This is a genomic window from Henriciella sp. (assembly GCF_029936995.1).
In the GTDB taxonomy this organism is placed as follows: domain Bacteria; phylum Pseudomonadota; class Alphaproteobacteria; order Caulobacterales; family Hyphomonadaceae; genus Henriciella.
Window position 1 is genome coordinate 498,296 of record NZ_JAPYRE010000002.1, and the last position, 54,152, is coordinate 552,447.

At 60.6% G+C, this 54,152-nt stretch carries 56 protein-coding genes, 1 tRNA gene, 1 other RNA gene and 1 riboswitch (2 of these 59 running past the window's edge); of the genes, 33 read left to right on the forward strand and 25 right to left on the reverse strand.

Features of this window, described 5'->3' with window-relative positions:
- Together Q1K31_RS06760 and Q1K31_RS06765 are read right to left on the reverse strand one after the other, a co-directional pair.
- Positions 1–1,141: the 5' portion of an acyl-CoA dehydrogenase C-terminal domain-containing protein gene (locus Q1K31_RS06760; RefSeq protein WP_300378096.1), read on the reverse strand. It extends 641 nt beyond the left edge of the window; only the first 1,141 of its 1,782 coding nucleotides appear in the window; its start codon is at positions 1,139–1,141; its stop codon lies off the left edge, out of view.
- 91 nt (positions 1,142–1,232) lie between these two features.
- Positions 1,233–1,709, reverse strand: coding sequence for a MerR family DNA-binding transcriptional regulator (locus Q1K31_RS06765; protein ID WP_300378098.1), 477 nt, complete (start codon positions 1,707–1,709; stop codon positions 1,233–1,235).
- Between the two features lie 224 nt (positions 1,710–1,933).
- Between Q1K31_RS06765 and Q1K31_RS06770 the strand changes: the two genes are divergently transcribed.
- Positions 1,934–5,494: a peptidoglycan-binding protein gene (locus Q1K31_RS06770; RefSeq protein WP_300378100.1), complete on the forward strand. Its 3,561-nt coding sequence runs from the start codon at positions 1,934–1,936 to the stop codon at positions 5,492–5,494.
- Between the two features lie 18 nt (positions 5,495–5,512).
- Here the strand turns inward: Q1K31_RS06770 and Q1K31_RS06775 are convergent, their stop codons facing one another.
- From Q1K31_RS06775 to Q1K31_RS06785, 3 genes are read right to left on the reverse strand one after another with little or no spacing between them, the layout of a single operon-like run.
- Positions 5,513–6,271, reverse strand: coding sequence for a hypothetical protein (locus Q1K31_RS06775; RefSeq protein ID WP_300378102.1), 759 nt, complete (start codon positions 6,269–6,271; stop codon positions 5,513–5,515).
- Positions 6,272–6,314: 43 nt separating this feature from the next.
- Positions 6,315–7,955, reverse strand: coding sequence for a cisplatin damage response ATP-dependent DNA ligase (locus Q1K31_RS06780; protein ID WP_300378104.1), 1,641 nt, complete (start codon positions 7,953–7,955; stop codon positions 6,315–6,317).
- A complete protein-coding gene (locus Q1K31_RS06785) occupies positions 7,955–8,983 on the reverse strand; it encodes a ligase-associated DNA damage response exonuclease (RefSeq protein WP_300378105.1) in 1,029 nt (342 codons plus the stop codon). The genes Q1K31_RS06780 and Q1K31_RS06785 overlap by 1 nt, the downstream gene beginning before the upstream one ends.
- Positions 8,984–9,102: 119 nt before the next feature.
- Here Q1K31_RS06785 and Q1K31_RS06790 point away from each other — a divergent pair, with 119 nt between their 5' ends.
- Positions 9,103–10,578 carry a serine hydrolase gene (locus Q1K31_RS06790; protein ID WP_300378107.1) on the forward strand — a complete coding sequence of 492 codons (1,476 nt, stop codon included), beginning with the start codon at positions 9,103–9,105 and terminating at the stop codon, positions 10,576–10,578.
- Between the two features lie 42 nt (positions 10,579–10,620).
- Positions 10,621–13,254: a ligase-associated DNA damage response DEXH box helicase gene (locus tag Q1K31_RS06795; protein WP_300378109.1), complete on the forward strand. Its 2,634-nt coding sequence runs from the start codon at positions 10,621–10,623 to the stop codon at positions 13,252–13,254.
- Here the strand turns inward: Q1K31_RS06795 and Q1K31_RS06800 are convergent.
- On the reverse strand, positions 13,251–15,047 hold the full coding sequence (locus Q1K31_RS06800) for a long-chain-acyl-CoA synthetase (protein ID WP_300378111.1): 1,797 nt from the start codon (positions 15,045–15,047) through the stop codon (positions 13,251–13,253). The two genes, Q1K31_RS06795 and Q1K31_RS06800, sit on opposite strands and share 4 nt — an antisense overlap.
- A 125-nt stretch (positions 15,048–15,172) precedes the next feature.
- Here Q1K31_RS06800 and Q1K31_RS06805 point away from each other — a divergent pair, with 125 nt between their 5' ends.
- The 6 genes from Q1K31_RS06805 to Q1K31_RS06830 all read left to right on the forward strand — a co-directional run bounded on the left by Q1K31_RS06805 (position 15,173) and on the right by Q1K31_RS06830 (position 19,838).
- Positions 15,173–16,048, forward strand: a complete 876-nt coding sequence (locus Q1K31_RS06805) for an acyl-CoA thioesterase II (RefSeq protein ID WP_300378113.1) — start codon at positions 15,173–15,175, stop codon at positions 16,046–16,048.
- Between the two features lie 44 nt (positions 16,049–16,092).
- Complete coding sequence (locus Q1K31_RS06810; protein WP_300378115.1) at positions 16,093–17,976, forward strand: ABC-F family ATP-binding cassette domain-containing protein; 1,884 nt, start codon at positions 16,093–16,095, stop codon at positions 17,974–17,976.
- A 120-nt stretch (positions 17,977–18,096) separates the two neighbouring features.
- On the forward strand, positions 18,097–18,867 hold the full coding sequence (locus Q1K31_RS06815) for a phosphodiester glycosidase family protein (protein WP_300378117.1): 771 nt from the start codon (positions 18,097–18,099) through the stop codon (positions 18,865–18,867).
- Entirely contained in the window at positions 18,864–19,100 is a 237-nt protein-coding gene (locus tag Q1K31_RS06820; protein ID WP_300378119.1) for a DUF2164 domain-containing protein, read from the forward strand. Before Q1K31_RS06815 ends, Q1K31_RS06820 begins: the two co-directional genes overlap by 4 nt.
- 92 nt (positions 19,101–19,192) lie before the next feature.
- Positions 19,193–19,627: a hypothetical protein gene (locus Q1K31_RS06825; RefSeq protein ID WP_300378121.1), complete on the forward strand. Its 435-nt coding sequence runs from the start codon at positions 19,193–19,195 to the stop codon at positions 19,625–19,627.
- Positions 19,620–19,838, forward strand: coding sequence for a helix-turn-helix transcriptional regulator (locus Q1K31_RS06830; RefSeq protein ID WP_300378123.1), 219 nt, complete (start codon positions 19,620–19,622; stop codon positions 19,836–19,838). The genes Q1K31_RS06825 and Q1K31_RS06830 overlap by 8 nt, the downstream gene beginning before the upstream one ends.
- Before the next feature lie 3 nt (positions 19,839–19,841).
- Here the strand turns inward: Q1K31_RS06830 and Q1K31_RS06835 are convergent, their stop codons facing one another.
- Positions 19,842–20,054 carry a hypothetical protein gene (locus tag Q1K31_RS06835; RefSeq protein ID WP_300378124.1) on the reverse strand — a complete coding sequence of 71 codons (213 nt, stop codon included), beginning with the start codon at positions 20,052–20,054 and terminating at the stop codon, positions 19,842–19,844.
- 158 nt (positions 20,055–20,212) lie between these two features.
- On the opposite strand from Q1K31_RS06835, the gene Q1K31_RS06840 reads away from it, so the two are divergent.
- Positions 20,213–20,557, forward strand: coding sequence for an ArsC/Spx/MgsR family protein (locus Q1K31_RS06840; protein ID WP_300378126.1), 345 nt, complete (start codon positions 20,213–20,215; stop codon positions 20,555–20,557).
- Positions 20,558–20,574: 17 nt separating this feature from the next.
- Here the strand turns inward: Q1K31_RS06840 and Q1K31_RS06845 are convergent, their stop codons facing one another.
- Positions 20,575–20,967 carry an MAPEG family protein gene (locus Q1K31_RS06845; protein ID WP_300378128.1) on the reverse strand — a complete coding sequence of 131 codons (393 nt, stop codon included), beginning with the start codon at positions 20,965–20,967 and terminating at the stop codon, positions 20,575–20,577.
- A 170-nt stretch (positions 20,968–21,137) separates the two neighbouring features.
- On the opposite strand from Q1K31_RS06845, the gene Q1K31_RS06850 reads away from it, so the two are divergent.
- The 3 genes from Q1K31_RS06850 (at position 21,138) to Q1K31_RS06860 (ending at position 23,525) form a co-directional block, all read left to right on the forward strand.
- Positions 21,138–22,043 (forward strand): hypothetical protein, encoded by a 906-nt coding sequence (locus Q1K31_RS06850; protein WP_300378131.1) that lies wholly within the window; start codon positions 21,138–21,140, stop codon positions 22,041–22,043.
- 115 nt (positions 22,044–22,158) lie between these two features.
- Positions 22,159–22,701: a pseudouridine synthase gene (locus tag Q1K31_RS06855; protein WP_300378133.1), complete on the forward strand. Its 543-nt coding sequence runs from the start codon at positions 22,159–22,161 to the stop codon at positions 22,699–22,701.
- A 65-nt stretch (positions 22,702–22,766) separates the two neighbouring features.
- Positions 22,767–23,525, forward strand: a complete 759-nt coding sequence (locus Q1K31_RS06860; RefSeq protein WP_300378135.1) for a dienelactone hydrolase family protein — start codon at positions 22,767–22,769, stop codon at positions 23,523–23,525.
- Positions 23,526–23,589: 64 nt separating this feature from the next.
- On the opposite strand, the gene Q1K31_RS06865 is transcribed toward Q1K31_RS06860, so the two are convergent.
- The gene (locus tag Q1K31_RS06865; RefSeq protein WP_300378137.1) at positions 23,590–24,351 is read right to left on the reverse strand and encodes an SDR family NAD(P)-dependent oxidoreductase; all 762 of its coding nucleotides are present in this window, start codon (positions 24,349–24,351) and stop codon (positions 23,590–23,592) included.
- 65 nt (positions 24,352–24,416) lie between these two features.
- Between Q1K31_RS06865 and Q1K31_RS06870 the strand changes: the two genes are divergently transcribed.
- Positions 24,417–24,851 (forward strand): DUF1801 domain-containing protein, encoded by a 435-nt coding sequence (locus tag Q1K31_RS06870; RefSeq protein ID WP_300378139.1) that lies wholly within the window; start codon positions 24,417–24,419, stop codon positions 24,849–24,851.
- 1 nt (position 24,852) lies between these two features.
- Here Q1K31_RS06870 and Q1K31_RS06875 read toward each other — a convergent pair whose 3' ends face one another.
- Entirely contained in the window at positions 24,853–25,428 is a 576-nt protein-coding gene (locus tag Q1K31_RS06875; RefSeq protein WP_300378140.1) for a YdeI family protein, read from the reverse strand.
- 21 nt (positions 25,429–25,449) lie between these two features.
- Complete coding sequence (locus tag Q1K31_RS06880) at positions 25,450–26,427, reverse strand: acyl-CoA thioester hydrolase/BAAT C-terminal domain-containing protein (protein ID WP_300378142.1); 978 nt, start codon at positions 26,425–26,427, stop codon at positions 25,450–25,452.
- A 101-nt stretch (positions 26,428–26,528) separates the two neighbouring features.
- Between Q1K31_RS06880 and Q1K31_RS06885 the strand changes: the two genes are divergently transcribed.
- The 7 genes from Q1K31_RS06885 to Q1K31_RS06915 all read left to right on the forward strand — a co-directional run bounded on the left by Q1K31_RS06885 (position 26,529) and on the right by Q1K31_RS06915 (position 33,112).
- Entirely contained in the window at positions 26,529–27,272 is a 744-nt protein-coding gene (locus Q1K31_RS06885) for a hotdog fold domain-containing protein (protein WP_300378144.1), read from the forward strand.
- Between the two features lie 43 nt (positions 27,273–27,315).
- A riboswitch (TPP riboswitch) is annotated at positions 27,316–27,427 on the forward strand.
- A gap of 39 nt (positions 27,428–27,466) precedes the next feature.
- Entirely contained in the window at positions 27,467–29,404 is a 1,938-nt protein-coding gene (gene thiC / locus Q1K31_RS06890; protein ID WP_300378146.1) for a phosphomethylpyrimidine synthase ThiC, read from the forward strand.
- A 114-nt stretch (positions 29,405–29,518) separates the two neighbouring features.
- On the forward strand, positions 29,519–30,625 hold the full coding sequence (locus Q1K31_RS06895) for an SEC-C metal-binding domain-containing protein (protein ID WP_300378148.1): 1,107 nt from the start codon (positions 29,519–29,521) through the stop codon (positions 30,623–30,625).
- An 11-nt stretch (positions 30,626–30,636) separates the two neighbouring features.
- Positions 30,637–30,858 carry a SlyX family protein gene (locus Q1K31_RS06900; RefSeq protein ID WP_300378150.1) on the forward strand — a complete coding sequence of 74 codons (222 nt, stop codon included), beginning with the start codon at positions 30,637–30,639 and terminating at the stop codon, positions 30,856–30,858.
- 92 nt (positions 30,859–30,950) lie between these two features.
- Positions 30,951–31,316 carry a phage tail protein gene (locus Q1K31_RS06905; protein WP_300378152.1) on the forward strand — a complete coding sequence of 122 codons (366 nt, stop codon included), beginning with the start codon at positions 30,951–30,953 and terminating at the stop codon, positions 31,314–31,316.
- A gap of 837 nt (positions 31,317–32,153) precedes the next feature.
- A complete protein-coding gene (locus tag Q1K31_RS06910; protein WP_300378154.1) occupies positions 32,154–32,600 on the forward strand; it encodes a VOC family protein in 447 nt (148 codons plus the stop codon).
- Positions 32,601–32,701: 101 nt separating this feature from the next.
- Complete coding sequence (locus Q1K31_RS06915) at positions 32,702–33,112, forward strand: RcnB family protein (protein WP_300378156.1); 411 nt, start codon at positions 32,702–32,704, stop codon at positions 33,110–33,112.
- Between the two features lie 74 nt (positions 33,113–33,186).
- On the opposite strand, the gene Q1K31_RS06920 is transcribed toward Q1K31_RS06915, so the two are convergent.
- Together Q1K31_RS06920 and Q1K31_RS06925 are read right to left on the reverse strand one after the other, a co-directional pair.
- The gene (locus tag Q1K31_RS06920) at positions 33,187–33,645 is read right to left on the reverse strand and encodes a hypothetical protein (protein WP_300378158.1); all 459 of its coding nucleotides are present in this window, start codon (positions 33,643–33,645) and stop codon (positions 33,187–33,189) included.
- Between the two features lie 181 nt (positions 33,646–33,826).
- Positions 33,827–34,231 (reverse strand): DUF4168 domain-containing protein, encoded by a 405-nt coding sequence (locus Q1K31_RS06925; RefSeq protein WP_300378159.1) that lies wholly within the window; start codon positions 34,229–34,231, stop codon positions 33,827–33,829.
- A gap of 181 nt (positions 34,232–34,412) precedes the next feature.
- Between Q1K31_RS06925 and ssrS the strand changes: the two genes are divergently transcribed.
- The 4 genes from ssrS to Q1K31_RS06945 all read left to right on the forward strand — a co-directional run bounded on the left by ssrS (position 34,413) and on the right by Q1K31_RS06945 (position 37,698).
- Positions 34,413–34,569, forward strand: a non-coding RNA gene (gene ssrS, locus Q1K31_RS06930) — 6S RNA.
- 45 nt (positions 34,570–34,614) lie between these two features.
- Positions 34,615–35,475 (forward strand): DMT family transporter, encoded by an 861-nt coding sequence (locus Q1K31_RS06935; RefSeq protein WP_300378161.1) that lies wholly within the window; start codon positions 34,615–34,617, stop codon positions 35,473–35,475.
- A gap of 37 nt (positions 35,476–35,512) precedes the next feature.
- Entirely contained in the window at positions 35,513–36,967 is a 1,455-nt protein-coding gene (locus tag Q1K31_RS06940; RefSeq protein WP_300378163.1) for a lipopolysaccharide biosynthesis protein, read from the forward strand.
- Between the two features lie 8 nt (positions 36,968–36,975).
- Positions 36,976–37,698, forward strand: a complete 723-nt coding sequence (locus Q1K31_RS06945) for a septation protein IspZ (RefSeq protein ID WP_300378165.1) — start codon at positions 36,976–36,978, stop codon at positions 37,696–37,698.
- Here Q1K31_RS06945 and Q1K31_RS06950 read toward each other — a convergent pair.
- Entirely contained in the window at positions 37,661–38,224 is a 564-nt protein-coding gene (locus Q1K31_RS06950) for an NUDIX hydrolase (protein ID WP_300378167.1), read from the reverse strand. The genes Q1K31_RS06945 and Q1K31_RS06950 overlap by 38 nt on opposite strands.
- A 113-nt stretch (positions 38,225–38,337) precedes the next feature.
- Between Q1K31_RS06950 and Q1K31_RS06955 the strand changes: the two genes are divergently transcribed.
- A complete protein-coding gene (locus Q1K31_RS06955) occupies positions 38,338–38,895 on the forward strand; it encodes a MarR family transcriptional regulator (RefSeq protein WP_300378168.1) in 558 nt (185 codons plus the stop codon).
- Between the two features lie 2 nt (positions 38,896–38,897).
- On the opposite strand, the gene Q1K31_RS06960 is transcribed toward Q1K31_RS06955, so the two are convergent.
- From Q1K31_RS06960 to ccmA, 5 genes are read right to left on the reverse strand one after another with little or no spacing between them, the layout of a single operon-like run.
- Positions 38,898–39,419, reverse strand: coding sequence for a redoxin family protein (locus Q1K31_RS06960; RefSeq protein WP_300378170.1), 522 nt, complete (start codon positions 39,417–39,419; stop codon positions 38,898–38,900).
- On the reverse strand, positions 39,416–39,568 hold the full coding sequence (locus tag Q1K31_RS06965) for a hypothetical protein (RefSeq protein ID WP_300378172.1): 153 nt from the start codon (positions 39,566–39,568) through the stop codon (positions 39,416–39,418). The genes Q1K31_RS06960 and Q1K31_RS06965 overlap by 4 nt, the downstream gene beginning before the upstream one ends.
- A gap of 6 nt (positions 39,569–39,574) precedes the next feature.
- Positions 39,575–40,306 (reverse strand): heme ABC transporter permease CcmC, encoded by a 732-nt coding sequence (gene ccmC, locus Q1K31_RS06970; protein ID WP_300378174.1) that lies wholly within the window; start codon positions 40,304–40,306, stop codon positions 39,575–39,577.
- A gap of 22 nt (positions 40,307–40,328) precedes the next feature.
- Positions 40,329–40,991 carry a heme exporter protein CcmB gene (gene ccmB, locus Q1K31_RS06975; RefSeq protein ID WP_300378176.1) on the reverse strand — a complete coding sequence of 221 codons (663 nt, stop codon included), beginning with the start codon at positions 40,989–40,991 and terminating at the stop codon, positions 40,329–40,331.
- A complete protein-coding gene (gene ccmA, locus Q1K31_RS06980; protein WP_300378178.1) occupies positions 40,988–41,563 on the reverse strand; it encodes a heme ABC exporter ATP-binding protein CcmA in 576 nt (191 codons plus the stop codon). The genes ccmB and ccmA overlap by 4 nt, the downstream gene beginning before the upstream one ends.
- A gap of 136 nt (positions 41,564–41,699) precedes the next feature.
- Between ccmA and acnA the strand changes: the two genes are divergently transcribed.
- Positions 41,700–44,477 (forward strand): aconitate hydratase AcnA, encoded by a 2,778-nt coding sequence (gene acnA / locus Q1K31_RS06985; protein ID WP_300378180.1) that lies wholly within the window; start codon positions 41,700–41,702, stop codon positions 44,475–44,477.
- 113 nt (positions 44,478–44,590) lie between these two features.
- Complete coding sequence (locus tag Q1K31_RS06990; protein WP_300378182.1) at positions 44,591–45,055, forward strand: hypothetical protein; 465 nt, start codon at positions 44,591–44,593, stop codon at positions 45,053–45,055.
- Positions 45,056–45,089: 34 nt separating this feature from the next.
- On the opposite strand, the gene phaR is transcribed toward Q1K31_RS06990, so the two are convergent.
- The gene (gene phaR, locus Q1K31_RS06995) at positions 45,090–45,722 is read right to left on the reverse strand and encodes a polyhydroxyalkanoate synthesis repressor PhaR (protein ID WP_300378184.1); all 633 of its coding nucleotides are present in this window, start codon (positions 45,720–45,722) and stop codon (positions 45,090–45,092) included.
- 171 nt (positions 45,723–45,893) lie between these two features.
- On the opposite strand from phaR, the gene phbB reads away from it, so the two are divergent.
- Positions 45,894–46,619 carry an acetoacetyl-CoA reductase gene (gene phbB / locus Q1K31_RS07000; RefSeq protein WP_300378186.1) on the forward strand — a complete coding sequence of 242 codons (726 nt, stop codon included), beginning with the start codon at positions 45,894–45,896 and terminating at the stop codon, positions 46,617–46,619.
- Here the strand turns inward: phbB and Q1K31_RS07005 are convergent, their stop codons facing one another.
- Positions 46,620–47,384 (reverse strand): thermonuclease family protein, encoded by a 765-nt coding sequence (locus Q1K31_RS07005; protein WP_300378188.1) that lies wholly within the window; start codon positions 47,382–47,384, stop codon positions 46,620–46,622. It lies immediately after the preceding gene.
- Between the two features lie 68 nt (positions 47,385–47,452).
- Between Q1K31_RS07005 and Q1K31_RS07010 the strand changes: the two genes are divergently transcribed.
- Positions 47,453–47,529: transfer RNA gene (locus Q1K31_RS07010), tRNA-Arg, on the forward strand.
- 6 nt (positions 47,530–47,535) lie between these two features.
- On the opposite strand, the gene Q1K31_RS07015 is transcribed toward Q1K31_RS07010, so the two are convergent.
- On the reverse strand, positions 47,536–48,765 hold the full coding sequence (locus Q1K31_RS07015; RefSeq protein WP_300378190.1) for an aminotransferase class V-fold PLP-dependent enzyme: 1,230 nt from the start codon (positions 48,763–48,765) through the stop codon (positions 47,536–47,538).
- 70 nt (positions 48,766–48,835) lie between these two features.
- Between Q1K31_RS07015 and Q1K31_RS07020 the strand changes: the two genes are divergently transcribed.
- Positions 48,836–49,819 (forward strand): alpha/beta hydrolase, encoded by a 984-nt coding sequence (locus tag Q1K31_RS07020; protein WP_300378192.1) that lies wholly within the window; start codon positions 48,836–48,838, stop codon positions 49,817–49,819.
- Here the strand turns inward: Q1K31_RS07020 and Q1K31_RS07025 are convergent.
- Genes Q1K31_RS07025 through Q1K31_RS07035 form a run of 3 tightly spaced genes read right to left on the reverse strand, consistent with a single transcriptional unit; the run spans position 49,816 to position 52,416 of the window.
- Positions 49,816–50,790 (reverse strand): N-acyl homoserine lactonase family protein, encoded by a 975-nt coding sequence (locus Q1K31_RS07025; protein WP_300378194.1) that lies wholly within the window; start codon positions 50,788–50,790, stop codon positions 49,816–49,818. The genes Q1K31_RS07020 and Q1K31_RS07025 overlap by 4 nt on opposite strands.
- 43 nt (positions 50,791–50,833) lie before the next feature.
- The gene (gene hisI / locus Q1K31_RS07030; RefSeq protein ID WP_300378196.1) at positions 50,834–51,223 is read right to left on the reverse strand and encodes a phosphoribosyl-AMP cyclohydrolase; all 390 of its coding nucleotides are present in this window, start codon (positions 51,221–51,223) and stop codon (positions 50,834–50,836) included.
- Positions 51,223–52,416: a CoA transferase gene (locus Q1K31_RS07035; protein WP_300378198.1), complete on the reverse strand. Its 1,194-nt coding sequence runs from the start codon at positions 52,414–52,416 to the stop codon at positions 51,223–51,225. The genes hisI and Q1K31_RS07035 overlap by 1 nt, the downstream gene beginning before the upstream one ends.
- 132 nt (positions 52,417–52,548) lie before the next feature.
- Here Q1K31_RS07035 and Q1K31_RS07040 point away from each other — a divergent pair, with 132 nt between their 5' ends.
- Entirely contained in the window at positions 52,549–53,367 is an 819-nt protein-coding gene (locus tag Q1K31_RS07040) for an enoyl-CoA hydratase (RefSeq protein ID WP_300378200.1), read from the forward strand.
- A 12-nt stretch (positions 53,368–53,379) separates the two neighbouring features.
- Positions 53,380–54,152, forward strand: partial view of a hydroxymethylglutaryl-CoA lyase gene (locus Q1K31_RS07045; protein ID WP_300378202.1) — the 5' portion only. Its footprint extends 124 nt past the window's final position; 773 of the gene's 897 nt are visible here — the first part of the coding sequence; its start codon is at positions 53,380–53,382; its stop codon lies off the right edge, out of view.

The following is a 54,152-nucleotide window of genomic DNA, read 5'->3' on the forward strand; positions in this document are numbered from 1 at the left end:
GTTCATCGGGGGAGCGGTGCAGGAGGTCGCCATGCAGTGCCGTCCAGTAGGTGAACATGCGCGCACCTTCGATGAAGGCCTTGCAGTCCATCAGCATGCGCCGGACATCGGGATGGACGATGATCGGGTCGGCGGGTTTCTCAGCCACCTTTGGCCCGGTTAGCGAACGGCCCTGAAGCCGCTCACGCGCGAAGTCTGCGGCATTCTGGTAGGCGGCTTCGGCCTGGCTGAGCCCCTGGAGGCCAACGCCGAGGCGGGCTTCGTTCATCATGATGAACATGGTGCGCATGCCCTTGTGTTCATCGCCGACCAGCCAGCCGGTCGCATCGTCATAATTCATGACGCAGGTGGCATTGCCGTGAATGCCCATCTTTTCTTCAAGACCGCCGCAGGAGACGGCGTTACGCTCTCCCGGCGTGCCGTCCTCATTCACGATGTATTTCGGCACGACGAAAAGCGAGATGCCTTTGATGCCTTCTGGGGCACCCTCGATGCGGGCCAGCACGAGATGGATGATATTGTCTGTCAGGTCCTGCTCGCCGCCGGAAATCCAGATTTTTTGCCCGGTCAGCTTGTAGGAGCCATCCTCTTGCGGAATGGCCTTGGTCTTGATGAGGCCCAGGTCGGTGCCGCATTGGGGCTCAGTCAGATTCATCGTCCCGGCCCATTCGCCGGAGGCCATCTTCGGCCCATACTTGGCTTTTTGCTCATCGGAGCCGCCAGCCATGAGGGCCTCGTATGCCCCCGATGTCAGCCCGGGATACATGCCGAATGCCATGTTGGCGGAGGACACCATTTCACTCAGTGCCGTGGCGAGGATACGGGGTAGCCCCTGTCCGCCATGGTCAGGCGATTTCGCAAGAAGCGGCCAGCCATTCTCGACAAACTGTTTATAGGCGTCGGGAAATCCGTCCGGTGTCTTGACCGAAGCGTCGTCGCCGCGCACGCAGCCCTGCTGGTCCCCGACCCGGTTCAGTGGAAGCAGGACGTCGCGGGCAAACTTGCCGCCTTCCTCCAGGATCTGGTCCACGATATCGGCTGATGCCTCGGAGAACCCTTCGAGGTTGGAGTAGTTCTGCAATGTCAGGACATCATGGAAAATGAACTGCATGTCGCGAACAGGTGCTTCATAGCGCGGCATGTATAATTCCCTCAATAAAACAACGCGGCGTTTGCCATAGCAGGCATGACGCCGCGCTGTCAGCCCCGGTGATCAGGCCGTGTGCGGATGATCAGGCATCGTCGAGCTGTTTACGCGCAACAGCATCATAAGCTGCAGCACGTTCAGCATTTTCCGGCGAGGGGCCGACCTTGGCGAGGTCGTTCTCCAGCCATTCAATACCCTTGCCCAGTTCAATCAGCGCGACGTCGATGTCTTCGCGCTGGTTCTGGAATTCCGCGACCTGGTTGCGGAATTTCTCGAGGGTCTTGCGCTTCTGGGCGCGCTCATTGTCACCCAGCCCATAAAGGTCGAGGATTTCGCGAATATCGGCGAGGGGCAGACCAAGCCGCTTCATGCGGACGATGATGGTCACGCGGGCGCGGTCGCGATGAGAATAGACGCGGGTCATGCCGTCACGCGCGGGGTGGAGCATGTCCTTGTCTTCATAGAAACGCAGGGCGCGCGGCGTGATGCCAAATTCGCGGGCGAGTTCCGAGATCGTGTAGGTGCGAGACTCGGCGATGGAGAGTGAAGCTGTATCAGGCATAATTGTGAATATTACTCAGCCTTACGCGAACGTCAACGTCATCTTTCCGTTTCCGTTAAAGTAAAGGCGATTTTTCGGCCTCGGCGATAATATGAAGAATTTATCGCTTTGTGTTTACCTTTTTAACCGGGCTTTAAGACGAAGCTTACCATCCAAGTCATGTTTAATGGCTAATGGCGCGCCACCAGAGGGGGCTGACGTCACGGTTTACTGGAGCGGCCAAGATGACAAAACAGGGTCCATGGAGCGTCAAGGGAATTGACCACCGAGCCCGGGAAGCCGCGCGTGAAGCTGCCCGCGAGGAAGGCCTTACAATCGGGGAATATATTAACCGGATGCTTCTGGAAGAGGATGACAGCTCGTCGATGAGTCAATACAGGCACGGGCGCTACACAAATGCGATGGAAGACATGCCGCAGGCTTCGCGCGCACGCAGCGGCGGGGCTTTCGACCAGTTGATCGAGCGGCTGGAGGCGGTTGAAGCACGCTCCACACTTGCCCTGACCGGGATAGACCAGTCGATTGTCGGCCTGGTTTCGCGTCTCAACAAGACAGATGTGAAGTCCGACCGTGTGGCCGGGAATGTCGAGGCCCTCATGGATGATCTCCGCGACACGCGTGAAAAACTCCAGAGCAAGATGCGCGCGCTAGAGGAAGATGAGAGTGGCCATCGCAACCTCGAATCACTCAGGTCGCTCGAGCAGGCTGTTAGCCAGCTCTCTCAGCGTATGTATGACGAAAACTCCCGTCATCGGGATGATACGGCATCGGTGCGCAAAAAGGTCGAGTCCGATCTCGAGGATATGGGAGCTCGTGTGGAAGGCATTGAAGGGCGTGTCGATGCCAGGCTTTCCGAGATGGAGAAGTTCAGTGAACGGGTAAACGCCGTCGAGGATGACGTCGCAGGGGCGCTCTCGTCGATCGAGGCCGTCATGAACCGTATGCACGAACGATTGCACGCAGCGGAGTCGTCAACCAACGCAGCCCTTGAGGGGCTGGAAAAGACATTTCACCGGCTGGATGAACGCATTGATGCTATTGCCGAAGCCGCTTCGCCTGAAGCGGCTGCCAAACTCAGAGCTCAGTTCGAGGACAGGTTTGAGGGGCTCACAGCCGAACTGCGCCACTCAATTGAATCCTCGCGCGTAGAGCTGGCGCGTGAGATCGAAGAGGCCGTACAGGCTGCTCCGGAAGCGCTTGAAGGCCTGGAGAAATCTGTCGCGGGCCTGCAGCAGCGTATGTCCGCGAATGAAGCGCGTTCAGGCCAGGCGCTTGAAAACATGACCGGGCAGGTTCGGAAGATATCGTCGGCTCTCGACCGGCGGCTGCGTGAGGTCGAGGCACGCGATCCCGGTGAGGCGGTGGAGGGCGTTCGCAACGACATGCAGCGTCTTTCGCAGGATGTCAGCCAGCGTTTTGACAGCTTTAGCGCCCAGAGTGACGAGGTTATCGACAAGGTCACCGCACAGATGAATGCGATGGCCGACGAATTCGATTCCCGTGTTGGAGAGAGTGAGCGGCGCAGTGCTGATGCGATTGAGCAGGTCGGCGAGCAGGTTGCGAATGTGGCCCAGCGTCTCCAGGCACGCCAGGAGCGTGCTTTCACCGAGATCAGGGATGAGGTGGACCAGGCGCGCAAGCAACAGAATATGCGCCTTTCCGATGCGCTCTCCGGTGTCTCCGAGCGACTGGACAAGATGCATCAGAAGCAGGAAGATTCCCTGTCACCCGTCCAGAAGGCCATCTCATCACTGGCAACACGGCTTGAGGCGGTCGAAGACTTTACCGTGCCACCGCACGCGGAAACCGAGCCCTATGATGCGCCGGAGTTCGCTGCTCCGGCCTTGGATCATTTCGGCGATGTCACGGCCTCGGCAGAAATGCTTGATAAGGACGAGCAGGGCAAGCCGGACGACCGTCCGCCAGCCTATCTGGTCGAGGGTGACGAGGCGTCCGATGAATCCCTCTTTGCGCCGGGCTTCGAGGAGTTCGCGTCCGACGAAGAGGCCCTTGAGGCAGACGAAGAGTTCCAGGCCGGCGTGCCGGACCTTGCCGAGCTTGAGGAAGAATTCAAGCTGGAAGACACGCCCGCGGCTGGTGATGAAGCCGTCTCAGACGAGTTCGAGCTGGCAAGTGTGTCTGAAGATGAGGTGCCCGAATACGAAACCGAACTGATGGGCCTTTCCGATACAGAAATCGGTGACCCACTGTCTGAACTTTCCGGCTGGGATGATGGCCGTGAAGAGACGCGCGAGAGCGATATTTTCGGCGAAGATGGGGATAGCCCGGCAAAGGATGAGTTTGTCGCGCCTGAGTGGGTCGATGATAGTGTCGGCCATGATGTGCAGGACTTCATGGGCGAGACCGATAATACCGAAGAATTGTCTTCCTCATCCGAAGAGGCTCCAGACGATCAAGACGGCGTCGAGGCGATGGATTATCTTTCCCGCGCCCGCCGGGCCGCACTTGCAGCAACGAATGATACGGGCGCGCGCCATGTTTATGAAGCGCAAGGGGGGCGGCGCTCGAAAGTGCCCCTGGTCGCGGCCGTTTCGATCATGGCGCTCGCTGCTGCAGCCGCAGGAACGTTTGTAACCTTGCGCGGCTTTCAGGGTGATCCGGGCCGGGCCAGCCTTCAGACGGGCACGACGAATTCATCCGGGCCTGGCTCAGCTTTGGCTGCGAAGGGCGAGCTGACGTCGGTGGCCAGCCTCGCCATGGCGGTTCCCACGGAGGAAATGCAGCAGGATGGCAGCCTGTCCGATGATGACGCGGTTTTAGCCGAACCCGCCGACATAGAGCCCCTGCAGCCAGAAGAGCTTGCCGGACTGAGCGAGAGCGAGGTGGCTGAGGTCGAGGAAGAACTGTTTGATGAAGAAAGCCCCGATGGGGCAGCTGAGTCTGAAGCTCCTGCGGATACCGGGCAAACAACAGAAGTCGATTTCGTCAGCCTGCCAACTGTACCTGAAAAGCCGACGCTGGAGGAATCTGCGGCCAGCGGCAATTCGGTCGCGCAGCTGTTGCTGGGCGAGCAGAAGATTGATGAAGGTGATTATACAAACGGGCCGAGCCTTGTGCGCAAGGCCGCCGAAGGCGGAGAGCCGGCGGCGCAATATCGGCTGGCCAAACTGCATGAGCGCGGACTTGGTGTCCCGAAGGACCTCGAAGCAGCGCGTGACTGGACCCAGCGTGCTGCCGAAGGCGGGAACGTCAAGGCGATGCATGACCTGGCAGTCTATTTCGCAGAGGGCGAAGGCGGCCAGAAGAGTTATGCCGCTGCCGTTGAATGGTTCCGCAAGGCGGCTGGCTATGGCCTGACCGACAGCCAGTACAATCTCGCCGTGCTGTATGAATCCGGCCTGGGCATCACCCAGAGCCAGACGGAAGCCCTCTACTGGTATGAGATTGCTCACATGCAGGGCGATGATGGCGCCATGGGCCGGATCGAGGAGCTGCGCGACAGTCTTTCAACCGACGCGGTCCAGCAGGTGGAAAGCCGGGTTGCTTCATGGGCAGCCTCCCAGCGCCCGCTCTCGCCGAATGGCAATTTCAGCAAACAGCCCTGGCAGGACGGCGGCTCCAATGAGCAGGTTGCCGCGATCCAGACAGTGCTTGGCGCGCTCGGCTATCAGGCCGGACCAGCCGACGGCATACTGGGCGAAGGGACGATATCCGCCATACAGGCCTATCAGTACGATACCGGGCTCCAGCCGACCGGCGAGATCACTCCGGCGCTCGTGAAGAGCCTGAACCAGACGGTCGACGTCACCGTCCGTACAGGCTGAGCCATACTGGCGTTGTGTCTACTCGAAAGCCGGCCGGGCGCCATGTGTGAGCCGGTGCCAGAGCAGGTATAGTCCGGCCAGTACTGTCACGATGGCAAGACCATGTGTGCCGAGGCGAATCCAGTTGTTGATTGCGATCCCGGCAAGTCCCCAGCCGAGGGCTGTAAAATAGAATAGGCCGCGGCTCACCCATCGCGTATAGAGCCATGTCAGTATTGCTGCCGGGATGAGGCAGAAGCATAAAGAGACCCAGACCTGGTCGGTCGGCTCCAGGTCACGCAGGATGCGCATCAACCGTGGGAGAGAGATTGAAACCGCCACCACAGCCCAGCCTGACAGCAGGCCTGTGAGCGCTGCGGCCAGCAGGCGCCGTGCTGTGCCATCCCAGCCGCCCATCCTGTGCAGCCTGAAGGAGCTCTCCCAGGCAAAGATTAGCAGCGGTATCAGGACCACGAAATTAAGCCATTCATTGCCCATTAGCTGTGCGGCAAGCATCCAGCCGATACTTGCCAGGCCCGCGAGGATCAGGGGCGGCGCAAGACGGCGCTCAAGGTGCCCCGGCTTCATGATGGCCAGTACGGCAAAACCGAGGTAAAGCGCGAAGATCACGCTCCAGATAGAGAAGAAAGGGCCGGGCGGCAGCTCGGGCGGTATGCCGCCATCGCGGGCCTGCGCGCCTATAGTCTGGCCCAGGCCCAGGAAGGGCAGCAGGGGTGCAGTCCACTGGCCAATGGCAATCGCCAGCAGCAGGATGCCTGAACGGGGTTTCATTGTCATTGTATGTGGCAGACCTCTTTGCCGGATACCAGGGACAGTACGTTCAGCCTTCCGTGAGCGGATCAGCCGGCAGCAGCTTTTGAAGTGTTTCCAGGCGGTCGGCTTCCCCGGCGGGCTTGTCCCAGCGGATGCGATTGATACGTGGAAAGCGCATGGCGAGGCCGGACTTGTGACGCGGGCTGCGTTGCAGACCCTCGAAGGCGATCTCGAGCACCAGCCCCTTATCCGCTGTGGCGGTCACGGCCCTGACGGGTCCGAACCGGTCGATCGTGTTTTCACGGACGAATTTGTCGAGTTGTTTCAGCTCCTCGTCGGTGAACCCGAAATAGGCCTTGCCGACAGGTGTCAGCTCATCGCTCTCTTCGCCCGCGCGCCAGACCCCGAAAGTGAAATCCGAGTGGAAACTCGACCTGCGCCCATGCCCGCGCTGAGCGTAAAGCAGCACCGCGTCGACCAGAAACGGATCCTGCTTCCACTTGTACCATGGGCCTGTCGGTCGACCGGCCTGATAGACGCTGTCCCAGCGTTTCAGCATCAGCCCTTCGATTTCAGGTGCTGGCGGCCTGTTGCGGGCTTCCTCAAGCGCTTCAAGCGTTGTGATGGGCACCAGCGGCGACAGGTCTATTCGCTCGCTGGCGAGACGTCCGACAAAACCTTCAAGCCGCCTGCGCCGTTCGCGGAAAGGCAGCGGGCGCAGGTCTTCATCGCCTTCCACCAGAAGGTCATAGGCGCGGATGAAAGCCGGACGGGTCTCCATCTGTTTCTTCGTGACCGTCTTGCGATTGAGACGTTGCTGGAGCTCATTGAAAGGAGCGACCTCGCCATTCGGCGCGCGGATCAGGAGCTCGCCATCGATGGCGGCCTCGAAATCCATGCCTGCCAGAACATCGGGGAAGGTATGGGAGATGTCGTCGCCGGTTCGGGTATAGATACGACGCGTACCTTTCTCTGAGACCGCCTGAACGCGGATGCCGTCATACTTCCATTCCGCTGCAAAGACAGCCGGGTCGATCATGGCAGGATCAATCGCATCCGGATCATCCCGCTTGTCCTTTGTCACCAGTGGATGTGCCAGCATGACGGGCCTGTACGGTGCGGCAATGTCAGGGGATGGCTTGTCCGCCTTGCCTTCAAGCCAGTCGAAGAGGCTCTCATAGGGCGCTTCCAGCCCGTGCCAGATTTCCTCGATTTCTGCAGGCGCGATGCCTCCCATCTCGGCAAGGGCCACTTTCGTCAGACGGGCAGACACGCCGATCCGCAGGCCGCCAGTGACCATCTTGATCAGCGCCCAGCGGCCTTTCGGATCGAGCTGGTCGAGCCATCCGGCCACCAGCTTCTCGCCTTCTGCGCGGGTGGCGCCAAGCAGTGTCTCGACGACATCCTCTATGGGCGGGGTCCGGTTGGCGCCATGCGACCCCGGCCAGATCAGGCTGGCAGTTTCTGCGAGGTCCCCGACATAATCATAGGAGAGACGGAACAGTTCATGATCAGTGCGCGCCTCGACCAGCTTGCGGATCGTGCCGGCTTTCACGGCTGGCAGGTCCAGCTCTCCCGTCAGAACTGCGAGCGCCCATCCGCGCGCAGGTGTGTCCTGGGTCGAGAAATAGTTCACCAGAAGCGCGATCTTGCCATTGCGTGACGGGGTCAGTATCAGCCGCTCAAGAAGGTCGGAGAAAGCCTGCATCAGGTATCTTCCTCCTCATAACCGACCAGCCGGAGCGGCCTTGCCTTGCGCCCTTCCAACTCAGCCCAGCGGACCAGCGCGTCCTCGCGGCCGTGCGTAATCCAGAGTTCTTCCGGATCGACTTCGCGCACCGTGTCAGTCAACTCGTCCCAGTCGGCATGATCGGAGATGATCAGCGGCAGCTCGACGCCGGACTGTTTGGCCCGCTGGCGTATGCGCATCCAGCCACTGGCGAAGCAGGGCAAGGGGTCCGGGAAGCGCCTACCCCACTTGTCATGGAAGGAAGATGGCGGGCCGAGCACGATCTTGCCGCGAAACCGCTCCTGTGCGCCACGTTCCGATGTCTCCAGCGTGGCGGGCGCCAGTGGCCCAAGCTCAACGCCATGATCCTCATAGAGCTCGCATAGTTTCTCAAGCGCGCCGTGGATGTAGAGGGTTTCGTCATAACCGGCTTCACGCAGATGCTTGATGACGCGCTGGGCCTTGCCGAGCGCATAGACGCCGACAAGGTGCGTTCGCTCTGGCAGCATCTCCACGCTGTCGAGTAGCTTGGCGATCTCGCCTTCAGTCTCCGGGTGCTTGAAAACCGGCAGGCCGAATGTGGCTTCCGAGATAAAAACATGCGTTTCCGGCACAGGCTCGAATGCCTGGCAGGTCGGGTCGCGCCGGCGTTTATAGTCCCCGGTGCAGACCATGCGCAGGCCTTTCCACTCAACGACGGCCTGCGCTGATCCCAGCACATGCCCGGCTGGGGAAAACCAGACGGTCACACCGTTTACCTCGACCGCTTCGCCATATTCCAGGGCCTGCGTCGTTCCGGCGAAGTCCTCGCCATAGCGGGACGCCATGATGGCGAGCGTCTCGGGTGTGGCCAGGACATGGTCGTGGCCCGCCCGTGCATGATCTGCATGGCCATGGGTAACCACTGCCCTGTCCACTGCGCCACGGACGGGGTCGATATAGAAGTCCCCGGGTGGGCAGTAGAGGCCCTTCGGGGTTGGTTTCAGCAGCAGGTCAGGCCGGATCATCTGTCTGATATAGGACGGCTCGTGCTTTTTCGACTGCCTTGTTTCTGCCGCTTCTGCATGTGACAGACTGATGTCTTTTACGCCGGAAACGTATCCGGGGGAAGTTAAGGGAGCTTGATTTGCAACGTATTTTTGCTTGCGCACTGGCCGCAGCGCTTCTCCTGCCGACGACGGCAACCGCCCAGGAAGGCGGTGAGACCGAAATCATGAAGCGCGCGCTCGCGGCAGGTTACAAGGCGCTTTTCACCTGTTCGGCCACCTTCACGGCAGACCAGTCCCGCTCAGAGATAGAAGCCAATGAACTTGATGGCATCTACCTTGATTACCGTGAGCCTATGCGCAGCGTCTCAGAAGCCAATATCCGGGACCGGACGCGTACGGTCGCTGTGCGTTATGCACGCGGGGAGCCACCACGGATTGCAGCCTGGCGCTCGGGATTTGGGTGTTCGCTTCTTCCCATCGGTGCGGACCCGCAATCGGCTGACCGGCTGCCGCGTTTCAGTGGTGGGGTCGAACGCAAGACCAGCGATGCGTCGACCGCGATCGGTGCGAATGTGAGCCTGGTCGAAGCGTCGGCTTACCAGAGACGTCTGGAACCGGCTGTCAGCTTTGCCTTTGATGGCAGCACATATGGCCAGGACACCCGCACCAGCGCCGTCGTCGTGGTGAAGGACGGTCAGTTGATAACAGAGCGCTATGCGCGGGGCATTGATGCCACAACGCCCCAGCGCACATGGTCAGTCGCAAAATCCCTCTCGGCGACGATCATCGGTGCGGCCCTGGAGCAGGGCATGATGGAACTCGACTATCCGGCTCTTGTCCGTAACTGGACGATGGGGGGCGATCCGCGCCGCGAGATTACGCTCAGGGATGTCCTTCAGATGGCCAGCGGACTTGATTCCGGTGAGGCTGGTAACCGGACGGACCGGACCTATTTTGGCGGCGCGCGTGTTACGGATACGGCCATCGTAAACCCGCTGGAGGTCAGCCCCGGCACACGGTTCAAGTATGCCAACTACGACACCCTGTCAGCCATGCGTGGTCTTCGGGAGGCGATGGATGATGACCGTCTCTACTGGCGCTTTCCCTATGAGGCCGTTCTCTGGAAGATCGGCGCCCTGAACACGACGCTGGAGACCGACTGGGCCGGGGACTTTGTCTCGTCGAGCCAGGTCTGGATGACCGCGCGCGACATGGCCCGGCTTGGCCAGCTCTATATCCAGGACGGCATGTGGGGAGATGAGCGCATCCTTCAGAAAGGCTGGGTCGACTTCGTGTCAACGCCGGGGCCAGCCCAACCGGACCGGAGTGATCCGGACTCTTTTGGGTATGGTGGAAGCTTCTGGCTGCTCGACCGGTTTGACGGTATCCCCAGTGATACTTTTGCCGGGATCGGCAATCGTGGACAGTATCTCGTCATCGTCCCGTCGCGGGGGCTCGTCATCGTGCGGCGCGGCTATGATACCGCTGAAGGTGGACGCTTCGACATTGTCTCGTTCACACGCGATGTGATCTCGGCAATAGATTTTGGCGATACCGACCGTCTGGACGCCCAGATGCGCGCCTCCGAAGCCGAGGCTGAGTATAACGACTAGGCAGGCATCGCAGAGCGGCAGTGTCCGCGCTATGTAAGAGGCATGCCGGATGCTGCCCCGCCTGAACAGACACTGCCGGACCGGTTCCGGGACTGGTTTGAGGGCCGTGGATGGACGCCGCGTGCCCACCAGCTCGACCTGACGGCGACGGCCCTGCAGGGTGATAGTGCGCTACTCATCGCCCCGACGGGCGGAGGCAAGACGCTGGCAGGCTTTCTGGCAAGCCTGATCGAACTCTCCGGCGAAAATGAAACAGCAGCCCTGAGCCCAATCCATCGCGAAGGCACTCGCCGGAGCGGGGATCAAACACAGGATCACCTGAGCCCAATCCATCGCGAAGGCACTCGCCAGAGCGGGGACCAGACGAAAAAACGCCCGGCCCTGCACACTCTCTATATCTCGCCCCTGAAAGCGCTGGCGACCGATGTTGAGCGTAACCTCAACACACCGGTCGCCGAGATGGGCCTCGATACCCGGATCGAGTCACGTACGGGGGATACGCCACAATCCAAACGGCAGCGCCAGCGCGCTAATCCGCCGGACATCATGCTCACGACACCGGAGCAACTCGCCCTCTTCATAGCCTCAGAACATGCCGCTGATTTCTTCGCAGATCTGAAATGCGTCATTATCGACGAAATTCACGCCATAGCGGCGTCCAAGCGTGGTGACCTGCTCTCGCTCGGGCTGGCGACACTGGCTGAATGGGCACCAGCCTGTCGCTTTATCGGCCTGTCAGCAACAGTGCGTGACCCGGCGCAGCTCGCCGGCTGGCTGCCGGAGCGGGCGGGCCGAGAAACGAAACTTCTCCGTGCCGAGGGCGGGATAAGCGCCGATATCGGCATCATGGTCTCGCGCGAGCGAATTCCCTGGTCGGGCCATTCGGGACGTTTTGCCGTGCCGGAGGTGTACGAAGCGATCAGGGCCAGCGACATGGCGCTCGTCTTCGTAAATACGCGCAGCCAGGCCGAACTTCTCTTCCAGGAATTGTGGCGGGTGAACGAGGATGCCCTGCCCATTGCGCTTCACCACGGCTCACTGGCGCGTGAGCAGCGCCGTAAGGTCGAGGCGGCCATGGCAAAGGGGGTGCTCAAGGGTGTAGTCTGCACCTCAACGCTCGATCTTGGTATCGACTGGGGCGGGGTCGACCTCGTGATCCAGATGGGCGCGCCCAAGGGGGCCGCGCGCCTTCTCCAGCGCATCGGGCGGGCCAATCACCGCATGGATGAGGCAAGCCGCGCGCTTCTGGTGCCGACGAACCGGTTCGAGATTCTTGAGTGCAGGGCCGCTGAGGCGGCCGTCGAAGCCGGTGAGATTGATGGCGAGCCCATGCGTACAGGGGCGCTCGATGTGCTTGCCCAGCACATCATGGGCCGGGCCTGCGGAGAAGGGTTCGAACTGGACGCCCTCTATGACGAAATACGGCGCGCTGCGCCATATGCCGACCTTGACTGGGAAACCTATGAACGCGTCGTCGATCTCGTCGCCACCGGCGGCTATGCGCTGACCACTTATGACCGTTTCCACCGGATTGTGAAACGCGATGGGCTCTGGCGCGTACGCACGCCACGTGATGCCCAGCAGCACAGGATGAATGTCGGCGCGATCGTTGAAGCGCAACTGATGAATGTTCGCCTGGCGAGCTTTGCCGGAAAGAAAGGCCAGCCCGCAGGCGGCCAGGATACAGCATCGGTGCGCGGAGAGCAGCGTGCGATCCGGGCCGGACGCAAGCTGGGAGAGATCGAGGAATATTTCATTTCGACTCTCACGCCGGGCGACACATTTCTCTTCGCTGGCGAAATCCTTCGCTTCTTGGGTGTTTCGGAGCTCGATGTGCTCGTCACACGCGCGAAAACCGACAAGCCCGCCATTCCCTCCTATAATGGCGGCAAGTTTCCGCTCACCACCTTCCTTGCTGAGCGTGTGCGCCAGATGATCCACGACCCCGATGAGTGGAGCGGTCTGCCAGACCAGGTACGCGAATGGTTCGAGGTGCAGCGCGAGAAGTCGGACATTCCACCCCCGGATCATCTGCTTGTCGAAACCTTTCCACGCGCGGACCGGCATTACCTCGTCACCTATCCTTTCGAGGGACGCCTGGCCCACCAGACGCTCGGCATGCTGCTGACGCGGCGTCTTGAACGGGCAGGCGCCAAGCCGCTCGGTTTCGTCGCATCGGAATATGCCCTGGCCGTCTGGGCGATGGACGATCTGTCTGGCATCGACATGGATGAACTGTTCCACCCGGACATGCTGGGCGACGACCTGGAGGCCTGGCTGGACGAGAGTCCGCTGATGAAGCGCACCTTTGCCCAGTGCGCGCAGATCTCGGGCATGATCGCCCGACGCCTGCCCGGCAAGGAGAAGACAGGCCGTCAGGTCACATTCTCGACCGACCTCATCTATGACGTACTCAGGAGCCATGAGCCCGATCACATCCTGCTTCAGGCTGCCCGTCAGGATGCGGCCACCGGCCTGCTCGATATACGCCGCCTGTCTGACATGCTGACCCGTATACGCGGCAGGATTGACCATCGCGCACTTGAGCGGATCAGCCCTTTTGCCGTGCCGGTCATGCTGGAGGTCGGCCGCGAACCTGTGAATTCTGAAAGCGCGGCCGAGGCGATCATGCGGGAGGCGGAATCGGACCTGATCCGCGAGGCAATGGCGCGTTAGAAGTGTTTCCCGCCAGCCGTTATCTTGGTGTACTCCTCCGGTGTGAGCCGGACATACTGACCTGTTTCCGGATCGGCATACCACACCGGGTCTTCGACTGTATCTGGATCATACCCGTCAGCCGCCAGGTCGACCTTGCGATACTTGAAAGTGCCGGTTGTGGCGGCTTCCTGCTGTTCGCGGATAAAGACCGGAATGGCATATCTCGGAAGATGCGCGGCGAGACTGTCGAGCAGGTGCTGGTAATCGAGATAGCCGTTCGTCGTAACAGAGGCCATTCCGGCCTTTCCGTCGCTTCCCGGTACAGGCACGCCATAGACATTCGCGGTCTGCACGCCGGGCACGCGGGCCAGTGCATCGGCCACCTGATTGGTCGAGACGTTTTCGCCCTTCCAGCGGAACGTGTCACCCGCCCGGTCCACGAAATAGACATAGCCATGCTTGTCCTGGCGCATCAGGTCGCCCGTACGAAACCAGCGGTCGCCCGGTTCGAAGACATCCTTCAGGATCTTCTCTTCTGACGCTTCCTCGTCGCGATACCCCTCGAAGCGTGTGGTCGTATCGCTGCCAATGCGGCCAATGGCTTCGCCGACCTCGTTTGTCCCTGTCCGTACGCAATAGCCGTTCTCGTCACGCACGGGGGTGCCCGTGACAGGGTCGAATTTCACGAAGGCGACGTGCTGGTACTGCTTGCGGGCGATCGGCGGAACGCGCCCGCAGGAGCCCGGCTGGCTGTCATAGTTCATGAACTTCACATTGCCTTCCGTCGAACCGTAGAACTCCACGATCCGCGACACACCGAACCGGTCGGAAAACGTGTTCCAGATATCGCTGCCGAGCCCGTTGCCGAATGCCGCGCGGACCTTGTGCTGCCGGTCGCCGGGCTGGGCGGGCTGATTGACGAGATAGCGGCAGAGCTCGCCGATATAGGCAATTATGCTCACTTCATGATCCCGGCAATCCTGCCAGAAGGCCGATGCAGAGAACCTGCGGCGCAGCACCACCTCACCCCCCGTCTGGAAGGCGATGCCGACAGCACACAGCCCGCCCGTGGCATGGTAAAGTGGCAGCGTCACATAGGTCCGGTCCTCGCTGGTTGCCTTGCAGGGGGCGATGAAGGTCCGTATCATTGTGCGCACCCGGGCATGAGACATGTGTGCGGCCTTGGGCAGGCCCGTCGTCCCGGACGTGTAGATGTAGAGACAGGTCGCGTCGCTTGTCATCCGTGCCCGCGTGGACTTGGCCGGGCGCCGGTCAGGCTTCAGTTCGAGCACTTCGCCGAGTGAGTGCCCGAAGCTGCCGCCGAGACTCCAGACGGGCAGGGTGTCCAGCAGGCTTGAAGGCAGGGTCTGGACTTGTTCATCCTGTTCACTGCCCGTAATGAGAAGGCGGGCGTTCACGATACCGATGCTGTGGGCGAGGCTGTCGCCAGACAGGTTCGTGTTGACCAGCGCAGTCACGACACCGATCTTGGATAGGCCGAACCAGACAGCGATATATTCCGGGCAGTTCTCCATCAGCAGGGCGACCGTCTCGCCGCGTTTCAGGCCCTTCGAGAGGGCCCATTGCGCGATGCGGTTGGCGAAGCTGTCCAGCTCGCTATAGGTCATTTCCCGGCCTTCGAACCGGACGGCGGTTCGGTCGCTGAAGCGGTCGATGCAGGCTTCCAGGTCATCCGGCGCAAGCACATCCGGCTCGCGTGAAACCGGATCGAGCCAGCCCTTGACCCGCAACAATACATTCAGCGCGGTCCATTCGCGCCTGATCGCCTTGAACACGTCTACCACCATCATCGTTTGACGCGGCCTGCGATGCCGGGTTTTCTGTTAGTGCCCCGTTTCACCGCATGCCTGTTTTCACTTGCAAACCGGAATGCTAAGCGCGCGTGGTTAAAATCTGATGGGAAAGCCGATCAAACATGACAGATGCCGTTTCCAACCTGTTAAGTCTTCTGGAGCTGGAGCGCCTTGAGCTCGACCTGTTTCGCGGGATCACGCCAGAGGATGAGGCCGAACGTCCGCGCGTCTATGGCGGACAGGTGATCGCACAGGCGCTGGCGGCGGCTTATCGAACGGTCGAGGATGACCGTCTCTGCCATTCCCTGCATGCCTATTTCATCCGGCCGGGTGATCCGAAGATACCGATCATCTATGAGGTCGACCGTTCGCGTGATGGCGGCAGCTTCACGACGCGGCGGGTCGTGGCCATCCAGCACGGCCAGCAAATTCTCAATATGTCGGCATCCTTCCATGTCGATGAGGAAAGCTGGGACCATCAGCACGCCATGCCGCAGGTCAAACAGCCCGAAGAGCTGAAATCGCGCGAGGAGTTCCGTGCGGAGATGAAGGACAGGCTGCCGGAGGAAATGCAGAAGCACTGGGACCGTCCACACCCCTTCGACATGCGCGAGATCAGTGGCATGAATCCGTTCAAGCCAAAACCGAAACCGGACCAGAACGAACTCTGGTTCCGCACGATCCGCGAAATCGATGCGCCGCCGGCCATGCATCACTGTCTCATTGCCTGGGCAAGCGACATGAACCTGCTCGGCTCCAGCCTGCGTCCGCACGGTCTGCATTTCATGACCGATGGCGTCATGACCGCCAGTCTCGACCATGCGATGTGGTTTCATGAGCCGATCCGCGCCGATGAGTGGCTGCTCTATTCCATGGACAGCCCGAAGACGGGCAAGGGCCGTGGCTTCAATCGCGGCTCGATCTACACACGTGAAGGCACGCTCGTTGCTTCTGTTGCCCAGGAGGGCCTTGTGCGAAAGATGCGCCCGCGGAAGTAGTTGCGGGCTTGATGCCGTTACATTGAACGCTTAGCAGCGCCGACATGCTTTCGATCGAGAACCTGACCTATCGTATCCAGGGCCGCCTGCTGCTGGATGGTGCTTCCGCCAAGATCGCGGCGGGCTGGAAGGTCGGCCTGATCGGTCGCAACGGAACGGGCAAGTCCACGCTGCTGCGACTTATCCGCGAGGCCGGCGAAGAAGGCGACGAGGCGATCCGCATCGGCAAGGCCGCCAAGCTCGGCTGGGTCGCCCAGGAAGTCGAGGCGAGCGACAGGACCCTGCTGGATGAAACACTTTCTGCCGATACCGAACGTGCCGAACTCATGGAGAGGGCGGAAACGGTCACCGATCCTGATGAGCTGGCGGCCGTGCATGAGCGCCTGACGACTACGGATGCCTGGTCCGGGGAGGCGCGGGCGAGCACGATCCTGACGGGGCTCGGTTTCTCGCAGGCCGACCTGTCGCGCGCCTGCCGTGAGTTTTCTGGCGGATGGCGGATGCGCGCCGCGCTTGCAGGTGTCCTGTTCGCAGAACCTGACCTGCTGCTTCTGGATGAGCCGACGAACTATCTCGACCTCGAAGGCGCAGCCTGGCTGGAGACCTATCTCAGGCGCTATCCGCACACTGTCCTTCTGGTCAGTCACGACCGCGAACTGCTCAACAATGCCGTGACCCACATTCTGGCCCTCGAGCATCAGAAGCTCGGTGTCCATCCCGGCGACTACGATACTTGGCAGAGGAAGCGGGCCGAGAAGCTGGCACTCGCTGAGGCGCAGAAGTCCAAGCAAGACAAGCAGCGTGCCCACCTGCAAAGCTTTGTCGACCGCTTCCGCGCCAAGGCCACCAAGGCGCGCCAGGCCCAGTCCCGTATCAAGATGATCGAGAAGATGGGCGAGATCGTCATCCCGCTTGAGGAGCGCACGCATCCTTTCAATTTTCCCGACCCGGAAGAACTCGCCTCGCCGCTTTTCGTGCTGGACGGGGCCGATCTTGGCTATGCACCGGGCCAGCCGGTCCTGCGGGATGTGAACCTGCGTGTCGACAATGATGACCGTATCGCCATCGTCGGGGCAAACGGGCAGGGCAAGTCGACCCTGGTCAAGGCCATCGCCGGGCGCCTGAGGCTGCTTGAAGGCAATCGCGTCGCCGCGCCCAAGGTCGAGATCGGCTATTTCAGCCAGGACCAGCTTGATGAATTGTCCGAGGGCCTGAATGCCATCGACCATGTCCGGAAACTGCGCCCCGAGGCAACCGAAGGGCAGTTACGCTCCATTGTCGCCCAGATCGGCTTCAACCGGGACAAGGCCGAGACCAAGGCTGGCAAGCTGTCTGGCGGGGAGAAAGTGCGCCTGCTGCTCGGCCTCATGGCGATGCACAAACCGCATGTCCTGATCCTGGACGAGCCGACCAGTCACCTCGATATCGATTCCCGTGAGGCGCTGATCCACGCGTTGAATGACTATCAGGGCGCAGTGCTGCTGATTACCCACGATGTCTATCTCGCCGAAGCGACTGCCGAACGCCTCTGGCTCGTGAATGAAGGCCGGGCTGCGCCTTATGACGGTGACCTTTCAGACTATCGCAAGCTCGTGCTGGCAGCTGACAAATCGCGTGAGTCACAGGCGGCGCCGATTGCTGCACCCCCACCGCCTCCGGCGCCACCGAAGCGGTCCGATTCGGAAATCCGGCGGGCTACGGCGGACATTCGAAAGCGCATCACGGCCGCGGAACGTGAAATGGAGCGGCTTCAGGCCACGCTTTCCGACATTGACGCGAAACTCGCCGACCCGACCCTGTATGAACGTGATCCTGGCGAGGCCCAGTCGCTTGGTGAGCGGCGTGAGAAGGCGCGCACAGCGCTGGATGATGCCGAGCAGGCCTGGCTGGAAGCGAATGAAGCCTATGAGGCGGAGGCGTCCGCCTGAACATTCAGGGTGGCTCACAGGGAGAACTGCTGATTGGCGAGACACCCCCTTCCATCCAGATACGCACGGTCGTAGATTGATGTCTTGATGGGGACAGGGCCCATTCGAAAGGCGGCGGATTTGCGCAATACAAACCCGGGGTGGCTGGCAGCCCTCATGACCAGCCTGGTATTACTTTCGGTAGCGGCCTGTGATCCGGCGCGTGACTACGCCTCCGGGGATCATTGCCGGAAGGTTTCCCACAAGTCGAACCCTTATGTCGTGTGCCGGTTTAACGCTGACACAGACGACATCCGGCTTTTTTATGCCAATGAGCAGGGTGAACCCTATCTGCAATTCGACGCTCTGGCCGACACGGTAGAGGCCGAGGGCAAGCAGCTCGTCTTCGCCATGAATGGCGGCATGTATCATGATGACCGCCGGCCGGTCGGTTACCTGCGCGATGCCCAGGGCGACAAGGCGAGCGTCAATACCAATGACGGGCCGGGGAATTTCCACATGAAGCCCAATGGCGTCTTCTGGGTCGAGGGTGACAGGGCCGGCATCGACGAGTCACAGGCCTATCTCGATCAGGAAATTGATCCTGAGTTCGCCACCCAGTCAGGCCCCATGCTGGTGATTGACGGGGAAATCCACCCCTCGATCAATCCAGGCGGCACGTCGCGCAAGCGCCGTAACGGCGTGGGCGTCAGCCGCAATGGCCGCACGGTCTATTTCGCGATCTCCGATGTGCCGGTCACATTCCATGATTTCGCAAGCCTCTTCCGCGACCGGCTGGAAGCGCCCGACGCGCTGTTTCTCGACGGCCAGGTCTCCCGCCTCTATGCCCCCGCTATCGCGCGCAACGAGCCGGGCCTGGACATAGGCCCGATTGTTGGTGTGGTGGAATGAAGAATGTCAGCCTCACCGATGAGCGCCGTGAGGCCCTGATCTCACATCTACAGGCCCTGTTCTCGACGGAGTTCGATGAACCTCTCAGTGATTTCCGGGCCGGGGAAATTCTCGACCGGATGCTGAAGACGCTTGGTCCTACCGTCTACAACCAGGCCGTCGAGGATGTGCGTGCGCACTTGCAAGGCAAGCTCGATGACCTTGGTGGCGAGGTTTACATCGACGGGGAGTGAGTGCTTCAGCCCGCGCACAGGCGATGTAACCTTGACGTTACATTTCTGGAGCTCTAGAAGGTAACGTGAAGGTTACATTTTGGAGGTTGGGTATGGCGGACACTGAAAAACTTTCCGAACGGCGGCGCTGGTTGCTTGTCCTGCTGGGGCTAAGCTTTTTGGTCTGGCAGCTGACGGATCTGGAGATAACAGAAAGTGTGCAGACAGCGTGGCGCGGGCCAGTGCTGGCGACAGGCCTTGTGGCATCCCTTATCTGGATTTCCGCACTCATTCTCTTGCTTCTGAATTTCCGGAAACGCGCCATGACCAGTATCTCCCACGAAATTCTCGAGGACGAGCTGGTGCGCGCCAACCGCAGGTCTGCATTTGCGGTTGGTTATGGCATGATGATGCTCGCGGCTGCGGTATGTTTCATTGTCACGCGATATGCGGACCTGACTGCAAAGGATGCAGTGAATATCATTCTTGTCGCCGGTATTGTAATGCCCATGTTCGCGTTTGCCTGGTTGGAGGGCCGGGGTGGCTGAACATCCGGAGTTGGTATGCCGGCTCAAAGACTATCGTCAGAAGGCCGGTCTGACGCAGGCGCAGCTGGCAGAACAGGTCTTCGTCAGCCGCAAGACTGTGAACACGATAGAGAATGGAGTGTTCGTCCCGACAACCGTGCTTGCACTCAAACTTGCGCATGCACTCGATTGCCGGGTCGAGGACCTGTTTTCGCTTCGTGGGAGGGATTAGATCCTAATTGCCGTCATTAAGGTCGCGGATCGCTTCATCTGTTTCGCGTGCAACATCACCTGCGGCTTCTTCGGTTTCTTCAGCGGCTGCCCCGAGAAGGACATCCATGCGGGCTCCAGCCTCTTCGAAAGAGCCTTCCGTGAACCGGAAGAATAGCAGGATGACGAGAAAGACAATGGCGATGAGGACGATCAGTCCGGATAGGAATCTGCCCATGGGAAATACCCCCTTTTCTGGCCGGTCGCCAGCCGCAACCGGTTCTTGGGAAATACAACTCGCGACGTGGCCGGGCGTTCCGGCGCAGCTCGGCTTGGCATGTGGGACGAAGTGGCCAATATCACTTAGTGCGAGAACACTGGAACGGAGACGATGCGATGGCAAACCTCACTCTTTATGGCCTCAAGAACTGCGACACCTGCAAGAAGGCCATGAATGCGCTCGACAAGGATGGTCATGACGTGACGCTGGTGGATATCCGCTCAGATACGGATCTTGCGCAGAAGGTACCGCTCTGGCTCAAGGCCGTGGGTCCGGACGCGCTCGTCAACAAGCGCTCGACCACCTGGCGTAATCTGGACACCGCGGAAAAATCACAGGTCGAGCAGGGACAGGCAGCAGCGCTCCTGATCCATAATCCCACCCTGATCAAGCGGCCCGTGATCGAGACCGGCGCAGATGTCTATGCCGGCTGGACCAAGGATGTGCAGGCAGTCTTCTGAGCCTGTCACGCGCGTGATCAGAAAATAACAAACCAGAAGCAGGCCAGAGCGGTTGCCAGCATGACCAGCAGTGTCAGCACGGTGCCCCACATGCGACCGAAGCTTCCGCCGCTCGAACCGCCCAGCCCGATCGCGTGGAGTATGCGGCCGAAAAAGAACAGTGCGCCGAGTGTATGGACGAGCCAGACGGGCCCGCCCAGGAAAGCAAGCGCAAAAAGCCCGATGAGCGTGATCGGGATGTCCTCCGTTGCATTGCCTTGCACGCGCTGGGCACGTTGAAGCGGCTCGCGTCCGTCATCGCCGAACATCACGCGTTCAGCCTGACGCACCCGGCCGACATTGATCTTCAACGCCAGCATCAGGACGAGACAGAGCGCAGCATAAAGCGCGGCTGCTGCAGTAGCGGTCATGAATATTCCTCCCGGGATTTATTTTGTTTCGAAAGTGTAACGATTTTGCCGGCTTGGCAATTGGTCATGACGGGCCTGTCAGGCATCTGACCGGAAACTGATTCGAAAATCCGGGAACATGAGTGGCGCAAGCGCCGTTATTACGTCGAAGTCACAAACTGAGGAGTATCATGAAACGCTTCATAACCGCACTCGCAGCAACAACAGCTCTCGCCACGATGCCGGCGATCGCTGAGAACCATATGGAAAATACCGCCAGCGATCAGGAAGCTGAAGCCGCTGCAGAAGGCGATGTGGATGCGTCGACTGAGGTCGATGTGGACACATCAACTGACGATGGCGATATGGACGCCTCCGCTGACATGGATACGGACACGTCAACGGATGTCGATGTTGATACTTCATCGGAGTCGGACATGGACACCAGCACGGATGTCGATATCGATTCTTCCGACGATGACATGGACATGGATACATCCGCAGACATGGACGCATCCACGGATATGGAGAACGACACGTCGGCAGATGTTGATGTCGACACATCGGCTGATGAAGACACGACCGTGACGACAGAAGTCGAAACCGATTCTGCAGATACGGATGCTTCGGCGTCGGCAATGTCTGAAGAAGATGCCGAAACCACGACGTCGGTCGAGACGACTGTCGAGACCGATGGCGATGCAGCTGCTGAGACAGCGGCCGACACGGCGACAGACGCTGCAGCATCGACTTCTGCAACCGCCGAAGATGAAGCCACGGCAGCCCTGAACAAGGCTGAAGAAGGTAAGGCAAAGGCCAAGAAGGCCAAAAAAGATGCCGAAGCCAAGGCCGAGAAAATGAGTCAGAAAGACTGGACGAAGGACACGACACGCACCGAGATGCGCTCGGAAGTCACGGCCATGAAGGCCAGCCAGGTTTTCCTCGCCATCGATGACGAGAATGATGGTGTCGTAACCAAGAGCGAATGGACTGACTGGCAAAACCGTTCGGGCAATACCGAGCTGTTTGCCGACTTCGACATCGACGGTAACGGCAAGATCGAGCTGAGTGAGTATCTCGACAGCTATGGTCAATAAATCAGACCGGTAATTCCGACGTGATTGAAGCCCGCCATTTTGGCGGGCTTCTTTTTTGCGGCGCGCTTATGGAATGCTCTTGCGCGTCAGTGCTGTCATGCCTCAAGGACGCCTAATGCTGATTGCCTTCAACAAACCGCATGGCGTGCTCTGCCAGTTCATTGACAGGGGCACGCAAGGATCGAAGCGCCCGACCCTGTCGGACTATATCGACGCGCCGGGCGTCTATCCGGCCGGGCGCCTGGACCGTGATAGCGAGGGCCTGATGCTGCTCACCGATGATGGTCGGCTACAGGCCCGCATCGCCGATCCGAAGCACCAGACAGAGAAGACTTACTGGGCGCAGGTTGAGGGCATCCCGGATGAGGCCGCCCTGCAGGCATTCCGTGAGGGGCTTGATCTCAAGGATGGCCGCACGCGTCCGGCAAAGGTTTCGCCCATGACCCCGCCTGACACGCTGTGGGAACGTGAGCCCCCGATCCGCTATCGAAAGTCCGTGCCGGACTGCTGGCTTGAAGTTGGCTTGCGTGAAGGCAAGAACCGACAGGTCCGCCGGATGACGGCCGCGATCGGCCACCCGACCCTGCGGCTCATCCGCTGGTCGATTGGTGACTGGACACTTGAAGGCATGCGACCGGGCGAGTGGCGGGAGATTTGATTGGGCAAGCCGGTGTGCAAGCCTAGATGATTTGTAGAATTCACCCCAAAGCAAGGAGAGCTTCCATGCGTCTTCCCATTCTCGCTTCAATGACTGCGGCTGCGGCCCTGACCTTCAGCGCCCAGGCAGGCGAAGCCATCACGTACGAGGTCGATGGTGCCGAATATGAAGGCTATCTCGCCGAAGCCACGCGCGATGCGAAGGGGCTCGTGCTCATTATCCACGACTGGGGCGGGCTCGATGACTACGAGAAAACCCGTGCGGAAATGCTCGCCGATGAGGGCTATGATGCCTTCGCGATCGATCTCTATGGCAAGGACAACCGTCCTGACACGACCGAGGCTCGCAAGGCAGAGGTTGGCAAGCTCTACAATGACCGTGACATGATGCGCACCCGCATCCTCGCTGGTCTGGAAGAAGCCCGCAACGCCTCCGGCGAAACGCAGGCGATCATCATGGGCTACTGTTTCGGCGGCGGGGCCACGCTTGAGCTCGCCCGCTCAGGCGAAGGCGCAGACATTGCCGGCTTCGCTACCTTCCACGGCAGCCTCGATATGCCTGAGGATGCTGACTACAAGGCTGTTGGCGCGCCTGTCCTCATCCTGCATGGCGGGGCCGATAGCGGGATCCCGAATACGCTGGCCGCAAAGACGGCAGACATGCTGGAAGAGGCCGGTGCCACCTATCAGGTCGAGATCTATTCCGGCGCCCCGCACGCCTGGACGGTCTTCGGGTCGGACCGTTACCAGCAACTCGCAGATGAAAAGTCGTGGGACGCCTTCCTCGATTTCACGCAGCGCTATCTTGGCGACGACGCCAGCTAGGGTCTGAGATTATGAGCAGGGAGGCAGGCAGCGGCCAGTTGGACGCGCCGCCTGCCTCTCGCGCCTAGGCCCCGAAGTTCGGCTGTCCGTTGGAAGCCGACAGCCCGCCATCCACCGGCAGGACGACACCGTTCACGAAGGCGGCATCCGGTCCGGCGAGGAAAGCGATGACATTGGCGACTTCTTCCGGCTCGGCTGGGCGACCCATGGGGATGCGTTCGCGGAATTTCGCGAGCAGGCTTTCATTCTCGACCACGCCCGTGGACATGTCCGTCACTGTCAGGCTTGGCGCGACGGCATTCGTGCGCACCCTGGCCTGGCCGAGATCGAGTGCCATCGCCCGCGTCATGTTGGAGACCGCGCCCTTGGCGGTATTGTAGCCGAACATCAGCCAGTCCCCGCCAATCCCGGAGACCGAGGAGACATTGACGACAGACCCCTGGCTCGCCTCAAGGTGCGGCAGGGCTTCTGTCACCATATTGTAGACGCCCGTCACATTGACCGACATGACCGTCTCGAAATCCTCTCGTGAGAGATGTCCGGCCCGGCCCATCTTTGCCACGCCTGCATTGTTGACCAGGCAGTCGAGCCCCCGGAACCTTGAGGCGGTCTCATCCACGATCCGTTTGGCATCTGCTGGTTTCGAGACGTCGCCTTCGACCACCAGCGTATGCGCGTCCGGCAGGTCTGCGGCCACCTTGTCCAGTTTCGAGCGGGTGCGTCCGTTGAGTACGATATTCCAGCCATCGGCGGAAAACCGCCTTGCTGTTGCCGCACCAATGCCTGAGCCTGCGCCTGTGACGATAACGGTTTTCTGGTCTGTCATATCCTAGTGTCTCCGATTGTCTGCTAAGCTGTCTCTCAACACAGAGGTATGACGGGGGCACGCCCATGCCAGAGAAGAACCGGAATTTGACCTATGCGGAGGACGGGCCTGGGCTGGCCGATGATGTCAGGACTGTCTTTATGGCCGTGCCCGAGCCTGTGCGGCATGTCTGGCTGGGGCTGCGCGCGCTCATATTCGAGACCGCTGCAAGCATACCGGCTTGTGGCCCGCTCACCGAGACCCTGAAATGGGGTGAGCCTTCCTATGTCACTCGCAGCGGCACACCGGTCCGCCTCGGCTGGAAAGCGGCCATGCCGGAGACGGTCAAGCTGCTCGTCCATTGCCAGACCGATCTCGTGGACCGCTGGCGTGAGCAGTATGGCGGGACGCTAGGCTTCGAGGGCAACCGCGCGATCCTTCTCGATCTTCAGGCCACCCTGCCGCGCGAGAAACTCGCCCACTGCATCGCCATGGCGCTGACCTACAAGTTGAAGCAATAGCCTAGCGGTCGTGAAGGCCCTTGCCTGCGAGTATTTTCGCACGGTTCTTCTCGATACGGCCAATACGCGTGCTGGATTGTTTGGCATTGGCGATGTGGAGTGCGTAGCCCCGCTGTCGTCCGGGCGTCAGCGCATGAAAGGCCGATGCCAGGTCCGGGTCGCTGTCCATCGCGTCGACGAGTTCATCCGGCAGGCCGATCTCTTTCGAAGGCTCGACCTTGAGGCCTTTCTTCTGCACTTCGATGGCTTCGCGGACACATCCCCGGAGGCTGTCCGCCATACGCGTTACGTCTTCAACACTGGTAAAGACCGCGCGGTATCCCGCCCGTGAATTCGGCCCCTGCGGCGCGAGAATGCCATCCGGGTCCTTCAGCAGTCCGCCCTTGACGAAGAGCAGGGCGAGAAAGCCTTTCATGCGTTGCATGATGGCGATGTTGGCCCCGTCTTGAGTGTAGCAGGGCTTGCCCCATTTTTTCACTTCGGTGAGTTCGCAATCGAGCAAAATGTCCCGCAGGGCCAGCGCTTCGTCATGCCAGCGCTCAGCGTCATTGAATGTCCTGTCCAGCTCGCCGGTCATGAGTGTGCCTCCGCCAGCCTGTCATAGCGTGTCTGTCAGGAAGGAAACAACCTGCGGCCAGCTCTCCCGGTTTGCGGCATAGTTTGTCCGGCGTGTTCCGCCCCAGTCGAGTGCCTCGCCGGCTGTGGCGGGGTCGAGCTTGCCAGCTGGCATTCCACCGGCCCCGTGCCCCGCATCCGGATAGGAGAGGATCGTTACATCCGGTCCGTTCCTCTCTTTTGCCCGTGCCGCAATAGTTTCAGACATCGGGCAACTCGGCCACAAGGCATCCGCGCTGCCACAGATGAGAAGGACCGGCGCTTGCGTCTTCTCGATCGCGATCACTGCTTCGGGGTGCTCCTCCACGGCTTTCAGGCCGTTGGCATAGAGGGAATAAAGACCGGTCTCGTAATCGAAGGCTCCATAGGGCAGGGCCGGATAGGGGGCACCGCCAAGGGACCATGAGGCGTCCGCCGGGCGTCCGTCGAAGGCCCAGTTGATGCCCTGCCAGGAGACGCTGGACGGCACCATGGCCACGATGGCGGCGATCTCTGTATGGCGCGTGGCCGTGATAAGGGCTGCTTCGGCTCCCTTCGATGTGCCGTAGATCCCGATGCGGTCGGCATCGACCTCGCCGCGCGCCTTCAGCCAGTCCAGCCCCCGGTCGAATGTTTCAAGCGGAACCATTTCGAGGTTCTGTGGCTGGCCTTCGGCCCGGTAGAAGGAAAGCTGTAATACGCTGATGCCTTGGTCGCGCAGCGCCTGAGCTTCGCGGGACACGGCCGGATTGAGCCCTCCTTCGGAGCCACCTAGCATCAGCAGGCCAGGTCCGGCTTTATCACGGGCGGCTGGATAGTAGTTTGCGATCAGACCGGCCTCGCGCAGTTCGATTATTTCTGCGGCTGCTTCGTGGGTGGCCTTTGCTTCCGCTTTGACCGGTGATGTGGCCTGACAGGCTGCAAGTCCGCCAATCACGAAAAGGCAGAGAGCAAGCGTCGCTGTGTGTATCGAAAAATGCATGAAGTATCTCTGGGGCAAAAAATCCGGGCTATGGCGAATTCGCATGCGTGCGCCGTCTCGTCCACTTGCCGCGGCACTGTTTTGTGGATAGCGCAGGGCGCATGAATGAGATCGGCACTTTTGAAATCGCGCACCGTTTTCGCGGGCCCCCGCAATCAGGCAATGGCGGCTATACCGCAGGGATGATCGCCCGGCAGATGGACGGCCCGGCGCGGGTCAAACTGCGCAAGCCGCCGCCCCTCGATGCGCCCCTGCGCCTCATGCGCGATGGCGATACAGTCAACGCCTATGCCGGAGAAACATTCGTCGCCAGTGCCGAACCTGCCAGCGTCAGCATCGAGCTGCCGCAAGTGCCCGACGCCGCTGGTCTTGAGGCCGCGCGGGAAACCTTCCTTGAAGAGGCGGCCAGCCACAGCATTCCCGGCTGCTTCGTCTGCGGGCCGAAACGCACCCCGGAAGATGCGCTCTGCCTGTTCACCGGCCCGGTGCCTGGCAGCCCGGTCAATGCCGATGTCTGGGTCCCGGCTGAAGACTATGCCGGCGACGACGGTCTCGTCCGCCCGGAATTCGTCTGGGCTGCACTCGATTGCCCGACCGCCTTCGCCCTGCGCCACGGTGACACCAAGCTCTGCCTGCTCGGCTCTCTCGCCGTCGAGGTTCACCGCCGCCCGACCCCCGGCGAACGTCTTATCGCGATGGCCTGGAAACAGGGCGTGGACGGGCGGAAGAACTATGCCGACGGGGCGCTCGTCGATGCGGCAGGCGAGGTGGTGGCTGCCTCCAATGCCGTCTGGGTCGAACTGACAGACCCCGACATGATCGCCGCTATCCGCGCGGGAGCGTGAGCCAAAACCCCCTATGCAGCTTCCGGCACTTCCGCTAGGGTAATCCTTATCCGAGGGGCGCGTATTGCTAGCGCTGAGATGGGCCAGACGCAGGCCCAGCACCCTTAGAACCTGATCCGGGTTGAACCGGCGTAGGAACGGAAAAGTGCCGCTCACGCAAGATTCCCGGGTCTCGAAGCATATGGAGACCCACAATGAACAAGCCCACCCCACAGTCCGAATTCGCCACACCGGAAGTGACCACCGGCGCACTGCCCGCAAGCCGCAAGGTCTACACCCATCCCCAGACCGATCCGTCGCTTTCGGTCCCGCGCCGGATGATCGACCTGCACCCGTCGGCCAATGAAGACACCGTCCCGGTCTATGATACCTCCGGGCCGTACTCCGACCCGTCCGTCACCATCGATGTCGAAAAGGGCCTTGAGCGCCACCGCACCGAGTGGGTCCGCGAACGCGGCAATGTCGAGGCCTATGACGGGCGCGATGTGAAGCCGGAAGACAATGGCCGCGCTTCCGGCAAGCATCTCGCCCGCGAATTCCCAACCCGGCACCGCCCCCTGCGTCGCATGTCGCGTGATGCGGGCACCGACAGCGCCTCCTCGCCCTGCTCCATGCCCGAGCCCGATGGCGGCAAGGACCTGCTCACGCAGTATGAATACGCAAAAGCCGGCATCGTCACGAAAGAGATGATCTATGTCGCCGAGCGTGAAAACCTTGGCCGCCAGCAGGCGCTTGAGGGCGCGGAAGACAAGATTGCGGAAGGGCAAAGCTTCGGCGCGGAAATCCCGCCCTTCATCACGCCGGAATTTGTCCGCGACGAGATCGCGAAGGGGCGCGCCATCATCCCGGCCAATATCAACCATCCGGAGCTTGAGCCGCAGATCATCGGGCGCAACTTTCTCGTCAAGATCAACGCCAATATCGGCAACTCGGCCGTCACTTCATCCGTCGAGGAAGAAGTCGAGAAAATGGTCTGGGCGACCCGCTGGGGTGCCGACAATGTCATGGACCTCTCCACCGGCCGCAACATCCACAACACGCGCGAATGGATCATCCGCAACAGCCCCGTCCCGATCGGCACCGTCCCGATCTATCAGGCGCTGGAGAAGGTGAACGGCGTCGCCGAAGACCTGACATGGGAGGTCTTCCGCGACACGCTGATCGAGCAGGCCGAGCAGGGGGTGGACTATTTCACCATCCATGCCGGTGTGCGGCTGGCCTATATCCACCTCACCGCCAAGCGCGTCACTGGTATCGTTTCGCGCGGCGGCTCGATCATGGCGAAATGGATGCTCGCCCACCACACAGAGAGCTTCCTCTACACCCATTTCGAGGACATTTGCGACATCATGCGCGCCTATGATGTCTCCTTCAGCCTCGGCGACGGCCTGCGCCCCGGCTCCATCGCGGACGCCAATGACGCGGCCCAGTTCGCAGAGCTGGAGACGCTCGGCGAGCTTACCAAGATCGCCCACGCCAGGGGCTGCCAGGTGATGATCGAGGGGCCGGGCCACGTCCCGATGCACAAAATCAAGATCAATATGGACAAGCAGCTGCGCGAATGCGGCGAGGCGCCTTTCTACACGCTCGGGCCGCTGACGACCGACATCGCACCCGGCTATGACCACATCACCTCCGGCATCGGCGCGGCGATGATCGGCTGGTACGGCACGGCCATGCTCTGCTACGTCACGCCGAAGGAGCATCTCGGCCTGCCGGACCGCGACGATGTGAAGGTCGGCGTCATCACCTACAAGCTCGCCGCCCACGCCGCAGACCTCGCCAAGGGCCACCCGGCCGCGCAGGTCCGCGACGACGCGCTCTCACGCGCCCGCTTCGAGTTCCGCTGGGAGGACCAGTTCAACCTCTCGCTGGACCCCGAAACCGCCCGCGACTATCACGACCAGACCCTGCCCAAAGAAGCCCACAAGGTCGCGCACTTCTGCTCCATGTGCGGCCCGAAATTCTGCTCCATGGCCATCAGCGCCGAAGTCCGCGACTATGCCGACAATATGAGCGATAATGAAAAAGCCAACCTTGAGCGGCAGGCGAAGGAGGCCGAAGAGGGCATGAAGGCCAAGAGCGCGGAATTCATGGCGCAGGGTGGCGAGATTTATGTGGAGCGGGAGTAGTTCCGATACCTAAATCGTAGTGCGTGCGGTAGTTATAACTATATCTTACAGATGACCCATCCTTCGTTGTCAGCACCTAATGTTTTATGGCATCGCATTTCACCGCAAGAGACCATGAAGCCCAATGAACGATGTTGGTGTGGATCGGGAGCCAAATGGAAAAAGTGTCATAAGTACCGCGAGCAGCAGCAACCGATAAACATTTTCGAGCATGCCGTGGCTATGCGTGAAAAGTTTGCCGAGGGGTTTTGCCTTGCGACAGTCACTCACGGTTCCTACTGTGGCGCTAACGCGATTTCGTCTCATACGATTCAGCGAAGAGGTGGGCTAGCAGCGATTTCTGAGCAGAACCACGTTCTGACAACAAAGTTTGACCTTGAAGATTTGGTCAAGAACCATGGCACGCCTGTATTGAAGAGAGTGAGCACTAAGAAGGCTTCGACGTTTCCTGGCTTTTGCGCCATTCACGATGCGGAGCTTTTTGAACCTATCGAAAGGCCTGGTGCAACAATTTCAAAAGAGACTGCTTCACTGTTGGCATACCGCGCGATCTGTATGGAGTATTTTCGAAAGAGCGCTGCGGTCGAATTAGATAAGCTGCAGCGAAAAATGGACTACGGCACCCCCTTCCCGATCCAAGCAGAAATTCAAATGAGATGTGCGGCTTCGGCTTATGGAACTCAACTTGGGATGCGGGACGCTGCTAACTGGAAGGCCTTCTATGAAACGATGATGGCTGAAAAACGATACGAAGACTTCCGTTACTATGAGGTGCGATTCTCCACTGATGTACCAATGGTGATGTGTGGAGCTTGGCAGGTGGAAACCGATTTCGAAGGTAATTGGCTTCAAAAGTTAGGCACCACCTCTTCAGACCTCGAACATATCACAGTCAATTTAACCAAGATTGGTGACAGTACGTCGGCCGTGTTTGGCTGGGCGGGAACTAAAAACGGTCCCGCGAGAGAATTTGTTGAGAGCTTCAAGCGCGTCCCGGACGATCGAAAATCTAGCTTGATCGCGTCTATGGCTTTTGAGCATTCGGAGAATGTATTTATGCGTCCTAGCTGGTGGGACAACCTGACTGCGGATCAAAAGTCCGCGCTGCTCAATCGAATTCCCAATGGCACCGCAAGCCGGATGCGATCAGCGAATGCTCTTTTGGACGACGGCGCGCACACTATGCCTAGTCATGTCGAAAGCACGCTCGAAGCAATATGACGGAACTGCTCATGTCAGACACACCCTCCACCGCCTCCCGCCTCGACGAGCTTGAAAGGCGTGTGGTCCATCAGGACCAGACGATTGAGGACCTCAACGCGGCGATCACGGCGCAGTGGAAACTGATCGAGCGGCTGGAGCGGCAGGTGACCCGCCTCGCCGAGCGCGTCGCCGACGCCGAACAGTCCGCCGGCCAGGCCGCCCCCGTCGACCGGCCACCCCCTCACTATTAGGGCGCACGATCAGGCCCGCACGCCCGACGCGCCTTGCCGCCGCCGCGAACGCTTATAAACTGCCCGCTCCAGAATGAGGGGGAGCACACATCATGGTTCGGAAAACTCTTTTGACAGCGGCACTTATAGGCTTGGGCGCAGCGGCGCTCGCGCCAGCGGCTGAAGCCGGAACGGACGCTTATATGGGCGAGATCGTCACGGTCGGGTTCCAATTCTGCCCACGCGGAACGATGGAGGCCGATGGCCGGCTCCTGCCCATCGATAAGAACGCCGCGCTTTTCTCGCTGCTCGGCTCGACCTATGGCGGCGACGGGCGCACGACTTTCGCCCTGCCGGACCTGCGCGAGGAGGCGAACCGCAACGACCCCGGCGATACGATGGCGGGCGAGACCATACCATCCTATTACGGCGTCAGGCACTGCGTCGTGACGCAGGGGATTTACCCCTCGCGTAACTAATCAGGCGGGGCGCGGCTTTCCCCCTCTCCCGGCATCAGGAGAAGGGGGCGCGCACCTTGGGATTAATCAAATCCATCCCACTCCAATCCTGAGCCATACTCCACGGCCTGCCGCACGTCATCCCGGCCGACCGGAGGAAGAGCCGGGACCCAGTCGCGGCATGGTACAATCTCTGGGCCAGGTCCCGGTCTTGCGCTTGCGCGCAAACCGGGATGACGCCCTCGCATATCCTCGGACCAGAAAAATCCATCCCACCCCTTTACCTGCCACCCATACTCCCAGCCATCCCATCGTCAGACAGGGCGGTCCGGACCGGCCGGGTGGCGTGTGGGGTGTGAGAGTGACCGATGCTGCGGGCAGGGATGTAACGGCCCTGCTACAAGCGGTCCGGCGCCATGTGGTTCGCTAGGGACGCCGGGGCAGCCCCCGGTGATTACTGTTTTCGGGCGGGCCGGAGAGGGACACCTTGCCGGCCAACACCTCTCACGGCCTTCTCCACCTTCAATCGATCCAGTGGATCGATTGAAGGTGGAGAAGGCCGCGGCAGCGGCTTATGCGCGCCTTCGCTGACGCTCAGGCCTGCTCAGGGAAAACGCTCCACTGGAGCGTTTTCTGTTTCCTTCGCAGCGTTCAAACCGGACGCGCCCGGCCCTGTCATCTTCAGGGCAGATACGAAAACGCCAGCGGAAATCCGCGTGGCGGTTTTCGTACAGGGGCAGCCCTGAGCCCGATCCATCGCGAAGTGAAGCGCAGCGGGGATCAAACCAAAATCCCGTGATGGTTTTCGCGGTGGCGCAAACCGGGTAGGACATGGACACGCTATCCAGAGGAGCCACCATGCCCGCCGCCCCGTTTCATCTCGCCTTTCCCGTCCATGACCTTTCGGCCGCGCGGAAGTTCTATGGCGGACTGCTGGGCTGCCCGGAAGGGCGCTCGAGCGAGCACTGGGTGGATTTCGATTTCTATGGCCACCAGATCGTCGCGCATCTCGCGCCGGAACAGTGTCCGGATCAGGAGGCATCCCGGCGTGAAGCGGAAAGGGGATCAACCAGCCAGGTCGACGGAAAAAGCGTGCCGGTGCGCCATTTCGGTCTCGTCCTCGACATGGGTGCGTGGCAGGTGCTCGCCGAACGTCTCACCGGCCAGGTGGATTTTGTGATCGAGCCCTATATCCGTTTCCAGGGCGAGCCGGGCGAGCAGGCCACCATGTTCTTCACCGATCCGTCGGGAAATGCCATTGAGATCAAGGCGTTCGCCGACATGGATCAGCTCTTCGCGAAGTAGGCGCAAGCTGAACGCAAGATAACGAGACGTTGTGCGGAACCGGCTGTCATGGCGGGCCGTTTTTCCTCCTGTACGAACGGGACATGTGAAAGGACGACGCCATGAAACATCTCGTCAGGAATACCGCATTCGGTGCCATCGCTGCGGCCTTTGCTGCAACAGCCGGTGCCCCGGCTTTTGCTGATCCGCCGCACTGTCCGCCCGGCCATGCCAAGAAGGGCTGGTGTGGGAATGGCTGGAAGGCCGATGGTTATGACAGGTGGCGCGACCGTGACCGGGACCGCCGCGATGAACGCCGCGCCTATGAAGAAGGCTATGAGGACGGCCAGCGCGATGCGATCCGTTATAATGGACGCTATTATGAGGATTATCGCGTCATCCGCGACTATGACCGTTATGGCCTCCAGCCGCCGCCGCGCGGGCAGTATTATGCCGAGGTCGATGGTCAGGTGATGATGGTCGAACTCGCCACGCAACTGGTCACCCAGCTGCTTGCGGAAGGCCGCTACTAGACCTGTCTCTGCCCTGCTGGACCGAAAGGCGCCCGGACCCTACATCCGGGCGCTTTTTTGTGGGATGGGGGCGATTACTGGTTTTCCGGGAAAACCCGGTCCTCCAGCCCGTCGCACGCAACATTGTCGAGTTTCGTGTCGAGGCCGTCGGGTGCGGCACTGTCTTCGGAAATGTTCCAGAGCATCGTGCCGGATCGTACATCACCCTCGACGCGCGTGTTGGCGTTGAACAGGACAAGCCCGCTCTCGGTCAGCCGGCCCCCGTTCAAATCGATCTCGAACGCGCTGTAATACCCTTCACCCTCCTGGTGGATAACGCCGTAATTCCTGCCTGAAAGGCTGCCATCGCCGCCTGCGATCAGCCGGACACCCTCTGTAACCTCGGCATCGTCGCGGAAGTAACAGTACTCACCGGTTTGCAGGACCTCTGGCACCGCGCTGCCGACAATCGTCATGTCTTCCGGGGAGGGCGGTGTCTGCGCTTCCTGGCCGTTGCAGCCTGCGAGTAGGACCATTGCGGCCGGGAGTATCATGAAAGTGCGCATTGTATGCCTCGCTTGTCCTGCCTGCCGCACGTGTCCCGAGTGTGGGCGCGGGAAAACCCGTGAGTCCATCATATGGTCCGCTTGGAACCCGAAACAAAAAAGGCCCCATCAGCTTGTTTTCTGATGGGGCCGATTGCTTGGAAGACTTCAAGTCTGACAGGTGACTGACCTAGCCTTGACCTTCCATTTTGCTGCGCAGCTTATTGGCAAGCTCTTCATCGGCGCGTGCCAGCTGCACGATCTCGGTGAAACGCTGCGGCGTGAGACCTTCGTCCTGGATTGCCGCCATCATTTCCTTTTGCGCTTCAGCCTGAACCTTCTGGGCTGCTGCCTTGTCCTCAGCGGCCTGAAGCTCGGCATTTGCAGACTGTGCAATAGTCGAAACTTCGTTGTTTGCCGCAACAAACTGGTCGATTTCGGCTTCTGTCACCGGCTCGATCTGAGCCTGTGGCTGGGCCTGCTGCGGAGCGGCCGGAGCCTGGCTTTGCTGTTGGGCGATGGCTGCGCCGCCGCCTGCAAGCGTGGCTGCTGCTATAGCCGCCACAGTGCGCGCGCGGAAAGTCTTGAGAGCCATGGGGTCTCCTTTCAAAATGGTTGCGATACCTAGCCAATCAGCCAGGCACGATGGCGAAAACCCCCTGTCTGCAGCCAAGTTCCGGTTGTGAACGCATCTTAATGCGCAGGACATCAGACGTGGACAAAAGCAATATGCCCCTACCAAAGCGCATTCTCAGTGATTACCTGTATGAGTTGCACAAGGGCTGAGGTGTTCGTGGACGCCAGCTGTCCGCCGACCTTACGTTCCGTCAAGGGAGCTGGCTCTGGGACTGGCCGTGGCCTATCCTAACCGGCACCCACCTAGTTGCTAGGTCGACGGGACACGAGAGCAGAGACGGCACCACCGGTCCTTGTGCGCTTGACTTTGTCTGCCGGGTAGCAGAACGCAACGGCTGCACCATGCCCGATAGCCTGCTTCCCGTTCTCCTCTGCCTGTTTTCGGCCATAACTGTCGCCACGGCCAATTTTGCCGTGAAGCGCGGCGGAGACGTGTTGAGCGCACGCATGGTCCTGTCGCTGACCTCCGCGGCCTGCGTCCTGCCTTTCGCCTTTATCGTGCCCCTGCCGGAGCGCGGCCTCTGGATGCCGATCGCGATCGCGATTGCAGCCCACTGGGTCTATCAGTTCTTCATGATCCGGGCGCTGCACCGGGGAGACCTGTCGCTGGTTTTTCCCGTTATGCGCGGCCTTGCGCCGATGATGACGGCAATTATCGCGGTCTTTGCGCTGAACGAGTTTCCAGGCCTGTTTGGATGGATCGGCCTTTCGCTCGCCACGGCGGCCCTGTTTGTGTTTGCGTTGCCGCAGGGTGGTAGCCTGGGTGAGAAAAAGATGAACCAGTCAGCCCTGTTCTGGGCGGGGCTGACTGCGGCCGGCATCGGACTTTATTCCGTGACAGACGCCTATGGGGTGCGCATTGCCGAAAACAGGTTCACTTTCATCGTCTGGCTGTTCCTTCTCGACTGGATGGGCACGACGGCAGTTACGGTATGGACGCGGCGTGGAGAGCTCCGTGCCCGCCTGCGCCCACAGCTGGCAGGCGGTATGGTTGGTGGTGTGGCGAGCGTGCTGTCCTATGGATCGGCGCTTCTTGCCTTCTCCATGACAAACGCAGCCACCGTGACAGCGATACGGGAAACATCGGTCGTATTCGGGGCTATTCTTGGCGCGGTTTTCCTGAAGGAAGGCTTCGGCAAACGCCGGATTATCGCTGCGGCAGTGCTGGCCGCAGGGCTCCTTCTGCTCGAGGGCGATATTTAATCCTCCCTTCGGATATCGCTGTTAGGCAGCATCTGTCATGAAGCTCACCCGTCACCTTGCCGGATACCTGCCAGCCAACCTTGCCAGCGCAATGGCGTCCTTCGGCGGAGTGTACGTCTTTACACGCCTGCTCGGGGCGGATGAGTATGGCCGCTATGCGCTGATGTTCTCTGTCCTGGCGCTTATCCACACAGCGACACTGGCTCCGGCAGAATCGGCAGCTTACCGCTATACCGCACAAGCCAAGGTCCGCGGGGAGACAGCAGATCATTTTGCCACGGTGCGTAGCCTGCTCCTCCGTTCGCTCCTGGCTTCGGCCTTCCTGATGATACTCCTGACTGTGAGTGTCGCACACATGCCGCGCTATTTGCGGATCCTGCCCTGGATGGCCATGCTCCTGCCGTTGGGCACATTGCTGCAGGCAACACTGGAAGCGCATAAGGCGAACCAGCAGGTTGGCCGCTATGCAGCCATCCTGTCGGCCAAACTGCTCGGGGGCTTTGCAATCGGAGCGATCATCGCCTGGCAGACCCATATCGGGGCGGCTGCACCGTTTATCGGCCTGTTCTGTGCTGCAGCCCTGCTGTGTATCGTGCAGCTACCCTGGCTTAACAGGATGGCGAGTGGCGGCAAGGCTGACCCATCCCGCCGGCGGGTCTATCTTTCCTATGGTTTGCCGATCGCCGCGGCGCTTGCACTGGACCTTGTCCTGTCCGCAGCTGACCGGTTCCTGATCGCCCTGTTCCTCGGTGAGGCTTCGGTTGGTGCCTACGCGGCCGGTTATGGCGTTGCAGACAAGACAATTCTCCTGCTGTGTGCCTGGGCGGCCATGGCCGGCGCCCCGCTAATGCTTGCCGCTTTCGAAGAGCATGGCGAGGTTGCGGCCAGAAAAGAAGCAAGGGGGCTTGTTTCCACAATGCTTCTGATCGGTCTGCCAGCGGCAACCGGGCTGGCTCTGGTGGCCGAACCGCTGGCAGAGGCGCTGATCGGGGAAGATGTTCGTGCGGGAGCAACGCTCATCATCCCATGGATCGCTTTTGCAGGGCTGATGAACGGTCTCCTGATCCATTACTACACCGAAGCCTTCCAGCTTGCCCAGAAGACGGGCGAACAGGCCTTGCTCATGCTGGTGCCGGCGGGCACCAACATCTGTGCAAACCTGGCCCTTATACCGGCGCTTGGCCTGATCGGCGCGGTCCTGGCCACCATTGGCAGTTATGCGCTGGGCATCGCTCTGATCGCGTGGCGTGGACGGCGCTATGTTGCGCTGCCAATGCCATTCGGGCAACTGGCGCGCATCGCTGTGGCGTCATTGGCCATGTGGCCAGCTGTGGCGCTTGTGCCTGATTTTGGAAGCTGGCCTGAACTTTTCTGCAAGGCAGCGGCAGGCGCAGTGGTCTATATTGCAGCCGCCTGGGTCATCGATGCTGGCGGGACAAGGTCTTTCATGCGAGACAGATTTCGCACATCCAGAGCAGGCAGGACTTCGTAACTGTTATCATGAGCGAACAGAAATCAGATATCGACACCGCCGCTGACAAGGCTAACCGCATCTGGGGCGACCTCGTCCCGGTTATCGGCTTCGTGCTTGTCTATAATATCCTGCGGCTGACCAAACTCGATACCGCGTGGATCAACAAGGATACTGCGCTTTACTGGGCCACGGCGGTCCTGATCGTCCTGACGCTGGGCGTTATCGGCCAGAAGCTCATCAAGAAGCAGAAGATTCCGGCCTTCCTGGTTATCACCTCGGCGATTGTCGGCGGCTTCGGCCTTCTGGGCATCCTGCTCCAGGAAAAGTCCTTCATCTATATCAAGCCGACGATCCAGAACCTGTTCCTGGCCGCCATCATCTTTGGCAGCATGGCTGTGGGGCAGAACGTATGGCGTGTCATGTTCCGGGACGTGTTTGCCTTGCCAAATCATGCCTGGACGCAGCTTTCAATCCGCTGGGGTCTCTTCTTCGTGGCCATGGCCGTCTGGAATGAGTTCCTGTGGCGCTATTACGCTCCGGGCTTCGAGGAGCCGCTGCGCTTCGCCGGTGTCATGCTGGCCCCGGCAGGCTCGTATGAATTCCTGGGCCTGACCTTTGGCGACAGGAATGCCGAGGATGTCTGGGCGAACTGGAAGCTCGGCAATATGGTCATCACCTTCATTTTCGGCGCTGCCAATGTGCCTTACACCCTCAAACACCTTGAGGAGGAACCGGTGGCTGGCGAGTGATTTTCTCGGTCCCGGCCGGGTTTCCGAACGGGGCGAAATCGTCAGCCTCGCGGGTTTCGGCATAATGAGTGAGTGCCCAGACCACAGTCGGAAATGCGAGTTGCGACCACGGGATATCTTTCCAGTCGAATAGCTCTGTCTCAAGACTCTCTGGTCCCGGACGGAAATCCGATTTCAGCTCTGCGCGAAACATGATCTGGACCTGGCCGATCCTGTGTACGGTATACATCGCCAGCACGCGGTCGATCTCGATGGTTGCGCAGGCTTCCTCGCGGGCCTCGCGCATGGCAGCTTCCTCGATTGACTCGCCAAGTTCCATATAGCCGGCCGGGAGCGTCCAGTAGCCCTTGCGCGGCTCAATGGCCCGACGGCAGAGCAGGATCCTTTCGTCCTTCGTCACCACGGATCCAGCGACAATCCGGGGGTTCTCATAATCGATAAATCCGCAAGTATTGCAGACGCGTCTCTCGATATCGTCTCCCTCTGGTATCCGGTATTCGAAGTCTTCAGGTGCCGATTGTGTCATGATGCTGTAATTGACTCGCTCTATTGGGTAAAAATTGTTGATCCGCACACGGTTTGTTTTTGCACGGATCGGACTATTTGATCAGGATGGTCGCAGAGAAGGATAGGGATGTCATGAGCGAGCAACAAGCGGATACGATTTTCGATCTGGCGGCGTCTCCCAGTCACCTGCTCCACCGGGCCCAGCAGGCTGCCGTCAACCTGTCCGCAGGCGCACTGACAGAGCAGGGGCTTACACTGCGCCAGTTCGCTGTTCTTGCCGCACTCGCAAAGGCAGACGGCCAGAGCCAGTCCAGCCTGGTCGAGCGTACCGGCATTGATCGCTCGACCCTCGCCGACATGGTCGGGCGGATGGAAACGGCCGGTTACATCAAACGCGTTGAATCGACCGAGGACCGCAGGGCAAAGGCCGTCTCGCTTCTTGCGAAGGGACGTCATTCCTATGAGGCGGCTGCCCCCGCCGTGGAAGCCGCCGACAAGGAAGTCCTCTCCCTGATCCGGGCCAATCGCCGGGTTGGCTTCCTCGCCTCTCTCGCCGCCATTGGCGGACCAGAGGATGAAGTCGATATTCTCGAAGAGGCGGCAGAAGATGATGGCAAGAAGTCCAAGGGCAAGAAGTCCAAGGACAAGAAGGCCGACAAGAAGAAAAAGAAGAAGAAAAAGAAGAAGTAGGGCTAGCCGCCGAGCGCGGCACTGACCTCTTCACGACGATTCTCATCAAGCACGCCGCGGACATGCATGATGATCTGGCCATCGGGGCTGATTACGAAGGTTTCCGGTACGCCCGTCAGGCCGAAGTCCAGCCCACCCTGGCCGTCACGGTCGACGCCGATCTTTTCGAAAGGGTTCCCGAGTTCCGCGAGGAATTCGCGTGTTGCTTCAGGGGCATCCTTGTAGGCAAGGCCATAGACTTGGCCTGGATGCTTCTGCGCGAGCCATGTGATGTCGCCATGCTCGGCCCTGCAGGGGCCGCACCAGCTGGCAAACAGGTTGACCATGACTGGCCTGTCGCCCGGCGGCGGCGCAAAGCTGATGGACTGCGAACTGTCTTGCAGCAGGGGGAAAACCCTGTCCGGCGCCACGCGGTCTGCCTTGGCGGTGAAGCTTTCCTCAGCGGGGCGTATCAACTGGATGCCCCCCAGTATGCCGAGCCCGGCAAGCGCGGCCAGCGGCAGTATGGCCTGCCAGCGCTTCATTTCAGATCACCCTCTGTCAGGCGCGCCAGACGCCGTCTGGCAAGACGTGCCTTGAGCCCGGCATAGACGCCCAGCAGGGCCGGAACGACAAGCCCGATTGCGAAGATCGCCCAGATGAAAGCGGCATTCTGTTCAAACTCTGGAAGCATCCTTGATCAGCCTCCTGCCAGCTTGCGTGCGAGGATCACATCGGCCCGGCGCTGCCAGACCTCCGCGCGCATGAGTGTCAGCGTCAGGGCTGCGAAGAAGATCATGTGGCCGAGCGCGCCAATAAGGAGTGGCGTGAGATAGACAGCCGGCATGGCCGGACCATCCATCCGGATGACGCTCGCGCCCTGGTGCAGCGAAGCCCAGATGTCGACCGAGAACTTTATCAGCGGCACGTTCACCGCGCCCACCATGGCGAGGATCGCGCCGGCTTTCGCTGCTTTCTGGCGTGTGTCCATCGCGGCCCGCAGCGCCATGTAGCCGAGGAACAGGAAGAACATGACGAGGACTGACATCATTCGTGCATCATCCCAGAGCCACCATGTGCCCCATGTCGGCTTGCCCCAGATCGATCCGGTCGCCAGGCACATCGCGGTATAGCCAGCGCCAAGCGGCGCAATGGACTTTGCCGCCATGTCGGCGAGTTCGTGACGCCAGATGAACCAGACAAAGCTCGCCAGTGCGAGACCGAGATAACTGCCCATGGCGAGCCAGGCCGATGGCACATGTATGAACATGGCGCGCATGATGTCCCCGCCCTGATAGTCGTCCTTCGGGACAACCCAGAGACCCTGCCAGACGCTCCATGCAATCAGTGCCACGCCTGCAATGAGGCAGACAGGCGCCAGCCAGCGCGAAAGCGCCATGAAACGGTGAGGATTGGCGAAGATTGAAATCATGTCGTTCCTCAATACCTGCCGGTCAGTCGACCGCCAAGCGCAGCGCCGCAGATGCGGCAAAAGGTGCAACGCCCAGCGCAAACAGGGTCGAGGCGGCGAGGAAAAGCAGGTTTGATGTTTCACCATCTGGCTGGGCGGCAAGCCCGCCGAAAATGGCCGTCGGGATGAACAGGGGCAGGGCGAGCAGGGCGATCAGCAGTCCGCCGCGCGGGACGCTTGCGGCCAATGCACCGGCGACCCCGCCCCAGAGGAAAAAAGCCAGTCCGCCAAGGCCATAAGCAAGCATGGCGGGCAGCAGAGCGTCGGCAGGCAGTTGCAGGGTCAGCCCGATGAGCGGTGTCAGCAGAACCAGTGGCAGGCCGGAAACCAGCCAGTGGGCGAGAATCTTGGTGGCCGCGACAAGAAACAGCGGCGTTTCCTCCTGCGCCCAGAGGTCCAGCGTGCCGTCCTCAAGATCGGCCTGGAACAGCCGCTCCATCGAAACAAGCGAGGCCAGCGCCAGCGCGACCCAGAGCACGCCCGTGCCGATCGCGGCAAGCTGAGCGGCATCCGTGCCGACAGTAAAAGGCACAAGCATCGCCGCCCCGGCAAAGAAGCCGATGGGCAGGAGCGCACCTGCGCCACTGGCCCAGGCTTCTGTGATTGCCTGCCGGAAGGCGGCACGGAGGGGGGCGGGAGTGTTCACAGTACCATCTCCCGGTCTGCCTCGAAGGGGGCTTCGCCATGCAAGGCCGCAATGATGCCGCCGCCTGTTGCGCGATGGGTGGCCATCATCTCAGCCAGCAGGGCGCGTCCATTCGTGTCGAGGGCGGTGAACGGTTCGTCCAGCAGCCAGACCGGACGCTCTGACAGAAGCAATCTTCCCAGTGCGGTACGTCGGCGCTGTCCGGCAGAGAGCAGGCGGCCAGCGACGTCCAGTGGACGCTCAAGCCCCATGCGATTAGCGATTTCGACCGGGTCAGCGGAGCTGCCCCAGGCCCGGGCCCAGTGCTGCAGGTGCTGGCGCGGGGTTTCATGCGGCTTGATCGCATTGCGGTGGCCGATCCAGTGATGCGTGCCATCCAGGCGCACTTCGCCGACCGCAGGCTGGCTCAAGCCTGCAATGATACGAAGCAGTGTTGATTTGCCAGATCCGTTTGGCCCGCGCAGCACGATGGCTTCCCCCGGACGCACGGTCAGGTGCAGGCCGGAAAACAGGATGCGTTCCCCGCGCACCGCGCCCAGCCCGTCGGCTTCGATCAACAATCCATCGGTCAAAGTCTGCCCCTCGTGACAAATCGCCCATGATGCTGCGATTGCACACTTGGTGATAGGCTAGTATGACGCGGGCAACGAAGCGCCGCGCGCCTTTGCGCGCCCTGATTGCTGATACAAGAAGAGGTCATTTCAGACGATGCCATCCCTCGACAGTTTCAAGTCCCGCCGCAAACTCGAAGCCGGCGGCAAGACATATACCTACTATTCGCTTCAGGCGGCCGCCGACAATGGTCTTGGCGATGTCTCACGCCTTCCGGTCTCGCTCAAGGTGCTGCTTGAGAACATGCTGCGCCATGAGGACGGCAAGACCGTCACCAAGGACGACATCCTCGCCTTCAAGGAATGGCTCGACAAGAAAGGCGATATCAATCACGAGATCGCCTACCGTCCGGCGCGCGTCCTGATGCAGGACTTTACCGGTGTTCCGGCTGTCGTGGACCTTGCCGCGATGCGCGATGCCTCCGAGAACCTCGGCGCTGATGCCGAGGCGATTAACCCGCTCGTACCGGTCGACCTCGTCATCGACCACTCGGTGATGGTTGACCACTTCGCCGGTCCGGAAAGCTTCAAGAAGAATGTTGATATCGAGTATGAGCGCAATGGCGAGCGCTATGAGTTCCTGCGCTGGGGCTCCAAGGCATTCCGCAATTTCCGCGTTGTCCCGCCCGGCACCGGTATCTGTCACCAGGTGAACCTCGAATATCTCGGCCAGACCGTCTGGACGAAGGAAGAGGATGGTGAGGAAATTGCCTATCCTGACACCTGCGTCGGCACGGACTCACACACCACGATGATCAATGCGCTTTCGGTTCTCGGCTGGGGCGTTGGCGGCATCGAGGCAGAAGCAGCCATGCTCGGCCAGCCGGTTTCCATGCTGATTCCGGAAGTCGTCGGTTTCAAGCTGACCGGCAAGCTGGCTGAAGGCGCCACCGCGACCGACCTCGTCCTTACCGTCACCCAGATGCTTCGCAATCATGGTGTGGTCGGCAAGTTCGTCGAGTTCTTCGGCGAAGGCCTCGCCAACCTGACGCTTGAGGATGAAGCCACGATCTCCAACATGGCGCCGGAATATGGTGCGACCTGCGGCTTCTTCCCGGTCGATGAAGAAACCATCCAGTATCTCTCCGACACGGGCCGCGAGACAGACCGCGTGAAACTGGTCGAAGCCTATGCCAAGGCGCAAGGCTACTGGCGTCCGGAAATGTCGGACCCGGTCTACAGTGCAACGCTCGAGCTTGATCTCGGCAGCGTCGTTCCGTCACTCGCCGGACCGAAGCGTCCACAGGACCGCGTCCTGGTGTCCGAGGCCGATACGGCCTTCCGTGACGCACTCGCTGAAATCCGCGGCGGTCCCAAGGATCCGGAGACGACACCGAAGTCCAGCGGCGAAGCCCGTTTCGTCGATGAGGGCGCACAGAACGTCTACACCGATCCGGAAAAATACGGCGTCTCCATGCATGCCGTTGAGGGCACGGATTACCACCTGCATGACGGCTCGGTCGTCATCGCGGCGATTACATCGTGTACCAATACATCCAACCCTTCCGTAATGCTGGCTGCAGGCTTGCTGGCGCGCAATGCGCTAGAGAAGGGGCTTGGCCGCAAGCCATGGGTGAAGACATCGCTTGCTCCGGGCTCGCAGGTCGTGACCGACTATCTCGACCGTGCTGGCCTGCAGGACGATCTTGATGCGATGGGCTTCAACCTCGTCGGCTATGGCTGCACGACCTGTATCGGCAACTCCGGCCCGCTGCCGCCAGCCATTTCGAAATCGGTCAATGAGAATGACCTGGTTGTCGGCTCGGTGCTTTCGGGCAACCGTAACTTCGAAGGCCGGATCAGCCAGGATGTGCGCGCAAACTACCTTGCGTCCCCGCCGCTGGTCGTTGCCTATGCCATTGCCGGCTCGCTGCACATCAACCTGACCACGGACCCGCTCGGCAAGGACAAGGATGGCAATGATGTCTTCCTCAAGGACATCTGGCCAACCTCCCAGGAAATCGCTTCCGTGATGCGTGAAGCCGTGACACCGGAAATGTTCAAGGAGCGTTACAGCGACGTCTTCAAGGGCGACGAGCACTGGCAGACCATTTCGGTGACCGGCTCGAAGACCTATTCCTGGCCGCCCGGCTCGACCTATGTTCAGAACCCGCCCTACTTCGAGGGTATGACGCTGGATGTGGACCCGGTCGAAGACGTGAAGAACGGCCGTATCCTCGGTCTCTTCGCAGACTCCATCACCACCGACCACATTTCCCCGGCCGGTTCGATCAAGGCGGCCAGCCCGGCTGGCGAATACCTGCAGGAGCATCAGGTCGCCCCGACGGACTTCAACTCCTACGGCTCGCGCCGTGGCAACCATGAAGTCATGATGCGCGGCACATTCGCCAATATCCGCATCAAGAACCAGATGGTGCCGGGTGTCGAAGGCGGCGTGACCATTCACCATCCGTCTGGTGAGCAGATGCCGATCTATGACGCGGCGATGCGCTACAAGGCGGATAATGTTCCGCTGGTTGTCTTCGCTGGCAAGGAATACGGCACCGGCTCCTCACGTGACTGGGCCGCCAAGGGCACCCTGCTTCTCGGCGTGAAAGCGGTCGTGGCCGAGAGCTATGAGCGTATTCACCGCTCCAACCTGATCGGCATGGGCGTGCTGCCGCTTCAGTTCAAGGACGGCCAGACCTGGCAGTCACTCGGCATGGATGGCTCAGAGGAAGTGACGATTGAAGGCATGGACGGGATAAGCCCGAGCCAGGACCTGAATGTCACCATCAAGAAGAAGGATGGCTCGACCGAGACGGTCACGACGCTGGTGCGGATCGATACCGAGAACGAACTCGATTATTACCGCAATGGTGGCATCCTGCACTATGTGCTTCGCAATCTCGCAAAAGAAGAAGCGGCCGCCTGATTTCAGCGGTCTTGAGGATTGTCTGTGGAAACCGCCCCTTTTCGGGGCGGTTTCTGTTTATGAAGATGGTGATGAATTAAAACTGTCATGCATCGCCGCTAAGGGCGGATGCGATGAAACATTTTCTGATCCTGATGGCCCTCATGGCCGCCTTTGCCCCCGCAGCTTTTTCGGAGCCGCCGGCGTCTGCTGATGCGTCCGTCCAGAAAGACGGCGTACTGGTTTTGGCCTGCAAGGGGCCGGAAGCCTGCCCTGCGGTCAGGCTGGCAAGCGCCGGATCAGATACAGCAGCCCCGTCCCATACGGATAACTGGGTCGCCCGGCGCATCCAGATCGAGCCCGTCTCCGGCGGATTTGTCGTCGACGGGATGATACCGGAACCACTGGAAGTGCATCTTGTCAGCTACCTTTCCGGCAACGCGAAGACGACGCAGACAGTCAAGCCTGTGACAGGCTCGAAGATGCTGGGGCTCTGGACAGGTGGCCGGGTCAAGTACGCCTATGACTGCGAGACGAGCTGTGCTGTCATTGTGCAGACGCGAGAGCAAGGCACAGTCCTGCGCGCTGCGGCGCTCTAACACTGCAGGCCCGGCGTACCCCGACGGGGCAGAGCTATTTTTTCTGTGAGAGGTTTTCCAGCTGTTCCTGCATCAGCTGCATCTGCGCCTTCAGGGCGGCAACAGTCGCATCGCGGTCCTCTTCGCCTGAAGCAGAGGGCTGGTCCGGCGCGCGGTCCTGACGCGGGGGCTTTTCCGTCTGGTTCTGGGGGCTGCCTGAAGATTTGTAGGCGCTCTTCGCGGCAGGCGGCGTGAACATCTTCATCGCCTGTTCGAACATTTCCATATTGCGCCGCGTCTGCGTCTCGAACATGGCCATCGGGTGGGCACCGCCCATGGCCTTCTTCCAGCGCTCCTGGCTTTCGGCAAAGCTGTTCATGCTCATGTCCAGCCAGGCCGGGAGCATGTTCTGCGCGCCGCCGCCATAGAAACCGATCAGCTGGCGCAGGAAGGAAAGGGGCAGGGCTCCGTCGCCCTTGGTTTCACGCTCGAAAATGATCTGCGTCAGGACGGCCCGGGTCAGATCCTCTCCGGATTTCGCATCGCGAACCTCGAAATCGACTTCGCGGCGCACAAGCTCCGCCAGGTGGTCAAGCGTGACATAGGAGGATGTCGACGTGTCATAGAGCCGGCGGTTGGCGTACTTCTTGATAATTACAGTTCCGTCTGAGCCGTTGCCCTTGGTCATTTCGTGCCCCTGTCTTCGCCAGTTGCGGCGAGATTTTACCATTATTGCAGCATTGGTTGCATGAAAGTCTCTGACTTTCAAAACCGCATTTCTAGCTTATACATATCATGCTTACACCGGGTTGAGCATACGCAGCAAAATTTTTGCTGCGCAATAAGCCAGGAGGAACGAATGGGACGTGTTGCACTCGTAACCGGAGGCACCCGGGGCATTGGCAAGGCCATCAGCGCAAGGTTGAAGGCCGATGGCTATGAGGTGGCGGCCAATTACAGTGGCAATGCCGAAGCGGCAAAGCTGTGCGAGGAAGAGCTCGCCATAAAATGTTACCGTTTCAACGTTTCCAGCTTCGAAGAAACGGGCGCAAGCCTGCAACAGATCGAACGCGACCTCGGGCCGGTTGATGTCGTTGTGAACAATGCCGGGATTACCCGCGATGCGCCCTTCCACAAGATGAGCCTCGAGCAGTGGAACGAGGTGATCGATACCGATCTTTCATCCGTCTTCAATGTCACCCGGCAGGTCTGGGATGGCATGCGTGAGCGCGGGTTCGGCCGGGTGATCAATATTTCGTCGATCAACGGCCAGAAGGGCCAGTTCGGCCAGGCAAATTACTCCGCCGCCAAGGCCGGCCTGATCGGTTTTACCAAGGCACTGGCCCAGGAAGGGGCAAAACGCGGGATAACGGTCAATGCCGTCGCGCCCGGATATATCGACACGGACATGGTGCGCGCCGTGCCGGAAAAAGTGCTTGAGGGGATTGTCGCTGGTATCCCGGTCGGGCGTCTGGGCGAGGCTGGGGAAATCGCCTCGATATGTGCCTATCTCGCCTCTGAGGAGGCCGCCTTCATCACGGGTGCAACCATGACGGTCAATGGCGGGCAATACATCACCGGCTGATCAGCGTGTATCGAGATCCTGCAGGTGCAGGGGGTGGTCGAGCTCCATACGCTCCCCGCTCACCCAGCCCCGCAAGAGGTAGGGCTTCCCGGCCGGGGCATCACAGGCCGGACGGGCATTGAACGTCATGTCGATGATGAGATCTGATCCCTCGACCTGTCTTGAGCAGAGAATGCTGCGGCGCCGGTCCTCATCCCGCTGCGGCGCCTCAGCAGCTTCGCCAAGCCGGGCGGACACGATGGTGAACCCTCTGTGGCTGGCGTCAAGCGCTTCGGCAGGGACCGGCCTGTACGCGCTTTCATGCCAGAGCCCGCGCACCGAACTTCGGGCCACTTCTTCCGCTTCCAGGAGTGTCGCGCCGCCGCGGTCCGTATCGGGATACAGGCGCACACGCACCGCGCCACGCCGGACGAGTTCAAGATTGATCCAGTAGTCTGGTCCAGAATTGTCTGCCGTTGTGATGTGAGCAAGTGCACGGTCATAGCGGTCACGTGTGAGGCCGGGATAATAGAGACGTACCTCGCGGCCCATCACGAGATCCTCCAGCATACGGGCTGACTTCTCCGCATACGGATCAGGATCATCGTAGCGGCCATTCCGGGCCGGGGCCTCGATCCCGACAAGCCGGACGCTCTGGCCTGTATCGAGGACGAGTGCATCCCCGTCTATGACGCGCACGACGCGTCCGCGTTCTCCGGGCTGCATCCCTTCCAGCGGTGATTTTGCGCTGCAGGCCGCGCTGGCCAGCAGAAGAAGCCCGGTCATTAAACGCACTGACAGCATAACAGCCCCTTCAACCCCACAGAAAAACAGGGTATCGCACATTTCTGGCTGGCCCCGTAGCTCAGCAGGATAGAGCAACAGATTCCTAATCTGTAGGTCACAGGTTCAAATCCTGTCGGGGTCGCCAGTCCTGTCAGGTGACGGTGGCGCGTTTGCGGAAGGCCTCATTGTCCCAGCTGCGGGTGGTGAGAATATCTTCCAGCCCCTCCATCGCCGTCCAGATATCCTCGAAACCGAGATAGAGCGGCGACACGCCGAAGCGGATCGTGTCCGGGGCGCGGAAGTCTGCCAGTATACCGCGCGCGATGAGTGCCTGGACCACTTCATAGCCGTTCGGGTGGGTAAAGCTGACATGCCCGCCGCGCTGGCTGGCGTCGAGCGGGGAGGCCACTTCCAGCCCCATGGCCTGTACGCGGGCTATTACGAGGTCGCCCAGCGCACGGGCCTTGTCCTCGATCAGGCCTGCATCCAGCGCTTCGAAGACTTCCAGCGCGCCGGAAAGTGCGGAAAGCGACAGAATGGGCGGTGTTCCCGAGGCCATGCGCCGGATGTCGGGAGCCGGGGTGTAGGACGGCTCGAAAGCGAAAGGCCGGGCATGCCCCATCCAGCCGGGTAGGGGCGTGTGGAGCGTGTCGCACATCGTGTCCGAGACATAGAGAAAGGCTGGCGCGCCCGGGCCGCCATTCAGGTATTTGTATGTACATCCCGCCGCGAGCCGTGCGCCGGCTGCTTTCAGGTCGAGCTGGATAACCCCGGTTGCGTGGCTCAGGTCCCAGATGATCACGCCACCTGTCTCTGCGGCCCGGGATTCATGGGCTGCGATGTCGCGCACTTCTGCATTGCGATAATCAATTGCGCTCATCACCAGCACGCCACCTGTCTCGGCCAGTGTGTCGGGGCCGTTTCCACGCCCTGCCCGGATGAAATCCGTGCCTGCAAGGTTTGCCAGCGCTTCAAGGATGTACTGGTCGGTTGGAAATTCGCCCTCCTCGACGATCAGGGTGGGTGATTTGGCAAGCGGGCGGGCAGCCGCAGCCAGTTTGTAGAGGTTCACCGATACGCTGTCGGCGATGATGACCTCGCTTTCGCCTGCGCCGATGAGCCGGGCAATCTGCTTGCCGATATGCACCGGCAGGTCGAACCAGCCTGCTGTGTTCCAGGCAGAGACGAGCTCTTCGCGCCATTCGAATGATCCGGCGCGCGACAGCGCGTCGAGAGCCGTGTGCGTGGCCGGGCCAAGCGAGTGGCCGACGAGATAGATCGTGCCTTCAGGGATATCGAATGCTTCGCGGGCATGGCGCAGGATGTCGTGCTCGTCCTGGGCCTGTGCCGCTTCCCGGCTCTCCGGAATCGTATAGGTCATGGTGCCTTTCCTCTTGCACGCTGGCCGGCGGGGCGTTCAGATGACGTGGAAACCGGTCCGGGAGCAAGGGATGAAATGGTATCATGCGATCTGCGCAACAGTCATGCTTGTCCCGGCCTGCATGGCCCCACCAGAGCCGGCTGATATGGCGCGCGGGGCTGGGCCATCTGAAGTGAGCGACAAGGCGTCTGCCAGTGAAGCCCGCCTCATGGGCTGGGCCGACCTCACCGGACGCCCGCTGCCAGAACCGGACCGTGTGCTCCAGATCGGTCCCGACCCGGAAACAGATGTCGTTGATCTCTGGCTGCCCGATGAAGAGGCGCCCCACCCGACCGTGTTGATGATCCACGGCGGCTGCTGGCAGAAGGAGATCGCTGACCGCACCCTGATGAACTATGCCGCTGCGGCGCTGCGCGAGGAGGGGATGGCTGTCTGGAATATTGAGTATCGAGGCGTCGATGAGCCTGGTGGTGGCTATCCGGGAACGTTCGGGGATGTAGCCCGTGCGGTGGATGCACTTAGCGCACGCGGGCCTGCGCTCGGGCTGGATACGAGCCGGGTTGTCGCCTTCGGGCATTCGGCAGGCGGCCATCTGGCGCTCTGGGCGGCGGCGAGGCCAAACCTCCCGGAGACGAGCCCGTTACATCAGGATGACCCGTTCCAGCTGGCAGCAGTCGTCAATTCGGGTGGGCTGGCTGACCTGGAAGCTTCGGCGGACGTGACCCAGCCGGGATGTTTGGCTGACATCATGGGCACGCTTACAGGGGCCCCATCAGAGGCACGTCCTGACGTCTTTGCTGATACTTCTCCGGCCGAACTCCTGCCCCTGGGGGTGCGTCAGATCAATGTAAATGGAACCCGGGACCGGATTGCGCCCCCCGAGCTTGGCCGTGCCCTGACAGAAAAAGCGGAAGCGGCCGGCGATGACGCACGGTTTGTTGCCATCGATGCAACGGGCCATGTCGAGCTGGTTTCACCGGGCAGCCTGGCCTTCGACATGCAGACCGGGATGCTGAAGTCGCTTCTCGGTCTGGACATGCCGCAGGAAGACTAGCGCATCACGTCCGGCAGGTCTTCTGTATCTGCCGGTTCATGCTGGATGATGACCCTTGCGCCAAGTGTCCCGGCGCGGTCTTCGAATTCCTGCATGGACTGACGTGTGGCCTCTTCGCTGGTGTTGAAGGCGGGCACGCGTTCGTTCTCGCGGCTTTCCTCCATATGCCACAAGTCCCCGGTCAGCAGGACAGGGCCTGTCTCGGGAAGGTTCACCAGCAGTGAGGAGTGTCCCGGTGTATGGCCGGGCGTCATGAAGATCACGACCGAGCCGTCGCCGAAGACATCATGATTGTCGAGGATGATTTCATGCTCGAGCAGGTCGAATCCGGTGAAATCGTTCGCGGCCTCGCCTGAGCTTTCCGCGTCACCCTCGGTGGAAGCGGGGAACATGTGTTCATACTCGGTTTCGTTGACCAGCCATGTCGTGCCGGTCCGGTCAATCTGGTCGACCTGGCCTGTATGGTCGAAGTGGCTGTGCGAGATGGCCAGATACTCGATGTCGGAGAGGCCGAGATCCATGTCTTCCAGCTGCTCGCCAATCGTCTGCTCGAGCGAGACCGTGAAAGGGCCCTGTGTCTGTTCGCCTTCGGAGGTCAGGACACCCGGCAGGCCAAGATCCCAGAGCATGTCACCTTCCGGATGACGCACGAGCCAGCATGTATTGGCAAACGTGTCGGTCTGGCCGTCATAGTCTCCATTGGTTGAGAAGATGCCGAGGTCGGAAACGTAGATTTCACCACAATCGAGTTTGATCAGCTGAAGCGAGTCAACGCTATCGCTTGAGGCTTCATCGACGGGATCTGCTGTTTCCGCAGGCGTTTCGGCACCGTCCACGTCTGCACTTTCGGTTTCGCCGGTCTGCGCGGTTTCAGTACCGGCCTCTTCTGCAGGTGGCTCACTGTCCGGCCCGGAACAGGCGGCGAGTGCCATCACGAAGGCGCTAGTCGTTACGAGTGCAAGTTGTTTCATCGGTTCAGCCCCTTGATGCTTTGGATGAATTCTAACGGATTGATTATATGTAAGTAAGCGCGTGACCGGCACTTTCGATCCGACGATAGAAACAGGATGGCCGGTCTGTGTGGCAGGCAGCACCGGTCTGACGGACCTTGAGCAGGATCGCGTCCTGGTCACAATCGACCAGAATGTCAGTCACTTCCTGCGTGTGGCCGGAACTCTCGCCCTTCGTCCAGAGCGTTCCGCGTGAGCGGGACCAGTATGTGGCCCGGCCGGTCTCGATCGTTTTCCTGAGAGCTTCTTCATTCATCCAGGCCAGCATCAGGACGTCGCCACTCTCGACATCCTGCGCGATGGCAGCGATCAGACCGTCATTGTTGAAGGCGGGCCGCAAGCTCAGGGTTTCATCCTGTTTCCGGCCCTTCAGCGGGGGGTCATAAAGCGCCATCAGATGATGCCTTCCTGTCTGAGACTGTCCTGCTTGCCCGCATCATAGCCGAGCCCGTCCAGTATGTCTGCGGTGTCCTCGCCTAGGGCCGGGCCGGTCTCGCGAACGTTGCCGGGCGTGGCGGAGAGCTTGGGGACGACGCCCTGCATCGGGAAATCGCCCAGCACCGGATGAGCAATCCGGATGATGGCCTCGCGTGCCTTGATATGAGCGTCTGCCAGCATGTCCTTGGCGGTATTCACCGGTCCGCAGGGGACGCTATTTTCTTCGCAGAGCGCCAGCACCTGTGCGGTCGTATGCTGGCGGGTCCAGTCCGAAATGAGCCCATCCAGTTCAAGCTGGTTTTCCCCGCGTGCATCATGGGTGGCATAGCGCGGATCGTCGGCCCAGCCTGCCCCGCACATCGCCGACAGGCGCCGGAAAAGGCTGTCCTGATTGGCTCCGATGATGACCAGGCCGTCAGAGCACGGATAAACACCGGACGGGGCGACGCGCGGCAGGATCGGGCCTGTGCGTTCACGTGTGTGGCCGGCGAGTGCATATTCCGGGATCAGGCTCTCCATGAAAGCCATGACGGTTTCGTAGATTGCTGCATCGACGACCTGCCCCCTGCCGGATTTTTCGCGGGCAAACAGGGCCATCATCGTCCCGAGCGCAGCGAACGTGCCGGTCATCGTGTCGCCAAGCGAGACGCCCGCACGGGCCGGCAGCCTGTCCGGCTCGCCGATCAGGTGGCGCAGGCCGCCTTTGGCTTCGCCAACACTGGCATAACCGGCCTTGGCGCTCTCCGGGCCGGTCTGGCCATAGCCGGAAATGCGGGCGATCACGAGCCGTGGGTTGATCGCGTGCAGCACCTCCGGACCGATATTCCAGCGCTCCAGCGTGCCAGGACGGAAATTCTCGATCAGGACATCGGCATTTGCCGCCAGTTCCTTCAGGATCGCCTGTCCTTTCTCCGTGCGCAGGTTCAGCGTCAGCGACTTCTTGTTGCGTGCGATAATCGGCCAGAACAGGCTTTCGCCATCCTTCTTGACGGCGCCCCAGTTGCGGGCCGGGTCTGGCGCGTCGCGGGCCTCGACCTTGATAATCTCGGCACCGAAGTCACCGAGAAGCTGGCCGCAGAAAGGCCCGGCGATAAGCTGGCCAAGCTCGATAACGCGAAGGCCGGAGAGTGGCGGGGTCTGATTGGTCATATCTTGCATGTTGGCTGTTTGGCGTTGTGCACCGTATCCCGCAAGAGCCTTGTCAGTTTTTTCGAGAGTGCCGATATAGGCGAAACAAGCCCGAAGATGGCGTAAAGCAAGACCTGGAAGGGGAGGAAATCAATGAGCGACTTGAAGGAAATCCTGACGGACATCGAGAATGGTGTCCTCACCATACGGCTCAACAGGCCGGACCGGTTGAATGCCTGGACGCCGACCATGGCCAATGAAATTGCCGAGACCATCCGTTCAGCCGCCACCGACGATGCCGTGCGTGTGATCGTCGTGACCGGTGAAGGTCGCGGCTTCTGTGCGGGGGCGGACATGTCGGGCCTTCAGGGCATACAGGCCGACGGGCAGCAACAGCCGGATGCGCACAAGCCGGACATGTCCGACCCGATCGAGCAGACTTTTCCCAGCCGGTTTGGCTACCTGTTCGCCTGTCCAAAACCGATCATCGCGGCGATCAATGGGCCATGTGCGGGCATCGGGCTTGTTTTCGCCCTGTATGCCGACCTGCGCTATGCTGCTGAAGATGCAAAGTTCACCACGGCGTTCTCCCAGCGCGGCCTGATTGCCGAACACGGCATTGCCTGGCTCTTGCCGCGCCTTGTCGGAGAGGCCAATGCGCTCGACTTGCTGTTCACGGCCCGCAAGTTCAACGGCCGTGAAGCCGCACAACTCGGCCTCGTTAATTCAGCCCTGCCCGCAGGTGATCTCGATAGCCATGTCCGCGATGTCGCCAGCCATCTTGCGACCCAGGTTTCGCCGCGGTCCGTTGCCGTCATGAAACGGCAGGTCCGTGAATCCTATTTCCAGAGCTTCGCTGACAGTCTCGACGTTGCAGACCGGGAGATGGAAGCGAGCTTTTCCACATTTGATTTCGAGGAAGGCGTGGCGAGTTTCGTGGAGCGCCGGGCACCGGCTTTTCAGGGCCGATAGGCAGGAGAGTGAATGACAAGACGTATCGATATTGTTGAGGTCGGCCCGCGTGACGGGTTGCAGAACGATCCCGGCAATCTGACGACAGAGCAGAAACTTGAATTCATCGCCCGCCTGGAAGAGTGCGGCGTCAAGCGCATGGAGTCCGGCAGTTTCGTTTCGCCAAAAGCGGTGCCGAAAATGGCGGATTCGGCGGAAGTCTTCATGGGGCTCGACCGCACAAGGCCGACACGTCACATTGCGTTGGCCCTGAACGAAAAAGGCGTGCGCCGGGCGATTGATGCCAAAGCCGACGAGATCAATTTCGTGCTGGTGGCCGGGGAAGGATTTGGCCGCAGGAACCAAGGCATGAGCCCCGGCGAAAGCGCAGACATGCTGGCCCAGTGTGCGCCGCTCATTCACGAAGCGGGTATCCCGCTCTCTGCGACAATATCGGTTGCTTTTGGCGACCCCTATGACGGTGAGGTCGACCCTGCCGTGGTCGCCAATCTCGCCGCCCGCGCCCAGCGCGCCGGAGTTGGTGAGCTGGCGCTTGGTGACACGATCGGTGTGGCGTCCCCCTGGCAGGTCCGCGCGCTGACCGAACGGGTCGTCATGGAAGCCCCGGATGTCTTCTTGCGTATGCACTTCCACGACACGCGCGGGGCTGCGCTTGCCAATGTGGCTGCTGCTATCGAGGAAGGCGTTGACGTCATAGATGCCAGCTGTGGCGGCATCGGCGGCTGCCCCTTCGCGCCCGCGGCCACAGGCAATGTCGCAACAGAAGATGTCGTATACATGCTGGA

Bases quoted from the DNA above. Each gene is read 5' to 3' on its own strand.
- Q1K31_RS06765 (WP_300378098.1), bottom strand. From the start codon at position 1,709: ATGCCTGATACAGCTTCACTCTCCATCGCCGAGTCTCGCACCTACACG.
- Q1K31_RS06955 (WP_300378168.1), top strand. From the start codon at position 38,338: ATGAGCGAGCAACAAGCGGATACGATTTTCGATCTGGCGGCGTCTCCC.
- Q1K31_RS06960 (WP_300378170.1), bottom strand. From the start codon at position 39,419: ATGAAGCGCTGGCAGGCCATACTGCCGCTGGCCGCGCTTGCCGGGCTC.
- Q1K31_RS06990 (WP_300378182.1), top strand. From the start codon at position 44,591: ATGAAACATTTTCTGATCCTGATGGCCCTCATGGCCGCCTTTGCCCCC.
- Q1K31_RS06935 (WP_300378161.1), top strand. From the start codon at position 34,615: ATGCCCGATAGCCTGCTTCCCGTTCTCCTCTGCCTGTTTTCGGCCATA.
- Q1K31_RS06795 (WP_300378109.1), top strand. From the start codon at position 10,621: ATGCCGGATGCTGCCCCGCCTGAACAGACACTGCCGGACCGGTTCCGG.
- Q1K31_RS07020 (WP_300378192.1), top strand. From the start codon at position 48,836: ATGAAATGGTATCATGCGATCTGCGCAACAGTCATGCTTGTCCCGGCC.
- Q1K31_RS06900 (WP_300378150.1), top strand. From the start codon at position 30,637: ATGTCAGACACACCCTCCACCGCCTCCCGCCTCGACGAGCTTGAAAGG.
- phaR (WP_300378184.1), bottom strand. From the start codon at position 45,722: ATGACCAAGGGCAACGGCTCAGACGGAACTGTAATTATCAAGAAGTAC.
- Q1K31_RS06800 (WP_300378111.1), bottom strand. From the start codon at position 15,047: ATGATGGTGGTAGACGTGTTCAAGGCGATCAGGCGCGAATGGACCGCG.
- Q1K31_RS07035 (WP_300378198.1), bottom strand. From the start codon at position 52,416: ATGACCAATCAGACCCCGCCACTCTCCGGCCTTCGCGTTATCGAGCTT.
- Q1K31_RS06875 (WP_300378140.1), bottom strand. From the start codon at position 25,428: ATGACCGGCGAGCTGGACAGGACATTCAATGACGCTGAGCGCTGGCAT.
- Q1K31_RS06920 (WP_300378158.1), bottom strand. From the start codon at position 33,645: ATGATACTCCCGGCCGCAATGGTCCTACTCGCAGGCTGCAACGGCCAG.
- Q1K31_RS06835 (WP_300378124.1), bottom strand. From the start codon at position 20,054: ATGGGCAGATTCCTATCCGGACTGATCGTCCTCATCGCCATTGTCTTT.
- Q1K31_RS06945 (WP_300378165.1), top strand. From the start codon at position 36,976: ATGAGCGAACAGAAATCAGATATCGACACCGCCGCTGACAAGGCTAAC.
- Q1K31_RS06770 (WP_300378100.1), top strand. From the start codon at position 1,934: ATGACAAAACAGGGTCCATGGAGCGTCAAGGGAATTGACCACCGAGCC.
- Q1K31_RS07025 (WP_300378194.1), bottom strand. From the start codon at position 50,790: ATGAAACAACTTGCACTCGTAACGACTAGCGCCTTCGTGATGGCACTC.
- Q1K31_RS06885 (WP_300378144.1), top strand. From the start codon at position 26,529: ATGAATGAGATCGGCACTTTTGAAATCGCGCACCGTTTTCGCGGGCCC.
- Q1K31_RS06865 (WP_300378137.1), bottom strand. From the start codon at position 24,351: ATGACAGACCAGAAAACCGTTATCGTCACAGGCGCAGGCTCAGGCATT.
- Q1K31_RS06785 (WP_300378105.1), bottom strand. From the start codon at position 8,983: ATGATCCGGCCTGACCTGCTGCTGAAACCAACCCCGAAGGGCCTCTAC.
- Q1K31_RS06850 (WP_300378131.1), top strand. From the start codon at position 21,138: ATGAAACGCTTCATAACCGCACTCGCAGCAACAACAGCTCTCGCCACG.
- Q1K31_RS06925 (WP_300378159.1), bottom strand. From the start codon at position 34,231: ATGGCTCTCAAGACTTTCCGCGCGCGCACTGTGGCGGCTATAGCAGCA.
- Q1K31_RS06880 (WP_300378142.1), bottom strand. From the start codon at position 26,427: ATGCATTTTTCGATACACACAGCGACGCTTGCTCTCTGCCTTTTCGTG.
- Q1K31_RS06845 (WP_300378128.1), bottom strand. From the start codon at position 20,967: ATGACCGCTACTGCAGCAGCCGCGCTTTATGCTGCGCTCTGTCTCGTC.
- ccmC (WP_300378174.1), bottom strand. From the start codon at position 40,306: ATGATTTCAATCTTCGCCAATCCTCACCGTTTCATGGCGCTTTCGCGC.
- Q1K31_RS07015 (WP_300378190.1), bottom strand. From the start codon at position 48,765: ATGACCTATACGATTCCGGAGAGCCGGGAAGCGGCACAGGCCCAGGAC.
- thiC (WP_300378146.1), top strand. From the start codon at position 27,467: ATGAACAAGCCCACCCCACAGTCCGAATTCGCCACACCGGAAGTGACC.
- Q1K31_RS06910 (WP_300378154.1), top strand. From the start codon at position 32,154: ATGCCCGCCGCCCCGTTTCATCTCGCCTTTCCCGTCCATGACCTTTCG.
- Q1K31_RS06780 (WP_300378104.1), bottom strand. From the start codon at position 7,955: ATGCAGGCTTTCTCCGACCTTCTTGAGCGGCTGATACTGACCCCGTCA.
- Q1K31_RS06950 (WP_300378167.1), bottom strand. From the start codon at position 38,224: ATGACACAATCGGCACCTGAAGACTTCGAATACCGGATACCAGAGGGA.
- phbB (WP_300378186.1), top strand. From the start codon at position 45,894: ATGGGACGTGTTGCACTCGTAACCGGAGGCACCCGGGGCATTGGCAAG.
- Q1K31_RS06805 (WP_300378113.1), top strand. From the start codon at position 15,173: ATGACAGATGCCGTTTCCAACCTGTTAAGTCTTCTGGAGCTGGAGCGC.
- Q1K31_RS06825 (WP_300378121.1), top strand. From the start codon at position 19,193: ATGGCGGACACTGAAAAACTTTCCGAACGGCGGCGCTGGTTGCTTGTC.
- Q1K31_RS06855 (WP_300378133.1), top strand. From the start codon at position 22,159: ATGCTGATTGCCTTCAACAAACCGCATGGCGTGCTCTGCCAGTTCATT.
- Q1K31_RS06840 (WP_300378126.1), top strand. From the start codon at position 20,213: ATGGCAAACCTCACTCTTTATGGCCTCAAGAACTGCGACACCTGCAAG.
- Q1K31_RS06895 (WP_300378148.1), top strand. From the start codon at position 29,519: ATGAAGCCCAATGAACGATGTTGGTGTGGATCGGGAGCCAAATGGAAA.
- Q1K31_RS06810 (WP_300378115.1), top strand. From the start codon at position 16,093: ATGCTTTCGATCGAGAACCTGACCTATCGTATCCAGGGCCGCCTGCTG.
- Q1K31_RS06820 (WP_300378119.1), top strand. From the start codon at position 18,864: ATGAAGAATGTCAGCCTCACCGATGAGCGCCGTGAGGCCCTGATCTCA.
- Q1K31_RS06905 (WP_300378152.1), top strand. From the start codon at position 30,951: ATGGTTCGGAAAACTCTTTTGACAGCGGCACTTATAGGCTTGGGCGCA.
- Q1K31_RS06915 (WP_300378156.1), top strand. From the start codon at position 32,702: ATGAAACATCTCGTCAGGAATACCGCATTCGGTGCCATCGCTGCGGCC.
- Q1K31_RS06940 (WP_300378163.1), top strand. From the start codon at position 35,513: ATGAAGCTCACCCGTCACCTTGCCGGATACCTGCCAGCCAACCTTGCC.
- hisI (WP_300378196.1), bottom strand. From the start codon at position 51,223: ATGGCGCTTTATGACCCCCCGCTGAAGGGCCGGAAACAGGATGAAACC.
- Q1K31_RS07005 (WP_300378188.1), bottom strand. From the start codon at position 47,384: ATGACCGGGCTTCTTCTGCTGGCCAGCGCGGCCTGCAGCGCAAAATCA.
- Q1K31_RS06775 (WP_300378102.1), bottom strand. From the start codon at position 6,271: ATGACAATGAAACCCCGTTCAGGCATCCTGCTGCTGGCGATTGCCATT.
- Q1K31_RS07040 (WP_300378200.1), top strand. From the start codon at position 52,549: ATGAGCGACTTGAAGGAAATCCTGACGGACATCGAGAATGGTGTCCTC.
- Q1K31_RS06870 (WP_300378139.1), top strand. From the start codon at position 24,417: ATGCCAGAGAAGAACCGGAATTTGACCTATGCGGAGGACGGGCCTGGG.
- Q1K31_RS06965 (WP_300378172.1), bottom strand. From the start codon at position 39,568: ATGCTTCCAGAGTTTGAACAGAATGCCGCTTTCATCTGGGCGATCTTC.
- acnA (WP_300378180.1), top strand. From the start codon at position 41,700: ATGCCATCCCTCGACAGTTTCAAGTCCCGCCGCAAACTCGAAGCCGGC.
- Q1K31_RS06860 (WP_300378135.1), top strand. From the start codon at position 22,767: ATGCGTCTTCCCATTCTCGCTTCAATGACTGCGGCTGCGGCCCTGACC.